Source organism: Nocardia pseudobrasiliensis NBRC 108224, assembly GCF_001613105.1.
Lineage (GTDB): Bacteria > Actinomycetota > Actinomycetes > Mycobacteriales > Mycobacteriaceae > Nocardia > Nocardia pseudobrasiliensis.
The window spans coordinates 1-56,849 of sequence record NZ_BDBS01000065.1 but is presented as its reverse complement, the minus strand read 5'-3'; the positions used below and the strand labels follow the sequence as shown (position 1 = coordinate 56,849).

General features: G+C 67.1%; 55 protein-coding genes, 1 tRNA gene and 2 pseudogenes (1 of these 58 running past the window's edge). 43 read left to right on the top strand and 15 right to left on the bottom strand.

The window, feature by feature from the left end; genetic code table 11:
- On the bottom strand, positions 1-90 hold the beginning of the coding sequence (locus NP4_RS36540; RefSeq protein ID WP_147288130.1) for a YdcF family protein. It extends 576 nt beyond the left edge of the window; 90 of the gene's 666 nt are visible here — the first part of the coding sequence; the start codon lies at positions 88-90; the stop codon falls past the left edge of the window.
- 83 nt (positions 91-173) lie between these two features.
- Here NP4_RS36540 and NP4_RS36535 point away from each other — a divergent pair, with 83 nt between their 5' ends.
- Genes NP4_RS36535 through recN form a run of 4 tightly spaced genes read left to right on the top strand, consistent with a single transcriptional unit; the run spans position 174 to position 4,019 of the window.
- Complete coding sequence (locus NP4_RS36535; RefSeq protein WP_068008072.1) at positions 174-443, top strand: hypothetical protein; 270 nt, start codon at positions 174-176, stop codon at positions 441-443.
- Position 444: 1 nt separating this feature from the next.
- Positions 445-1,257, top strand: a complete 813-nt coding sequence (locus tag NP4_RS36530; RefSeq protein WP_068008069.1) for a TlyA family RNA methyltransferase — start codon at positions 445-447, stop codon at positions 1,255-1,257.
- A 52-nt stretch (positions 1,258-1,309) separates the two neighbouring features.
- Positions 1,310-2,260, top strand: coding sequence for an NAD kinase (locus NP4_RS36525; RefSeq protein ID WP_373863894.1), 951 nt, complete (start codon positions 1,310-1,312; stop codon positions 2,258-2,260).
- Entirely contained in the window at positions 2,238-4,019 is a 1,782-nt protein-coding gene (gene recN / locus NP4_RS36520) for a DNA repair protein RecN (protein ID WP_068008066.1), read from the top strand. Before NP4_RS36525 ends, recN begins: the two co-directional genes overlap by 23 nt.
- 3 nt (positions 4,020-4,022) lie before the next feature.
- Here the strand turns inward: recN and NP4_RS36515 are convergent, their stop codons facing one another.
- Complete coding sequence (locus tag NP4_RS36515; RefSeq protein WP_068008110.1) at positions 4,023-4,445, bottom strand: SRPBCC family protein; 423 nt, start codon at positions 4,443-4,445, stop codon at positions 4,023-4,025.
- Between the two features lie 148 nt (positions 4,446-4,593).
- Here NP4_RS36515 and steA point away from each other — a divergent pair, with 148 nt between their 5' ends.
- The 5 genes from steA (at position 4,594) to NP4_RS36490 (ending at position 9,922) form a co-directional block, all read left to right on the top strand.
- Positions 4,594-5,817, top strand: coding sequence for a putative cytokinetic ring protein SteA (gene steA / locus NP4_RS36510; protein WP_068008064.1), 1,224 nt, complete (start codon positions 4,594-4,596; stop codon positions 5,815-5,817).
- On the top strand, positions 5,814-6,749 hold the full coding sequence (locus tag NP4_RS36505) for a copper transporter (RefSeq protein ID WP_068008061.1): 936 nt from the start codon (positions 5,814-5,816) through the stop codon (positions 6,747-6,749). Before steA ends, NP4_RS36505 begins: the two co-directional genes overlap by 4 nt.
- Before the next feature lie 41 nt (positions 6,750-6,790).
- The gene (locus NP4_RS36500; protein WP_068008057.1) at positions 6,791-7,429 is read left to right on the top strand and encodes a CatB-related O-acetyltransferase; all 639 of its coding nucleotides are present in this window, start codon (positions 6,791-6,793) and stop codon (positions 7,427-7,429) included.
- Between the two features lie 124 nt (positions 7,430-7,553).
- On the top strand, positions 7,554-9,281 hold the full coding sequence (gene pyrG / locus NP4_RS36495) for a CTP synthase (protein WP_068008054.1): 1,728 nt from the start codon (positions 7,554-7,556) through the stop codon (positions 9,279-9,281).
- Positions 9,278-9,922, top strand: coding sequence for an NUDIX domain-containing protein (locus tag NP4_RS36490; protein ID WP_068008051.1), 645 nt, complete (start codon positions 9,278-9,280; stop codon positions 9,920-9,922). Before pyrG ends, NP4_RS36490 begins: the two co-directional genes overlap by 4 nt.
- 59 nt (positions 9,923-9,981) lie before the next feature.
- Here the strand turns inward: NP4_RS36490 and NP4_RS36485 are convergent, their stop codons facing one another.
- Together NP4_RS36485 and NP4_RS36480 are read right to left on the bottom strand one after the other, a co-directional pair.
- Positions 9,982-10,293 carry a hypothetical protein gene (locus tag NP4_RS36485; protein ID WP_068008047.1) on the bottom strand — a complete coding sequence of 104 codons (312 nt, stop codon included), beginning with the start codon at positions 10,291-10,293 and terminating at the stop codon, positions 9,982-9,984.
- 55 nt (positions 10,294-10,348) lie between these two features.
- On the bottom strand, positions 10,349-11,233 hold the full coding sequence (locus NP4_RS36480; protein WP_068008044.1) for a sigma-70 family RNA polymerase sigma factor: 885 nt from the start codon (positions 11,231-11,233) through the stop codon (positions 10,349-10,351).
- Between the two features lie 132 nt (positions 11,234-11,365).
- On the opposite strand from NP4_RS36480, the gene NP4_RS36475 reads away from it, so the two are divergent.
- The 15 genes and pseudogenes from NP4_RS36475 to NP4_RS36405 form a co-directional block, all read left to right on the top strand.
- The gene (locus NP4_RS36475; protein WP_068008039.1) at positions 11,366-12,538 is read left to right on the top strand and encodes a serine hydrolase domain-containing protein; all 1,173 of its coding nucleotides are present in this window, start codon (positions 11,366-11,368) and stop codon (positions 12,536-12,538) included.
- On the top strand, positions 12,535-12,924 hold the full coding sequence (locus NP4_RS36470; protein WP_068008035.1) for a DoxX family protein: 390 nt from the start codon (positions 12,535-12,537) through the stop codon (positions 12,922-12,924). Before NP4_RS36475 ends, NP4_RS36470 begins: the two co-directional genes overlap by 4 nt.
- A gap of 11 nt (positions 12,925-12,935) precedes the next feature.
- Positions 12,936-13,412, top strand: a complete 477-nt coding sequence (locus NP4_RS36465) for a carboxymuconolactone decarboxylase family protein (protein WP_211336002.1) — start codon at positions 12,936-12,938, stop codon at positions 13,410-13,412.
- The gene (locus NP4_RS36460) at positions 13,409-14,179 is read left to right on the top strand and encodes a nucleotidyltransferase domain-containing protein (protein ID WP_068008107.1); all 771 of its coding nucleotides are present in this window, start codon (positions 13,409-13,411) and stop codon (positions 14,177-14,179) included. Before NP4_RS36465 ends, NP4_RS36460 begins: the two co-directional genes overlap by 4 nt.
- Positions 14,180-14,203: 24 nt before the next feature.
- Positions 14,204-15,070 carry a sigma-70 family RNA polymerase sigma factor gene (locus NP4_RS36455; RefSeq protein WP_068008028.1) on the top strand — a complete coding sequence of 289 codons (867 nt, stop codon included), beginning with the start codon at positions 14,204-14,206 and terminating at the stop codon, positions 15,068-15,070.
- A 23-nt stretch (positions 15,071-15,093) separates the two neighbouring features.
- On the top strand, positions 15,094-16,038 hold the full coding sequence (gene xerD / locus NP4_RS36450; RefSeq protein ID WP_114755946.1) for a site-specific tyrosine recombinase XerD: 945 nt from the start codon (positions 15,094-15,096) through the stop codon (positions 16,036-16,038).
- A gap of 257 nt (positions 16,039-16,295) precedes the next feature.
- A complete protein-coding gene (locus NP4_RS36445; protein ID WP_082876538.1) occupies positions 16,296-17,264 on the top strand; it encodes a ParA family protein in 969 nt (322 codons plus the stop codon).
- Entirely contained in the window at positions 17,261-18,130 is an 870-nt protein-coding gene (locus NP4_RS36440) for a segregation and condensation protein A (RefSeq protein ID WP_068008019.1), read from the top strand. The genes NP4_RS36445 and NP4_RS36440 overlap by 4 nt, the downstream gene beginning before the upstream one ends.
- 416 nt (positions 18,131-18,546) lie before the next feature.
- A complete protein-coding gene (scpB, locus tag NP4_RS36435) occupies positions 18,547-19,245 on the top strand; it encodes an SMC-Scp complex subunit ScpB (protein WP_068008104.1) in 699 nt (232 codons plus the stop codon).
- Positions 19,246-19,357: 112 nt separating this feature from the next.
- Positions 19,358-19,933 (top strand): hypothetical protein, encoded by a 576-nt coding sequence (locus tag NP4_RS42995; RefSeq protein ID WP_068008016.1) that lies wholly within the window; start codon positions 19,358-19,360, stop codon positions 19,931-19,933.
- Positions 19,891-20,841, top strand: a complete 951-nt coding sequence (locus NP4_RS42990; RefSeq protein ID WP_245998763.1) for a pseudouridine synthase — start codon at positions 19,891-19,893, stop codon at positions 20,839-20,841. The genes NP4_RS42995 and NP4_RS42990 overlap by 43 nt, the downstream gene beginning before the upstream one ends.
- A gap of 136 nt (positions 20,842-20,977) precedes the next feature.
- A complete protein-coding gene (gene cmk, locus NP4_RS36420; protein ID WP_373863895.1) occupies positions 20,978-21,646 on the top strand; it encodes a (d)CMP kinase in 669 nt (222 codons plus the stop codon).
- Positions 21,643-23,064, top strand: coding sequence for a ribosome biogenesis GTPase Der (gene der, locus NP4_RS36415; RefSeq protein WP_068008012.1), 1,422 nt, complete (start codon positions 21,643-21,645; stop codon positions 23,062-23,064). Before cmk ends, der begins: the two co-directional genes overlap by 4 nt.
- A gap of 275 nt (positions 23,065-23,339) precedes the next feature.
- A complete protein-coding gene (locus tag NP4_RS36410; RefSeq protein ID WP_068008008.1) occupies positions 23,340-23,909 on the top strand; it encodes a hemerythrin domain-containing protein in 570 nt (189 codons plus the stop codon).
- A gap of 103 nt (positions 23,910-24,012) precedes the next feature.
- Positions 24,013-24,270: pseudogene (locus NP4_RS36405) on the top strand (NADP-dependent oxidoreductase); the annotation flags it as partial.
- A gap of 44 nt (positions 24,271-24,314) precedes the next feature.
- Here the strand turns inward: NP4_RS36405 and NP4_RS36400 are convergent.
- Positions 24,315-25,220 (bottom strand): LysR family transcriptional regulator, encoded by a 906-nt coding sequence (locus NP4_RS36400; protein WP_068008004.1) that lies wholly within the window; start codon positions 25,218-25,220, stop codon positions 24,315-24,317.
- A gap of 116 nt (positions 25,221-25,336) precedes the next feature.
- Between NP4_RS36400 and NP4_RS36395 the strand changes: the two genes are divergently transcribed.
- The 3 genes from NP4_RS36395 to NP4_RS36385 are packed head-to-tail and all read left to right on the top strand — an operon-like array spanning position 25,337 to position 28,377.
- Positions 25,337-26,389, top strand: a complete 1,053-nt coding sequence (locus NP4_RS36395) for an AMP-binding protein (RefSeq protein WP_068008000.1) — start codon at positions 25,337-25,339, stop codon at positions 26,387-26,389.
- Positions 26,389-27,750, top strand: a complete 1,362-nt coding sequence (locus NP4_RS36390) for an aldehyde dehydrogenase family protein (protein WP_068007996.1) — start codon at positions 26,389-26,391, stop codon at positions 27,748-27,750. Before NP4_RS36395 ends, NP4_RS36390 begins: the two co-directional genes overlap by 1 nt.
- 51 nt (positions 27,751-27,801) lie before the next feature.
- Complete coding sequence (locus NP4_RS36385; RefSeq protein ID WP_068007993.1) at positions 27,802-28,377, top strand: hypothetical protein; 576 nt, start codon at positions 27,802-27,804, stop codon at positions 28,375-28,377.
- 123 nt (positions 28,378-28,500) lie between these two features.
- Here NP4_RS36385 and NP4_RS36380 read toward each other — a convergent pair whose 3' ends face one another.
- Positions 28,501-29,361: an alpha/beta hydrolase gene (locus NP4_RS36380; RefSeq protein ID WP_211336001.1), complete on the bottom strand. Its 861-nt coding sequence runs from the start codon at positions 29,359-29,361 to the stop codon at positions 28,501-28,503.
- 431 nt (positions 29,362-29,792) lie between these two features.
- Between NP4_RS36380 and NP4_RS36375 the strand changes: the two genes are divergently transcribed.
- Entirely contained in the window at positions 29,793-30,848 is a 1,056-nt protein-coding gene (locus tag NP4_RS36375; RefSeq protein WP_068007989.1) for an alpha/beta hydrolase, read from the top strand.
- 101 nt (positions 30,849-30,949) lie between these two features.
- Here the strand turns inward: NP4_RS36375 and NP4_RS36370 are convergent, their stop codons facing one another.
- Positions 30,950-33,052, bottom strand: coding sequence for a putative bifunctional diguanylate cyclase/phosphodiesterase (locus NP4_RS36370; RefSeq protein ID WP_082876542.1), 2,103 nt, complete (start codon positions 33,050-33,052; stop codon positions 30,950-30,952).
- A 116-nt stretch (positions 33,053-33,168) separates the two neighbouring features.
- Between NP4_RS36370 and NP4_RS36365 the strand changes: the two genes are divergently transcribed.
- The 5 genes from NP4_RS36365 (at position 33,169) to NP4_RS36345 (ending at position 39,221) form a co-directional block, all read left to right on the top strand.
- Positions 33,169-33,975: an SAM-dependent methyltransferase gene (locus tag NP4_RS36365; RefSeq protein ID WP_068007986.1), complete on the top strand. Its 807-nt coding sequence runs from the start codon at positions 33,169-33,171 to the stop codon at positions 33,973-33,975.
- A 104-nt stretch (positions 33,976-34,079) separates the two neighbouring features.
- Positions 34,080-34,520, top strand: a complete 441-nt coding sequence (locus NP4_RS36360) for a protease inhibitor I42 family protein (RefSeq protein WP_147288129.1) — start codon at positions 34,080-34,082, stop codon at positions 34,518-34,520.
- A 350-nt stretch (positions 34,521-34,870) separates the two neighbouring features.
- Positions 34,871-36,214: a cytochrome P450 gene (locus NP4_RS36355; protein ID WP_169813854.1), complete on the top strand. Its 1,344-nt coding sequence runs from the start codon at positions 34,871-34,873 to the stop codon at positions 36,212-36,214.
- 130 nt (positions 36,215-36,344) lie between these two features.
- A complete protein-coding gene (locus NP4_RS36350) occupies positions 36,345-38,420 on the top strand; it encodes a phosphocholine-specific phospholipase C (protein WP_068007974.1) in 2,076 nt (691 codons plus the stop codon).
- 15 nt (positions 38,421-38,435) lie between these two features.
- Positions 38,436-39,221 (top strand): DUF72 domain-containing protein, encoded by a 786-nt coding sequence (locus NP4_RS36345; RefSeq protein ID WP_068007970.1) that lies wholly within the window; start codon positions 38,436-38,438, stop codon positions 39,219-39,221.
- Here the strand turns inward: NP4_RS36345 and NP4_RS36340 are convergent, their stop codons facing one another.
- The 6 genes from NP4_RS36340 to NP4_RS36315 form a co-directional block, all read right to left on the bottom strand.
- Entirely contained in the window at positions 39,222-40,442 is a 1,221-nt protein-coding gene (locus tag NP4_RS36340; RefSeq protein ID WP_147288128.1) for a hypothetical protein, read from the bottom strand. It abuts the gene before it with no gap.
- 246 nt (positions 40,443-40,688) lie between these two features.
- On the bottom strand, positions 40,689-41,873 hold the full coding sequence (locus tag NP4_RS36335; RefSeq protein ID WP_068007962.1) for an FAD-dependent oxidoreductase: 1,185 nt from the start codon (positions 41,871-41,873) through the stop codon (positions 40,689-40,691).
- Positions 41,870-42,520 carry a TetR/AcrR family transcriptional regulator gene (locus NP4_RS36330; RefSeq protein WP_068007958.1) on the bottom strand — a complete coding sequence of 217 codons (651 nt, stop codon included), beginning with the start codon at positions 42,518-42,520 and terminating at the stop codon, positions 41,870-41,872. The genes NP4_RS36335 and NP4_RS36330 overlap by 4 nt, the downstream gene beginning before the upstream one ends.
- Positions 42,521-42,630: 110 nt before the next feature.
- Entirely contained in the window at positions 42,631-44,313 is a 1,683-nt protein-coding gene (glpD, locus tag NP4_RS36325) for a glycerol-3-phosphate dehydrogenase (protein WP_068007954.1), read from the bottom strand.
- Between the two features lie 93 nt (positions 44,314-44,406).
- Complete coding sequence (gene glpK, locus NP4_RS36320) at positions 44,407-45,951, bottom strand: glycerol kinase GlpK (protein WP_255285627.1); 1,545 nt, start codon at positions 45,949-45,951, stop codon at positions 44,407-44,409.
- Positions 45,952-45,991: 40 nt separating this feature from the next.
- Positions 45,992-46,825, bottom strand: a complete 834-nt coding sequence (locus NP4_RS36315) for an MIP/aquaporin family protein (protein WP_068007951.1) — start codon at positions 46,823-46,825, stop codon at positions 45,992-45,994.
- A gap of 252 nt (positions 46,826-47,077) precedes the next feature.
- On the opposite strand from NP4_RS36315, the gene NP4_RS36310 reads away from it, so the two are divergent.
- The 8 genes from NP4_RS36310 to NP4_RS36275 all read left to right on the top strand — a co-directional run bounded on the left by NP4_RS36310 (position 47,078) and on the right by NP4_RS36275 (position 53,608).
- The gene (locus NP4_RS36310) at positions 47,078-47,872 is read left to right on the top strand and encodes an IclR family transcriptional regulator (RefSeq protein ID WP_068007947.1); all 795 of its coding nucleotides are present in this window, start codon (positions 47,078-47,080) and stop codon (positions 47,870-47,872) included.
- Positions 47,869-49,395: a glycerol kinase GlpK gene (gene glpK / locus NP4_RS36305; protein WP_068007943.1), complete on the top strand. Its 1,527-nt coding sequence runs from the start codon at positions 47,869-47,871 to the stop codon at positions 49,393-49,395. Before NP4_RS36310 ends, glpK (NP4_RS36305) begins: the two co-directional genes overlap by 4 nt.
- Before the next feature lie 118 nt (positions 49,396-49,513).
- Complete coding sequence (locus NP4_RS36300; protein ID WP_062511518.1) at positions 49,514-50,008, top strand: L,D-transpeptidase; 495 nt, start codon at positions 49,514-49,516, stop codon at positions 50,006-50,008.
- A 247-nt stretch (positions 50,009-50,255) separates the two neighbouring features.
- Positions 50,256-50,999, top strand: coding sequence for an acyl-[acyl-carrier-protein] thioesterase (locus NP4_RS36295; protein WP_068008085.1), 744 nt, complete (start codon positions 50,256-50,258; stop codon positions 50,997-50,999).
- 90 nt (positions 51,000-51,089) lie between these two features.
- Positions 51,090-51,166: transfer RNA gene (locus NP4_RS36290), tRNA-Pro, on the top strand.
- A gap of 450 nt (positions 51,167-51,616) precedes the next feature.
- Positions 51,617-51,799, top strand: coding sequence for a helix-turn-helix domain-containing protein (locus tag NP4_RS36285; RefSeq protein ID WP_068007939.1), 183 nt, complete (start codon positions 51,617-51,619; stop codon positions 51,797-51,799).
- Between the two features lie 43 nt (positions 51,800-51,842).
- On the top strand, positions 51,843-53,159 hold the full coding sequence (locus NP4_RS36280) for a tyrosine-type recombinase/integrase (protein ID WP_068007936.1): 1,317 nt from the start codon (positions 51,843-51,845) through the stop codon (positions 53,157-53,159).
- A gap of 113 nt (positions 53,160-53,272) precedes the next feature.
- The gene (locus NP4_RS36275) at positions 53,273-53,608 is read left to right on the top strand and encodes a histone-like nucleoid-structuring protein Lsr2 (RefSeq protein ID WP_068007933.1); all 336 of its coding nucleotides are present in this window, start codon (positions 53,273-53,275) and stop codon (positions 53,606-53,608) included.
- Position 53,609: 1 nt separating this feature from the next.
- Here the strand turns inward: NP4_RS36275 and NP4_RS36270 are convergent, their stop codons facing one another.
- On the bottom strand, positions 53,610-54,686 hold the full coding sequence (locus NP4_RS36270; protein ID WP_147288126.1) for a GAF domain-containing protein: 1,077 nt from the start codon (positions 54,684-54,686) through the stop codon (positions 53,610-53,612).
- Between the two features lie 228 nt (positions 54,687-54,914).
- Complete coding sequence (locus NP4_RS36265; protein ID WP_068007923.1) at positions 54,915-55,631, bottom strand: hypothetical protein; 717 nt, start codon at positions 55,629-55,631, stop codon at positions 54,915-54,917.
- Positions 55,632-56,373: 742 nt separating this feature from the next.
- Between NP4_RS36265 and NP4_RS43490 the strand changes: the two are divergent.
- Both NP4_RS43490 and NP4_RS42985 read left to right on the top strand, forming a co-directional pair.
- Positions 56,374-56,550: pseudogene (locus NP4_RS43490) on the top strand (helix-turn-helix domain-containing protein); the annotation flags it as partial.
- Positions 56,551-56,631: 81 nt separating this feature from the next.
- Positions 56,632-56,849 (top strand): hypothetical protein (locus tag NP4_RS42985; protein WP_255285626.1); only part of this gene is annotated, 218 nt, incomplete at its 3' end.

The following is a 56,849-nucleotide window of genomic DNA, read 5'->3' as shown; positions in this document are numbered from 1 at the left end:
CCATTCGGCCATCGTCACCACCGCGACCGCCGCCGCCGCCAACCGCATCAGTCCGGCTCGCCGCCCGGCCCGCACCCGATCACCTCGCACCCGCCATATTCTGCAGCCTCCTATCTCACACTTGTAGTCGGTACGTGTGTTCGAATGCCATCTCCGGTAGCGTTGTCGACACCATGACTACGCCGTTTCCTCGTCCGCACGCGCCCGGGCCGAACCTGGCAGCGCCGCTACCCGGTCAGCATCTGCCCGGGGCCAATCCGGTGGAGTTCGCCGATCCGGCGAAGGTGCGCGGCGAGGTCGACGCGCTGCTGTCGGAATTGACTGCGGGAGCTCGTAATTCGGATCCGGAGCAGGCCGGCGTGGATATCACCCGCCGCGCCCGCATCCTGGAACAGGCACACGAGGTGCTGGTCCAGGCCCTGGCGACGGTGGACAAGATCTGAGGTGGCCAGGCGGGCTCGAGTGGACGCCGAACTGGTTCGCCGCGGATTGGCGCGATCGCGAGAACACGCGGTCGAGCTGATCGGCGCGGGCCGCGTCCTGATCAACGGTACGGTCGCCTCGAAACCGGCGACCGCGGTGGAGGCGGGCACCCCGCTGCTGGTGCGGGAGGAACCCGACGAGGTGCAGTGGGCCTCGCGCGGCGCGCACAAACTGCTCGGCGCGCTCGAGGCGTTCGAACCGCAGGGGTTGCGCATCGCGGACAAGCGCTGCCTCGACGCGGGAGCCTCGACCGGTGGTTTCACCGATGTGTTGCTGGCGCGCGGCGCCCGCGAGGTGGTCGCTGTCGATGTCGGCTACGGCCAGCTGGTGTGGCGGTTGCAGAACGACGAGCGCGTGCGGGTCGTCGATCGCACCAATGTGCGCACCTTGACCCCGGAACAGACCGCGGGGCCGGTCGAGGTCGTCGTGGCCGATTTGTCGTTCATATCCCTGGGTTTGGTGCTTCCGGCGCTGGCACGATGCTGCGGGCCCGCAGCGGATCTGCTGCCGATGGTGAAACCGCAATTCGAGGTCGGTAAGGAACGAGTAGGCTCCGGCGGTGTGGTGCGGGATCCGGCTCTGCGCGCCGAGGCCGTACGCGAGGTCGCGGCCGCGGCGGCCGAACTCGGTCTGCACACCCACGGCGTGGTGGCCAGTCCGCTGCCCGGGCCCTCGGGCAATGTCGAATACTTTCTGTGGTTGCGCACCGGCGACGCGCCCGAGGTGGATGTCGCGGAGCTGGTGCGGCGTGCGGTTGAGGAGGGGCCTCAGTGAGGGAGCTTGCGACCGAACCATCGAATACAGCGCCTCGGCGAACGGCGAAGCCGTGAGACGGGAGATTCTGCTCGTCGCTCATCCCGGCCGTCCGGAGCTGACCGAGACGGCTCAGCGCGTGGCGAAGATCTTCGCCGACGCCGGAATCGGTTTGCGGCTGCTCGAGGACGAGGCCTACAGCACCAAACTCGACTGTGAGGAATCCAGCGAGCCCGACGGTTATCCGGTGCAGGTGGTCGAGCACGGGCCCGATGCCGCGGTCGGCTGCGAGATGGTGCTGGCCCTCGGCGGCGACGGCACCTTCCTGCGGGCGGCCGAGATGGCGCGGCCCGCCCGGGTGCCGGTGCTGGGAATCAATCTGGGCCGCATCGGATTTCTCACCGAGGCCGAGGCCGAACATCTCGACGACGCGCTCGCCCAGGTGGTGCGCGGCGATTACCGCCTCGAGCAGCGGATGACGATAGATGTCAGTATCCGGGTCGATGATGTGGTCGTGGAGCGCGGATGGGCCCTCAACGAGGCCAGTATCGAAAACGCCGCCCGGATGGGCGTATTGGAGGTGGTCATGGAGGTCGACGGCCGCCCGGTGTCGCAATTCGGTTGTGACGGGGTGCTGGTCGCGACTCCGACCGGTTCCACCGCCTATGCGTTCTCGGCGGGTGGTCCGGTGGTGTGGCCCGAACTCGAGGCGCTGCTGGTGATTCCGAGCAATGCCCACGCGTTGTTCGCGCGGCCACTGGTGACCAGCCCCGATTCGCTGATCGCGGTGGAAACCGTTGCCATAGGCCACGATGCGATAGTTTTCCTGGACGGTCGCCGAACCCTCGCCCTGCCCAAGGGCGCGCGGTTCGAGGCGGTCCGGGGGTCGGAACCGGTGCGGTGGGTGCGGTTGGATTCCGCGCCGTTCGCCGACCGGATGGTGCGCAAGTTCCAGTTGCCCGTGACAGGCTGGCGGGGCCGCCGTCGAACGGAGAGCACGAGTGCTGACAGAGATCAGGATTGATGGGCTGGGCGTTATTTCCACCGCCACAGCGCAATTCCACGAGGGGCTGACGTGTCTGACCGGTGAGACCGGGGCCGGTAAGACCATGGTGGTGACGAGCCTGCATCTGCTCGGCGGCGCCCGGGCCGATGCGGGCCGGGTGCGGCGCGGGGCGGCGCGCGCGGTGGTCGAGGGCCGCTTCACCCTCGACGAGGTGCATGACAATGCCCGCGACGAGGTCGAGAAGGTGTTGGAATCCTCGGGCGCGCAACGCGATGACGACGGCAGCGTGATCGCCGTGCGCACCGTGTCCAGCGACGGCCGTTCGCGGGCGCATCTGGGCGGGCGCAGCGTGCCCGCGGCCGTGCTCGGTGATTTCACCGCGCCGCTGCTGACCGTGCACGGCCAGAACGATCAGCTGCGGCTGCAACGGCCCGACCAGCAGCTGCGGGCGTTGGATCAGTTCGCGGGCGATGCCATCGCCGGACTGCTGCGCAAATATCAACTGGCCCGGCGCACCTGGCTGCAGGCCCGCAACGAACTGCTCGAACGCACCGCGCGCAGCCGGGAATTGGCGCTCGAGGCCGATCGGCTCAAGCATTCGCTGACCGAGATCGACGCCATCACACCGCAACCCGGTGAGGACGATCGCATCGTCGCCGAGGTGCGCCGACTGTCGGATCTGGATTCGCTGCGCGAGGCCGCGACCGCGGCGCACGACGCCCTGGCCGGTCCGGCCGACGCGCCCGGGGAGGGTTCGGGAGCACTGGATCTGCTCGGTACCGCGCGCGCCCGGCTGGATGCGGCCGACGACGCGGCATTGCGTGAGTTGGCGCCGCGGCTGGGCGATGCCATTTCGGTGGTCGTGGATCTGACGACCGAACTGAGCGGCTACCTGTCGGATCTGCCGTCGGATCCGAGCGCGTTGGATTCGCTGCTGAACCGTCAGGCCGAGTTGAAGACGCTGACGCGGAAGTACGCCCCCGATATCGACGGTGTGCTGGCCTGGGCCGAGGACGCGCGCAGTCGGCTCGATTCGCTCGATGTCTCCGAGGAGGCGCTGGCCGCGCTTGCCAAGGAGGTCGAGGCCACCGCCGAGCAGGTGCGTGAGACCGCCAAGAAGCTGACCGCCGCGCGCACCAAGGCCGCCAAGAAGTTGGCCGCCGCGGTCAGCACCGAACTCGGCGGATTGGCCATGGGCCGCGCCAAACTCGAGGTTGATGTGCGCCCGGTGCCCGCGAGCGCCCAGGACTCGGCGCCGATCACCATGGGCGGCAAGGAATTACACGCGGGCTCGGCCGGGGTCGACGAGGTGGAGTTCCGGCTGGCGGCCCATTCCGGCGCGCAGTCGCTGCCGCTGAGCAAGAGCGCCTCCGGCGGTGAGCTCTCGCGGGTGATGTTGGCGCTCGAGGTCGTGCTGTCCAGTTCCGAACACGGTACGACCATGGTCTTCGACGAGGTCGACGCCGGTGTGGGCGGTCGCGCCGCGGTGGAGATCGGTCGTCGTCTGGCTCGTTTGGCTCGCACCCATCAGGTCATCGTGGTGACCCACCTGCCGCAGGTCGCGGCCTTCGCCGATACCCATCTGGTGGTCGACAAGGTGGATGACGGCAAGGGTGTCAACAGCGGCGTGCACGCCCTGTCCAATGACGAACGAGTCAAGGAATTGGCCCGCATGCTGGCCGGCCTCGACGATACCGAGACCGGCCGCGCCCATGCGGAGGAGCTGCTCGAAACCGCTCGTTCCGAAAAGGATGCCGCGACACCCGCGGCATCCTGAGCGCTACTGCTGGGTGGCCTTGCGGGCCGCGCTGAGGAACGGGCTGATCAGACCCTTGAGGATCAATTCGGTCGCGCGGGCGGGAATCGGGATCTTCGGGTAGGACTCCATCGTGTAGGAGACCAGCGTGCCGCCGGGCGCGTCGGCGAAGGTGACGGTGCCGATATGGCTTTTCACCGGGACGCCCTTGACGATCTTGTACTGGAAGCGCTCATTGGGCTCGAGCAGGATGGTTTCCTCGGTGACGCCGACACCCCCGAGGCCGACCACGTACTGGGCGCCGAGGCCGCTGGGCTCGCCGGCGCCGGGCTTCTTCAACGTGATGTTGAGCGGCAGGTAGGCATTGAGGCCGTCCCGCTCGGTAAACAGCTTGTACACCAGCTCACGGGGTGCGGGGATGACGGCGTCGACGGTCGTGCGGGCCATACGAATCTCCTTCGGATCTGTGAGCTGGAGCATAGCGGTTGGGTCTCACAGCCGTTACCGCGAGTCACTGGCATCACAGTGACGAATGTGCTGACCGGGCGGCGCGCCTCCACCACAGGTTGAGGGTTGCGGATCATTATCTGACCTCATGAAGGTGCTGGCGCTGTTGTCGAGGAATACCGAGACGCTGCCCGGTCTGGCGGGGATGGCCCGGGCGGACCGCAACACGCGTCGTCTGCTCCAGCGGGTGGGACCGGGGGATATCGTCGTGCTCGACGAGATGGACCTGGATCGGCTCACCGCTGATCGGCTCGTCGAGGCGGGTGTGGCGGCGGTGCTCAACGCCTCGCCGTCGATGTCGGGCCGCTATCCGAATCTGGGTCCGGAGGTGCTGGTCGCCAATGGCATTCTGCTGTTCGACGCTGCCGCGGACGTTTTCGGCCGGATCAAGGACGGCAGCAAGGTGCGCATCGATGGCGGTGTGGTCTATGCCGACCGGCTCACCAAAAAGGAGCCCGAGGCGCTGGTCTCGGAGCTGACCGAGCTGACCGAGCCGATCATCGCCGAGCGGATGATCGAGGCCCGCACGGGACTCGCCGATCATCTGGAGGCGTTCGCGGGCAATACGATCGAATTCTTCCGCACCGAAAGTGCGCTGCTCATCGACGGTTTGGGCGTGCCGGAGCTGGATCTGTCCATGCGTAACCGGCATGTGGTCGTGGTGGCCGACGGGCCCGATCACGACACCGATCTCAAGGCGCTCAAACCCTTCGTCAAGGAGTACGCGCCGATTCTGATCGGGGTGGGCCGCGGCGCGGATACCCTGCGGCGCAGCGGATATCGGCCCGATCTGATCGTCGGGGATCCCGAGGAGATCACCGCCTCGACCCTCAAATGCGGCGCCGAGGTGATCCTGCCCGCCGATACCGACGGCCATGCCAAGGGCCTCGAGCGCATCCAGGATCTCGGCATCGGCGCGACCACCTTCCCGTCCTCGGGCTCGGCGGCGGATCTGGCGCTGCTGCTGGCCGATCATCACGGCGCGTCACTGATCGTGACCTGCGGCGCGGCCGCGTCCCTGGACGACTTCTTCGATCGCGGCCGGCGCGAGTCCACGCCCGCCACCTTCCTGACCAGACTCAAGACCGGGGCCAAGCTCATGGACGCCAAAGCCGTTGCGACGCTGTATCAGCACCGCACCTCCGGCTGGGCGGCCGCGCTGATCGTGCTCGCCGCGCTGGTCGCGTTGATCGTGGCGGTGATGGCCTCGCATATGGGCAGCGAGGTGCTCGACTGGGCCGTGTCCAGCTGGCATCACGCGCGGGGGACCGTGCACGACCTATTACACGGTGCGCGCGAGGGGGTTCGGTGATCTGGTTACGACGACGCGCGGTTCCGATCGCGTCGGTGATTCTCGCACTGTCGTGCGGACTGCTGCTCGGCTCGCACGTACTGGACCGCGACGCGCATGCCATGCCCTGGTCCAAGGGCGGGGATCGGCAGCGCGCCGAGACGCTGAGCCATCAGAACGGCCGTCTCGCAGACGAATTGAATGCCGCCAACGGCTTCATCGCCCGCTCCGCGGGCAAAATTCTCACCGGCGCCCTCAACGGCCGCAGCGTTCTGATCTTCACCACCCCCGACGCCGACAGCGGTGATGTCGACGCGGTCGGCAAGGCGCTGACGACCGCCGGTGCGGCGGTGACCGGAAAGATCGCGCTCACCGACGCTTTCATCGATTCCGGTCAGGGCGATCGGCTGCGGACCGTGGCCGCCAATATGATTCCCGCCGGGGCGCAGCTGCAGACCGGCGCGGTCGATCAGGGCAGTCTGGTGGGCGATCTGCTGGGGTTGGCGTTTCTGGTCGACCCGGGCAACGGTCAGCAGCGCGCGACACCGCAGGAGCGCACGCTGATCCTGGATACGCTGCGCGGCGGGGGATTCGTGAATTGCGGCGAGGTGCAGCCCGCGCAGCTGGCGGTCGTGGTGACCGGCAGCGGCGCGAAGGCGGATCTGAACAATCGCGGGTCGATCATCGGCCGCTTCGCGGGCGGTCTGCGCGGGCGCGGCGCGGGTGTGGTGCTGGCTGGGCGGGCGGGGGCGGCCGACGGCGCGGGGCCGATCGCGGTGGTGCGCGCGGACAGCCGCCTGGCCGATACGGTCACCACCGTCGACAATATCGATCGCGAAATCGGCCGCATCACAACGGCGCTCGGGCTGAGCGAACAGCTGGGCGGCGGCGCGGGCCGCTACGGCACCGGGCCCAAGGCGAATTCGCTCACCGTGGTCGCGCTGCCGCGGTAATTGGTTTGGCGAGTTCGCACGCGTGCTGACAGCATGATCGAATGCCCGTACTTCCCGATCCGACGACCCTGCATCCGATGGCCGGTCAGCCGCGCGTGGTGTTGCTCAAACCGCTGATCACCTCGCCGCTGATCGAGGTCGGGGAGTTCAGCTACTACGACGATCCCCACGATCCGACCGCGTTCCAGACCGCCAATGTGCTCTATCACTACGGGCCGGAGAAGCTGGTCATCGGTAGGTTCTGCGCGCTGGCCGAGGGCGTGCGGTTCATCATGAACGGCGCCAACCATCGCATGGACGGGCCGTCGACCTATCCGTTCCCGATCATGGGCGGTGCGTGGTCGGAGCATGTCGACCTGGTCAGTGAATTGCCCAATTCGGGCGATACGGTCCTCGGCAACGATGTGTGGCTGGGCAACGGGGTCACGGTGATGCCGGGGGTGCGCATCGGCCACGGCGCGATCGTGGCGACCGGATCGGTCGTGGTCGGCGATGTGCCCGATTACGCCATCGTGGGCGGTAATCCGGCTCGGGTCATCCGCCTTCGCTTCGAACCGGAGCAGATCGCGCGGTTGCTCGAGATCGCGTGGTGGGATTGGCCGATCGAGCGCGTCACCGCGCATATACGCACGATCATGGCCGGGACGGTCGAGGAACTCGCGGCGGCTGCTGCGGAGTAACCAGCGACGGATGGTGCGCCGGACACCGAATGGGACTGATGTGACGAAACCGTTCCCGGCCAGCGCGCGGCCACGCCGCGCGGCATTCGTTCCGCAACCGTTTTCCGTGTTACTGTGAAGTCCCGTGGGTCAATCACGGATTCCGGCGCGCTCGGCCACCAAGCACATCTTCGTCTCCGGCGGTGTCGCCTCCTCATTGGGTAAGGGTCTTACCGCCTCCAGCCTCGGCCAATTGCTGACCGCGCGCGGTTTGCGCGTGACGATGCAGAAGCTCGATCCGTATCTGAACGTAGATCCCGGCACCATGAACCCCTTCCAGCACGGAGAGGTGTTCGTGACCGAGGACGGCGCCGAGACCGATCTCGACGTCGGCCACTACGAGCGGTTCCTGGATCGGGAGCTGACGCGGGACGCGAATGTGACCACCGGACAGGTCTATTCGACCGTGATCGCCAAGGAGCGGCGCGGCGAATATCTCGGTGACACGGTGCAGGTCATCCCGCACATCACCGACGAGATCAAGAACCGCGTCCTGGCGATGCAGGGGCCCGACGCCTACGGGCACGCCCCCGATGTGGTGATCACCGAAATCGGCGGCACCGTCGGCGATATCGAGTCCCAGCCGTTCCTGGAGGCGGCGCGGCAGATTCGCCACGAGGTGGGCCGGGAGAACGTGTTCTTCCTGCATGTCACCCTCGTGCCGTATCTGGCGCCCTCCGGCGAGCTCAAGACCAAGCCCACCCAGCACTCGGTCGCCGCGCTGCGCAATATCGGCATCCAGCCCGACGCGCTGATCCTGCGCTGCGACCGCGAGGTGCCGCAGCCGCTGAAGAACAAGATCGCGCTCATGTGCGACGTCGACGTCGACGCCTGCATCTCGACCCCCGACGCACCCTCGATCTACGACATCCCGCGTGTGCTGCATCGCGAGGGCCTGGACGCCTATGTGGTGCGCAAGCTGGGCCTGCCGTTCCGCGACGTGGATTGGACGGTGTGGGGTGACCTGCTCGATCGGGTGCACAACCCGCGCGAGGAGGTCACCGTCGCACTGGTCGGCAAGTACGTCGATCTGCCCGATGCCTATCTGTCGGTCACCGAGGCGCTGCGCGCGGGCGGATTCGCCGCGCGGGCCAAGGTGAACATCCGCTGGGTGCAGTCGGACGAATGTGAGACTCCCGCGGGCGCGCAGCGGCATCTGCACGATGTGGACGCGGTGCTGATTCCGGGTGGTTTCGGGATTCGCGGTATCGAGGGCAAGGTCGGCGCGATCCGCTACGCGCGCACCCGCGGCATTCCGCTGCTGGGGCTGTGCCTGGGTCTGCAGTGCGTGGTGATCGAGGCGGCCCGCTCGGTCGGCCTCGACGATGCCAACTCCGCCGAATTCGAGCCCGACACCAAACATCCGGTGATCTCCACGATGGCCGATCAGCAGCAGGTGGTGGCCGGTGAGGCCGATTTAGGTGGCACCATGCGACTGGGCGCGTATCCGGCCGTGCTGACCAAGGGTTCGGTCGTCGCGCAGACCTATGGCGTCACCGAGGTTTCCGAGCGGCACCGCCATCGCTACGAGGTCAACAATGCCTACCGCGACCGGATCGCCAAGAGCGGCCTGAAGTTCAGCGGCACCTCGCCCGACGGGCATCTGGTCGAATTCGTCGAGCTGCCCGCCGACAAGCATCCGTATTTCGTTGCCACTCAAGCGCATCCGGAGCTGAAGAGTCGTCCGACCCGCCCGCATCCGCTGTTCGCCGGACTGGTCTCCGCAGCGCTGAAGTACAAGGCGGCCGAGCGGCTCCCGGTCGAGATTCCCGGTGAGGTCGAGGTCGCCGAGGGGGAGCGGGTCCCGCAGTGAGCTCCGAGAACGGCCCCGGCACACACGATTTCGAGACGGTGTCCAGCCGCACGGTGTATTCCGGCGCGATCCTCGCGCTGCGGCTGGACCAGGTCCGGATGCCCGGTGGCAAAGTCGCCGAGCGTGAGGTGATCGAGCATCACGGCGCGGTGGCCGTGGCCGCGGTCGACGAGGACGGGCAACTGGTCCTGATCAACCAGTATCGCCACCCCATCGGCCGCCGCCTGCTCGAACTGCCCGCGGGCCTGCTCGACAAACAGGGCGAGGACCCGCTCACCGCCGCGAAGCGGGAACTGGCCGAGGAGACCGGCCTGGCCGCCCGCGAATGGTCGGTCCTGGTCGACGTCGCCCTGTCCCCCGGTTTCACCGACGAGGCCCTCCGCATCTACTTCGCCACCGACCTCTACGAAACCGACCGCCCCACCCCCGAATTGGAAGAGGCCGACCTCTCGATAATCCGCATGCCGGTCGACAAGGCCGTTCGCGCGGCACTGGCGGGGGAGATCGTCAACGCCACGGCAGTCGCGGGAGTCCTGGCCCTGTCCACGGCCCGCGGCAACGGCATAGCCCTACGTCCGGCGGACGCGCCGTGGCCGGGGATGCCTACGGCGTTCTTGGATCGCAAGGCGGCGCAGCAGTAGGCGAGTCCCTGTCTTCCGGCCCTGGGGGCGGAAGACAGGGGAATGGGGACACTGGGTAGTCAGTGGTCGTCGTCCGCGGGTGGTCCTAGTTCCGCGTCCAGGCGTGCGGGCCAGTCCTCGCTGGCGAGGTCGGCGTCGACCAGCACGTCGCGCCAGTCGCGCTTGGCGAGGTTCACCGCCCGGCGGAATTCGGTCGCGCTGCCGTTCGCGAGCAGGACGATGGCGGCCTTGACCCGCTCCGATTCGAAATAATCCCTGCTGTGGGTCGTCTCCGCGGCCATGCGATCCAGTGCGGCGAGGATTTCCGCGGCCGAGCCGGGCTGGGGAAAGTCTCGCAGAATTCGCCGTTGCAGGCGCGCGGTGTGTGGCATGAGTCGCTCCGAGGGATCGAAATCGTTTCTGCACTATAGGGTTTCCGACCGGTGGTCAGCCGAGGATCGCCGATAGGTCCAGGTGGGACAGGCGGTCTTGGCCGGAGAGGATTTCGATGGCCGTGATGTGACTGCCCGTGATGGTGAAGCTCATGATGGAGAACGGGTCGCCGTTGACCGTATTGACCAGTCCCGCTTGCCCGTTGACGACGGCGGGGTGGGTGGTGCAGAGGGTGGCCATGCGGTGGAAGGTTTCGGCTTGGGCGGCTACGGCGGGCGCGCCGCGTAGGACCTGGAGGCCGGTGGGGGTGGCGTCCACGCGCAGGACGACGTCGGGGTCGAGTAGACGTAGGAGGTCTTCGAAGTTGCCGTTGCGCGCCGCGGCCAGGAAGGCGTCGACCATGCGGCGGCGATGGGACAGGCTGACGGTGGGGTCGGGTGGCGCGCCCTGGACTCGGCGGCGGGCCTGGCTGGCCAATTTCTTGGCGGTCTGCGGGGTGCGGTCCACGATGGGCGCGATCTGCTCGTAGGGCAGGGCGAACATGTCGTGCAGTACGAAGGCGATCCGCTCGGCGGGGCGGAGCGATTCGAGCACCACCAGCAGCGCCAAGCCGACCGAATCCGCCAGTAGCGCTTCCTGTTCCGGATCGGGAGCGGTTTCGCTGGTGACGATCGGATCGGGCAGGCGATCGATCTCGAGCGGCTCCTCGGGACGACTCTTGCGCGCCCGCAACATATCCAGGCACACCCGCCCGACAACCGTGGTCAACCAGCCGCCGAGATTACCGATCTCGGAGGCGTCGGCGCGCGCGAGACGCAGCCACGCGTCCTGTACCGCGTCATCGGCGTCGGCCACCGAACCGAGCATCCGATAGGCGACCGACCGCAGATGCGCGCGGTGCTCCTCGAATCTATCGGCCAGGAACTTCTCGTCGTGCACGAATCCTCCTCGATCACTGTCTCTCAGTGATGACGATCCCGCCGCCGCGAATGTGACCTCCCCACCCGCGGTCACGTTTGCGCTCCGCCGTACGTCAGTGCACCGAAGACGATTTACGAAAGGAGCCGAACGTTGAGCGATATCGAAGTACACGGAACGGTCGCGGCCGGATTCGAGGGGGTGCGAGCCGAATTCGCGGCGGTCGTGGCCGAGGAGGACGGTGAATCCGGCGCTCAGTTGGCGGCCTATGTGCGCGGTCGGCAGGTCGTCGATCTGTGGTCCGGCGCGCAGGTCACCGCCACGACGCTGACCGGCCTGCACTCCTCCGGCAAGGGCGCGGCCGGTTTGGTGATCGCATTGCTCATCCAGGACGGCGTCCTCGACGTCGACCTGCCGGTGGCCCACTACTGGCCCGAGTTCGCCGCGGCGGGCAAGGATCGAATCACCGTGCGCGACGTCTTGGTGCACCGATCGGGCGTCATCGGCGCGGACGGCGGATTCACCGTCGCCGAGCTGGCCGATGAACAGCTCGTCGCCGAACGGCTGGTGGAGCAGCGCCCCTTCTTCGCACCGCGCAGCGCGCACGGTTACTGCGCGTTCGTGATGTACGCGATTCTCGGCCGGGTGGTGCGCGCGATCACCGGCAGTACCGTGCAACAGTTGTTCGAGCAGCGCATCCGAGCCCCGTACGAGCTGGACGTGTACCTGGGTCTGCCGGAGGAGCTCGAGGACCGCTTTCTGCCGATCCTGCCGTGGCGTGCGACACCGGAGGTCGCGGCCGCCTTCGCCGCCAATTCGCCCAATCCCTATGGCATTGCGGGCATCTCCTACAACCTCAACGCCCAGGGTTTCACCCCGGCGGATGCGATGGCACTGCCCAACGACGCGCGTCTGCGCCGCCTCGGACAGGCCTCGGCCGGCGCCGTCGGCAATGCGCGCGGGCTGGCGGCGATGTACGCGGCGGCGACCGGCGGTCTCGGCGGGCGACCACCGCTGCTGTCGCTGGACACCATCGCGATCATCTCCGAAATCCATTCCGGCGGTACGGATCTGGTGCGTGGCGAACGGGCCCCGTATGCGCTCGGATTCGAGGCCAAGGGCCTGATCCATCCATTCCTCGGCGTGCACGCCTTCGGCCACACCGGCTCCGCGGGCTCCGACGGATTCGCCGATCCGCACAGCGGTCTGAGTTACGGCTACACCCGTCGCCGCGCCGCGTTCGCATTCAACGCCCCGGAGAACGCGCGGCTCGCCGCGGCCCTGCACCGCGCCGCCGCCACGGCGGGATTCGAGCGTGCGGCATGAGGGGCAAACACCTGATCGGACTCGCCCGGTGGGTGCCGGTGACCGCGCTGCTGGCGGAAACCGCGGTCGGCTCCTACTGGGATCTAGCCCGAATCTCCTATGTGCGCAAGGTATTCGACCACCTCGGATATCCGATGTACTTCGCGACGATCCTGGGCGCCGCCAAGGCCGCCGCACTGGCCGCGATTCTCACCCCGGGCCACCCCCGCACGAAGGAATGGGCCTACGCCGGACTGTTCTTCATCTACGGCGGCGCGGCGGCATCGCATATCGCGGCCGGTGACGGTCCCGACAAATGGGCCACGCCGACCGTGTTCGCCGCCTGCACCTTCGCCGTTCGCTCCTGGCTGCCGCAGAACGCGGCCGCCCTCGCATCCCACAAATGAAAGGCACTCCCATGCGCTCTCGTCTGCAAGATCCCGGCCAGCTGGTCCCCGAACTCGCCGCGGTCGGCCCGGCGCTGTTCCAGGTCACCGGTAACGGTTCGGTGCCCAGATCCACGATCAGCCTCATCCAGCTGCGCGCGGGCCAGATCGTCGGCAGCACCTACCTCACCGCCCTGCACGCCGGAAATCTGCGCAAGGCAGGCGAATCCGAGGACCGGATCAACGCGGTGGCGACCTGGCAGGACGCGCCGAACTTCTCCGACGCCGAACGCGCCGCCCTTGCCCTGGTCGACGCGGTCCTGCGGCCCGCCGCACACGGCGAGCGAGTGCCCGACGACCTCTATGCCCGGGTGGCCGAACACTACAGTGAAACCGCCATCGCCACCCTCGCGATGGCGATCGGCCAGGTGAACTTCTTCGTCCCCCTGGCCCTGATCGGCAAACCGATTCCGGGTATGCCGCCGCAGCAACAATGGAGCAGCCGATGACCGACGAATTCGCCGACCGGGTAGCCGAGCGCTTGGCGACGCTGCCCGGTGTGCGCGCTGTCGCCCTCGGCGGCTCGCGCGCCACCGGCGCTCACTCCCCGGACAGCGATTGGGATTTCGCGCTCTACTATCGCGGCGAATTCGATCCCGCCGATCTGCGCGCGCTCGGTTGGCCCGGCGAGGTCGGCGAGATCGGTGGCTGGGGTGGCGGCGTATTCAACGGCGGCGCGTGGCTCGAGATCGATGGTCGCCCGGTCGACGTGCACTACCGCGATCTCGAGGTCGTCGAATACGAGACGGCCGAGGCCGAACAGGGCCGATTCCGGTGGGAGCCGTTGCTGTTCCATCTCGCGGGCATACCGAGCTATCTGCTGGTCGCCGAGCTGGCACTCGCACGGACCCTGTTCGGCGACCTGCCTCGCCCGGCGTATCCGCAGGCTCTCCGCATCGCCGCGCCGAGGTTCTGGCGCGACCGCGCGAATCTGACCCTGCGTTACGCGCGGAACGCCTATCCCGCACGGGGCGCGGTCACCGAGCTCGCCGGTGCGCTGGCGACAGCGGCGACGCAGACGGCCCATGCGGTGCTGGCCGCGCGCGGCGAGTGGGTCACCAATGAGAAGCGCCTGCTCGAACGGGCCGAGCTGCGGGGCGTCGACGCGATCATCACCGGGCTGAGACCCGACCCGGCCGCGTTGACCGCCGCGCTCGATCGGGCGACGGAATTGTTCGACGACCCTGTCACATTCGAGTCGCCGCACCGGTCGTGACAGACGAGGGCAGAGGAGATCGCGATGAGCGACGGCGGGCACGACCTCGATCTGGTGGCACGGCAATTCGAGCGACAGCGTGCCCGCCTGCAGGTCCTGGCCCAGCGCATCCTGGGTTCGCGCGCCGAGGCCGAGGACGCGGTTCAGGAGGCGTGGCTGCGGCTGAGCCGCTCCGAGACCGAGGAGATCGATAATCTCGCCGGTTGGCTGACCACGGTCGTCTCGCGGGTCTGCCTGACCATGTTGCACTCGCGCGCCCAGCGGGGTGAGGACGGTCTCGGCGAATTCGACGCTCCCGAGGCCGGTCTCGATCCCGAACAGCAGGTCGTGCTGGATGATTCGATCGGCGCGGCGCTGGTGGTGGTGCTCGATACGCTGGCGCCCTCCGAACGTCTGGCGTTCGTCCTGCACGATCTGTTCGCGGTGCCCTTCGACGAGATCGCCACCGTGCTGGGCAAAACCCCGGCCGCCGCCCGTCAACTCGCCAGCCGCGCCCGCCGCCGGATGCGCACGGTCGGTGAGGTGCGCGCCGATCGGGATCGGCAGCGGGTGGTGGTCGAGGCGTTCCTGTCCGCGTCCCGCGGTGGGGATTTCGCGGCCCTGCTGCGACTGCTCGATCCCGAGGTGGTGTTGCGCGCCGACGCGGTGGCCGTGGCCAGCGGCGCGGTCTCGGGGGCGCGCGGGGCGCGGGCGGTCGCGGAAGTCTTTGCCGGACGGGCGAAGCGGGCGCTGCCGGCGTTGATCGACGGCCTGGCCGGTGCGATCTGGGCGGTGGACGAGGTTCCGCGCGTGGTTTTCGAATTCACCGTGCGCGACGAGCGCATCATCGGAATCGAGTTGCTCGCCGATCCCGATGTGCTCGGTGAGCTTCGACTCGAACTCATTGCGTAGCCGCGGCGCGTGGGGCTGCCATGATGAATGCCGTGGATGCCCAAGTACCGCGTCAGATCGCGGCCTATCTCGACCATTTGACGGTCGAGCGGGGTGTCGCGCGAAATACGTCGAGCGCGTATCGCCGCGATCTCGGGCGGTATCAGGAGTTTCTGGCGCAGCGGGGGATCGCGGGGCTGGACGCGGTGCGCGAAAGCGATATCGCCGATTTCGTGGTGGCGCTGCGGACCGGGGGCGGTGGATATCCGGCGCTGGCGGCCAGTTCGGCGGCGCGGGCGCTGGTCGCGGTGCGGGGGCTGCATCGGTTCGCGACGACCGAGGGCATTACCGCGGGTGATGTCGCGCATCCGGTGAAACCGCCCACTCCGGCCAGGCGGCTGCCGAAAGCCCTTCCATATGAACAGATTTCGAAGCTGCTCGAGGCCGCCGGCGGTACCGGGGAAGCCGACGGCGGTCCGCGCGGGCTGCGCGATCGCGCGCTGCTGGAACTGCTGTATTCCACGGGCGCGCGGATATCCGAAGTCGTCGGACTCGATATCGACGATATCGATACCGGCGAACGCGCGGTCGTCCTGCACGGCAAGGGTGGTAAACAACGGATGGTCCCGATCGGCCGCCCCGCGCTGGCGGCCGTCGAGGGCTATCTGGTCCGCGGTCGGCCCGCGCTGGCGCTGCACGGCAAGGGAAATGCGGCGCTGTTTCTCAATCATCGCGGCGGTCGGCTCTCGCGTCAGAGCGCGTGGCAGGTCCTGCAGGACGCCGCCGAGCGCGCGGGAATCGGTGCGGCCGTATCCCCGCACACTTTGCGCCATTCCTTCGCCACCCATTTGCTCGCCGGTGGCGCCGATGTCCGAGTCGTTCAGGAATTGCTCGGACACGCCTCGGTCACCACGACGCAGATCTACACTCTCGTCACCATCACTACCCTGCACGAGGTCTGGGCCACGGCCCATCCCCGGGCGCGGTAGGCCACGACGCGCCGGAGACGTTGTCCTTCCCTCTGTTTCGATACTCCGCCGGTATGCTGGCCCACGTTTTGCGCACAGATCGGTGCCACGGCGCACTGATGCCATGCTCACAAAGCGTGTCCGAGCGTAGGTCTTGCGCTCCGAAGCGGTAGCGTCTATGGGGGTCCTGATGTCACCGTTACGGGGACGTCGGGTGGGAGCTGCCTCGCTGCGCTCGGCGGGGCAATTGGGCGCAGAACACTGAAGGAGCAGCGGATATGACGACAGCCGGTGCGGCCGAGCCGCCGAGGAGTGCTGCGGCAGAACCGCTTTCGGGAAGGTCGGCCCCCCGCATCGAGCAGGCGGCCCAGACACTGTGGGAGGCGAAGGACATCGTGGCGGACGGCGCGGAAATCGGACCGACCGGTCGCCCGTTGCGTGATATTCCCGAACCGCCTCCGGTGTCGCATCAGGACGAAGCCCTGATCATCGCCATGTGTAATCAGAAGGGGGGCGTCGGAAAGACCACCTCCACCATCAATCTCGGCGCGGCGCTGGCCGAATACGGCCGCCGCGTCCTGCTGGTCGATCTCGATCCGCAGGGCGCGCTGTCGGCGGGCCTCGGTGTCGCCCATCACGATCTCGATCTGACCGTGCACAATCTGCTCGTCGGCGGCAAGGCCGCGGCCAAGGATGTGCTCATGCGCACCAAGGTCGACGGCATGGATCTATTGCCCAGCAATATCGACCTATCCGCGGCCGAGATCCAGCTGGTCAACGAGGTAGGGCGCGAGCAGACGCTCGGACGCGCGCTGGCCTCGCTGCGCGATCAGTACGACTACATCCTCATCGACTGCCAGCCGTCGCTGGGTCTGCTCACCGTCAACGCGCTGGCCTGCGCCGACGGTGTCGTCATTCCGATGGAATGCGAATACTTCTCGCTGCGCGGACTGGCCCTGCTCACCGATACCGTGGAGAAGGTGCGGGACCGGTTGAATCAGCGGTTGAGCCTGTACGGCATCGTGGTCACCATGTTCGATGCGCGGTTACTGCATTCGCGGCAGGTGATGGCCCGGGTCGTGGAGGTCTTCGGCGATCTGGTCTACGACACGGTGATCGCCCGCACGGTTCGCTTCCCCGACGCGAGCGTGGCCGGTGAGCCCATCACCACCTGGGCGCCCAAATCCGGTGGCGCCGAGGCGTATCGCGCGATGGCACGGGAAGTCATCCACCGGTCGGGCCGGTGAACGACGCGACAACCACCGCCGCGCCGGACAATTCGGACAGAACGAACAAGTTTCATCTGCGGCTGGCCAATTTCGAGGGCCCGTTCGATCTGCTCCTGCAGCTGATCAGCCAGCGTCGGCTCGATGTGACCGAGGTGGCGTTGCACCAGGTCACCGACGAGTTCATCGCCTATGTCAAGGTGTTGACGGCGAGCCTGGACGAGGACAAGACGCTGCGCGCGGACAAGATTCTCGATCAGACCACCGAATTCCTCGTGATCGCGGCGACTTTGCTGGATTTGAAGGCCGCGCGGTTGCTGCCGTCGGGTGAGGTAGCCGACGAGGAGGATCTGGCGCTGCTGGAGGCGCGCGATCTGTTGTTCGCGCGGCTGCTGCAGTATCGGGCGTTCAAGCAGGTGGCCGAATTGCTCGGCGAACTCGAACAGGCGGCGCTGCGGCGCTATCCGCGTGCGGTGTCGCTGGAGGACCGGTTTCTCGACCTGCTGCCGGAGGTTACGCTGGGAGTTGACGCCGTCGGCTTCTCCGAGATCGCCGCGGCGGCGTTCCGACCGCGTCCGACGCCGAAGGTGGGACTGGATCATCTGCACAACCACGCCATCTCGGTGGCCGAACAGGCCGCGTTCGTTTTGGAGATGCTGAAAAGTCGCGGAGCCGGTGGCTGGACCACCTTCCGGGAGATATGCGCCGATTGCGAGACGCCGGTCCAGATCGTCGCCCGCTTCCTGGCGCTGCTGGAACTGTATCGAGGCAAGACGATCGAGTTCGACCAACCCGATCCGCTGGGCCCATTGGCGGTCAGCTGGATCGGCGAGGCCGATGGTGAAAAGCCGACGGAGACAGTGACTATCGAAGAGGACTACGGGTGATGACGGCAGCGGACACCGATCTGGACGAGGCTGTGGCAGCGGAGCCGGAGCGGGCGGACGAGGCCGAACTCGCCGATGAGACGAGCCTGGCCGAGGAGACGGGGCCGGGCGAGGAGCCGGACCGCGCGGCGTCCGAGGCTGATGTCGCTGTCGGGCAGGCTGATATCGCTGAGGGCCAGGCCGATCTTGCTGAGAGCCAGGTCGATATTGCTGAGAGCCAGGCCGGTATTGCTGTGGGGCAGGCCGGTATTGCTGTGGGGCAGACCGGTATCGCTGAGGAGCAGGTCGCTGTCGCTGGTGGGCAGGCCGATATCGCTGGGGAGCAGACCAGTATTGCTGGCGAGCAGGCCGATGCTGCTGGCAACGAGGCCAATACCGTTGGCGAGCAGACCGTGATCGCTGGGGAGCGGGCCGACATTGCCGACGCAGAGGGCGACCTTGCCGACAACGAAGGTGAGCTTGCCGAGGGCGAGGAGGCCGAGGTTTCGGAGCGGCTCGACGAGCCGGAGTTCCGTGCGGCCCTCGAGGCGATGCTCTTGATCGTCGACGCGCCCGCGACGGTCGAGCAGTTGGCGACGGCCCTCGACGACACCGAGCCACGGGTGGAACAGGCGCTGCGGGAGATGTCGGCGGAGCTGTCGGCGCGGGGGAGTGGCATAGATCTCAGATACGTCGGTGACGGGTGGCGTTTCTACACTCGGACCGAGTACGCGCCCTATGTCGAGCGCATGCTGCTGGACGGTTCGCGGTCGAAATTGACCCGGGCCGCTTTGGAAACTTTGGCGGTCATCGCCTATCGTCAACCGGTTACGCGAGCACGGGTGAGCGCCGTGCGCGGGGTGAACGTCGACGGCGTCATCCGCACCCTGGTGGCACGCGGCCTGATCGCCGAGTCCGGGACAGATCCCGAGACCAACGGCACGCAGTACGTCACCACCGAACTGTTCCTGGAACGGATCGGGCTCGCGTCACTGGCGGATCTGCCGCCGCTGGCGCCCTTGCTTCCGGGCGTCGACCTGATCGATGAGATCAACGAGAGCCTGGATACCGATCCCCGGTACACCAGGCTGAAGAAACCCGCCGAGTCGGAGATCGATCTCGGTACCGAGGATTGACAGGATCACGTGAATACACCCGCTCGCCGAGATGGCACACCGGATCGTAGGAAACGTAAGGGCGAACCGCCTACCGGCGGATCGGCCCGAGGCCGCGGCAACGACCGCGGCCGTGGGGGATATCGGAGCGACCGCGATGAGCGCGGCGCTTCCGCAGGACGCGGGGGGTTCGACCGCGACAGCCGCGGTGGTTCGCGCGGATCAGATCGTGACGCCCGCGGGGGACGCGGGTCCGATCGTGATGCGCGTGGTTTCGACCGTGGTGGACGCGATGGATTCGACCGCGGTCGCGGTGGATCCGACCGTGGGAGCCGTGCTGGTTCCGGTCGCGAGGAGCGCGGTGGTTACGACCGCCGCGATCGCGGCGGTTTCGATCGGGACGCCCGTGGTGGTTCGGATCGTGGGCCGCGTGGTTTCGAGCGTGGTGGTTCGGATCGTGGGCCGCGTGGTTTCGAGCGTGGTGGTTCGGATCGTGGGCCGCGTGGTTTCGAGCGCGGTGGTTCCGAGCGTGGCGGGCGCGGGTTCGAGCGCGACGATCGCCGGGGCGGTTTCGATCGGTCGGCGGATCGGTCGGGGCAGGATCGGCGGGGCGCGGCCTCCGGTGGATTCGGTTCGGGGCGTGGCGGTTCCATGGCGGGACGTTCGATGCCCGAACGTCTGGCCGGGCGCGGTGACAGCCGTTCGCTGACCGGCAGCAGCGCCGCCGGACGCATCGGCGGCGGCCGCCCGCTGACCCCCAAGCCAGCGCCCAGCCGCAAACCGCAGAAGCAGCGTCGCGAGCAGACCGTGCTCAGCTTCGCCAAACCCGCCCGCAATCAGCACGTCGAGGCCGCGGAGACCGGCCCGAAGAAGCTCCCCTGGGGCGAGGGCGAACGTTTGCAGAAGGTGCTGGCCAAGGCGGGTGTGGCCTCGCGCCGCGCCGCCGAGGAACTCATCGAGAAGGGCCGCGTCGAGGTCGACGGCGCGATCGTGCGCGAACAGGGCCTGCGCATCGACCCCAACACCGCGGTCGTGCGGGTCGACGGCGTGCGCGTCGTGGTCCGCGACGAACAGGTCTACCTGGCGCTGAACAAGCCCAAGGGTTTCCAGTCGACCATGTCCGACGAGATGGGCCGCCCGTGTGTCGGCGATATCGTCGCCGAGCGAGTCATGGCCGGGCAGCGGCTGTTCCACGTCGGCCGCCTCGACGCCGATACCGAGGGTCTGCTGCTGCTCACCAATGACGGCGATCTGGCCCACCGGCTCATGCACCCCTCCTTCGAGGTCTCCAAGACCTACCTCGCGACCGTCAACGGTGAGGTCAAGCGCGAGACCGGCAAGCGGCTGCACAGCGGCGTCGAACTCGACGACGGCCCGGCCAAGGTCGACCGGTTCCAGGTGCTCGAGATCGGCGAGGGCCGCTCGCTGGTGAAGGTCGTGCTGCACGAGGGCCGCAAGCACATCGTGCGCCGCCTGCTGGCGGCGGTCGGCCATCCGGTCATCGGTCTGGTGCGTACGCATATCGGCCCGATCGCGCTGGGTGATCAGCGGCCCGGCAGCATGCGTGTACTCGGTCGTGACGAAATCGGGAAGCTTTACGAGGCGGTGTCGTTGTGACAGTGCGACGTTGCTGGGCGATCAAGGACTTGAACGGAGTGTCGTGGTGAACGGTGTGCAGATGCTGGGCCGGAACGTTCGAGGAGGCGGCGTGGACGACGCGGATATTTCCGGTTCGACACCGCTGGTCGTCGCTATGGACGGCCCGTCGGGCACCGGCAAATCCAGCGTGTCGCGCCGGTTGGCGGACCGCCTCGGCGCCCGCTACCTCGACACCGGCGCCATGTACCGGGTCGCGACGCTGCGCGTGCTGCGCGGCGGAGTGGATCTGAACGATCCGGCCGCCATCGCGGTCACCGTCAAGGATCTGCCGCTGACCATCGGCACCGACCCGAGCCGCGAACTGATCGAGCTCGACGGTGTGGATGTCTCCGCGGAGATCCGTGGCAATGCCGTGACCAAGGCCGTCTCGGCGGTCTCGGCCGTGCCCGAGGTGCGTGATCAGCTCGTCGCATTGCAGCGCGAGATCGCCGCGAGCGCGGGCCGAATCGTGGTGGAGGGCCGCGATATCGGCACGGTCGTGCTGACCGACGCCGACGCCAAGATCTATCTGACCGCCTCGGCCGAGGCGCGCGCCGACCGGCGCAATCAGCAGAACATCGCCGAGGGCCGCGGCGACGACTACGAGGCCGTGCTGGCCGATGTCCAGCGCCGCGACAATCTCGACTCGACGCGCGCGGTGTCGCCGCTGCGCCCGGCCGAGGACGCCGTGCTGGTCGACACCAGCGACCTGTCCATGGATCAGGTTATCGACGAGCTGTATCGAGTTGTGGCCCAGCAGATTTCGATGGGAGGTGGAAGATGACGCAGGAAACCTTTGCCGCCGACGGCATTTGGAGCGACGAAACCGATTGGGAGGTCGTCGATCTCGCGGGTGACCCGGAGGCCGACGAGCAGGTCGCGATGCCGACCCTGGCGGTCGTCGGCCGCCCGAATGTCGGCAAATCGACTCTGGTGAACCGGATCCTGGGCCGCCGCGAGGCCGTGGTGGAGGACGTCCCGGGCGTGACCCGTGACCGCGTCTCCTACGAGGCCAGCTGGGCCGGACGGCGTTTCCTGGTGCAGGACACCGGCGGTTGGGAGCCCGACGCCAAGGGGCTGCAGCAGGCGGTGGCGCGTCAGGCCGAGCTGGCCATGCGGACCGCGGACGCGATTCTGCTGGTTGTGGATGCCACCGTGGGCGCGACCTCGACCGATGAGGCCGCCGTGAAGGTGTTGCGGCGCTCCAAGACTCCGGTCATCCTCGTGGCCAACAAGGTCGACGGCGAGAAGCTCGAGGCCGAGGCGGCGTCGCTGTGGTCGCTGGGTCTGGGGGAGCCGCGGATGGTCAGCGCCACGCACGGGCGCGGGACGGGCGATCTGCTCGACGATGTGCTCGCGGTGCTGCCCGAAACTCCGCGCGAGGGTAGCGGTGTCGGCGGCGGTCCGCGGCGCGTCGCGCTGGTCGGTAAGCCGAATGTCGGCAAATCCAGTCTGCTGAACAAACTTTCGGGTGACGAGCGCTCGGTCGTACACGATGTGGCGGGAACGACGGTCGACCCGGTCGATTCGCTGGTCGAATTGGACGGTAAGCCTTGGCGTTTCGTCGATACCGCGGGTCTGCGGCGCAAGGTCGCCAATGCCAGCGGCACCGAGTTCTACGCCTCGCTGCGCACCAAATCGGCCATCGAGGCCGCCGAGGTCGCGGTCATGCTCATCGACGCCTCCCAGCCGATCACCGAACAGGATCTGCGGGTGATCAGCATGGTCGCCGACACCGGCCGCGCGCTGGTGCTGGCGTACAACAAGTGGGATCTGGTCGACGAGGACCGTCGCGAACAGCTCGAGCGTGAGATCGACCGCGAATTGGTCCAGGTGCGCTGGGCGCAGCGGGTCAACATCTCCGCCCACACCGGCCGCGCCGTCCAAAAGCTGGTTCCCGCAATGGAAACCGCGCTGGAGTCCTGGGACCGGCGCATTCCGACGGGCCGCCTGAACACCTGGCTCAAAGAGGTCATCGCGGCCACCCCACCGCCCATGCGCGGCGGCCGCCTGCCCCGAGTCCTGTTCGCCACCCAGGCCACCACCCGACCGCCGACCTTCGTCCTGTTCACCACGGGCTTCCTGGAGGCGGGCTACCGCCGCTTCCTGGAACGCAAGTTGCGTGAGGAATTCGGGTTCGAGGGTTCGCCGGTGCGGATCTCGGTGCGTGTCCGCGAGAAGCGGGACCGCGCCAAACGCTGAGTTCGAGTCGGATCCCGGCATCCTGTGCGTCGTCGCAGGGTGCTGGGATCCGCTCCCATGTTCATTCAGGTCGATACGTATATATGCGCATCCGAACATGTGACCCTCTCGTATCCCAGATGGCGATGAAAGAAGCCGAGAGCGGGTCCGGTTTGCCTGTCGAGTGCGGCGCGGGGTGTGGCAGGCCATGGGGTGGCTCGGCGGTGCGTTATCGTCGGGTTCGGGACGTGCCGGCGCCCGGAGCCGACCATGGAGTGCGGTGTCAGGGAGGAATTGTGGACATTACCCAGCTGATCCTCGACGACCATCACGAGCAGCGTCGGCTGTTCGCGATCCTGGAGCAGATCGATCGCTCCGATACCGGTGTGCTGTCGGCCATCTGGGACAGGCTGGCGGCGTTTCTCGAGCTGCACGCACAGGCGGAGGAGGAGATCTTCTACCCCGCGCTGCTGCAGGTGGGCATCGCGGCTCGGCGTAAGGCGGGGGTGGAGGACGAGACGCTCGACGCCATCGATGACCACAATCAGATCAGGGATGCCATCGCCGAGGTGGGGCGCCATCGCGTCGGTACCGACGAGTGGTACGCAGCCGTCGCGGCGGCCAACGAGGCCAACAGCGACCATATGGCCGAGGAGGAACGCGAGGGCCTCACCGACTTCCGGCGTCTGGCGGGGCTGTCGCGACGCCATCAGCTGGCCGTCGACTTCGCTGCCTACGAGGCGCGCAATTACGCGGGTGTACAGCCTGTCGACAAGGACCCGGCCGGCTATGTTCGTGCGGCCGAGGAGAGCCTGCGGGTCACCGGGGGCGGATCGCTGAGTGTCGGCAGCCTGAAACGGCCCTGATCCGGCCACTCTCGGAATGCGCTGTGCCGCAGTCGATTCGCCATCGCGTCGACATACGGCTCGGATTTCACGTTGGCTCCACGGACACGAGGAGACGGTACGGATGCGGCGGCATGATGGTGACCTGCGAGCGAACACGAATAGGGCGGTTCGGCTCGAGTCCTTCGGCGGCCCTGAGGTATTGACCGTCCAGAACGTCCCCGAACCCCGAGCGGGCGAGGGGCAGATCCGCGTCCGAGTGGGTGCGGCGGGCTTGAATCCGATGGACTGGTTCATGACCGCGGATGCCGAGACCGCGGCGAGGTTCGGCCTGAGCCTGCCCACCGAGTTCGGCACCGATTACGCGGGAGTCGTCGATCGGCCCGCCATGTCCAGGGCAAGGTGGTGATCGACCTCTGATCGATATCAGTCGTCGCCGCGGCTGTTTCGGTTCGTACCTGGTGTGAGGCTCTCGATCAGCATGTCGCGGAAACGTTGGGCGGCATGGGAAAGATAGGTGTCCTCGCGCCAGGCTATGCGGAGGGTGCGGTGGCTGTCGGGGGTGTCGAGGCGGACCCAGGCTACGGCTGTTTGGGCGCGGGAGCGTAGGGACATTTCGGGGATGAGGCCGATGCCCAGACCTACGGTGACGAGATATTGGACGGCGGCCAGTTCGTCGCCCTCGACCGTGATGTTCGGGGTGAGGCCCGCGGTGGCGAAGAGGTGGTCGGTGAGGGTGCGCTGCCAGTAGCCGACTCGGGTGGTGATTATCGGTTCGCCCGCCAGGGATTCGATGGGGACGCTGTCGTGGGCGGCCAGGGGGTGGGTGAGGGGGACGGCGAGCAGGACCGGTTCGCGGAACAACTCGACGGTGCGGATGGCGGGGCCGGTGATTTCCTGGGAGGCCAGGCACAGGTCGATTTCGTGGGCGGCGAGTTGGCGGGCCATGCGGGCGGCCGTGGATTGGTAGAGCTGCAGTTCGACGTCCGGGTAGCGGGCGCGGAAGGCGGGCAGGAATTCGGTGAGGGAGAGCAGCGTCTCCGAAGCGACGGCGACGGTGCCGTGTTCCAGGCCCGCGGCGTCGGCCAATTCCGTTCGCGCATCGTCGAGTTCGGTCAGGGCGCGGTCGACCCGGCGCAGGAATGCCGCGCCGAACCGATTGAGCCGGACGGTGCGGCCCCTCCGGTCGAACAGGGGGACCCCGAGATCGGATTCGAGGCGGGCGATGGTGCGGCTGAGCGAGGGCTGGGCGACGCGCAGTTCCGCGGCGGCGCGGCTGATGTGTTCGTGGCGGGCCACCACCCGGAAGTAGCGCAGCGACAGCAGGTCCATGATCGTGATCCTCTCATAACACTAGAGGCATCAATTTATGTGGAATTCGGTCTTGGACGTTATGACTCGCCGCGGCCTACGGTTGGGTCGAAAGCCGTTCGGAGAGAAGGAATTGCATGCAAGATCACGATGAATTCGTTCGAGAGATGATGCGCTGGCACTTCGACGAGCGGACCGGATCGCCGTTCTGGTTGGCGCGCGCGAAGACGCTGGATTTCGATCCGCTGACCGATGTCCGCGGTTTCGACGATCTGGCCCTGTTTCCCAATGTCGTGGACGAGTTGCGCGATATCGGTGTCCGGGACCTGATTCCGCGCGGATTCGGCGTCGCCCGCGCGGTGGCGGTGTACGAAAGCGGCGGCACCACAGGGCAACCCAAGCGGGTGGTGTTCACCGACGAGTGGGAGCGCGACGGCGTCGACTGGCTCGGCGCGCGGCTCGACGAGCACGATGTTCCGCGAGACGTCGACTGGCTCGGCGCGATGCCCAGCGGTCCGCACGGTGTCGGCGCGTCGATCGCGGGGTTGTGCCGGGTGCGCGAAAGTCTGAATTTGACCATCGATCTGGATCCGCGCTGGGTGAAGCGACTGATCGCCGAGGGTCGCGGCACGGAGGCCGATGCCTACACCGAACATCTGATCGATCAGATGGAGCTCGTCCTGCGTACCCAGGACATCGGTGTCCTCGTGGCCACTCCGCCGCTGCTGGAGCGGATGGCCCGGCGTGCCGAGCTCGTGGAGGTGGTCAATCGCAAGGTGCGCGCGATCGTGTGGGGTGGTGCGCACCTGGACGCCGATACCCGGGACCTGTTACGGCGCGAGGTCTTTCCGGGGATTCGCCTGATCGGCATGTACGGCAGCACCATGATTCTGGGCGCGGCCATCGAGCGCGCGGGTCTGGACGAGGACGAACCGTGTGTATTCGATCCGTTCGCTCCCCACACCACCTTCCGGATCGTCGATCCGGACACCGGCGAGGTCGTACCCTACGGCGAGCGCGGTCGGGTGGTGATGAACCATCTGAGCCGCACGGCCTTGCTGGTCAACAATATCGAGCGCGATATGGGCACACGGATGCCGCCGCCGCCCGGCGGATTCGGCGATTCGGTCGCCGATGTCACCCCGGTGGCCACATTCGGCGGCGCGACGGTGATCGAGGGGGTGTACTGATGCTGCGCCTGGACGCCCTCGGACCCACCGGCCCGTATCGCTCCCGCAACCAGGAGACGATCGGGGACCGCACCGGAAACCCGGTCGCCACACTGAGTTTGGCGCCCCGACTGTATGTCACCCGAGCCATGCAGGCCATGCACCGCTCGGCCGCACTGCCGGTCGACGGGCGGATCGCGGCCATCGCCCGCGCGGGCCGCGCCTTCGCCACCGAACGCGTGGCCGGACAGAGCGTCGAGGATTATCAACGCACCGTGAGCGCGGTCGCGGGAATGCCGATCACCGTGGTGCGCAACGCGACCGCCGATATCGCGCTCGCGGCCGCGCAGGTCTACCGCACCGTGCGGAACGCGCGTCCCGCCGATGCGGTCGGTGACTGGCGGGACCCGTCCACGCACGCGGGGCGGGCGGTGTGGAGCCGCCGCGGTGAGGTCTTCGCCGTCCACGCCGCGGGTAATCATCCCGCGGTACATCTGGCGTGGCTGGAACCGCTGGCCCTGGGCTACCGCGTCGCGGTCCGTCCCTCGCGACGCGAGCCGTTCACCCCGCATCGACTGATCACCGCATTGCGCGAAGCCGGATTCGGTGAGGATCGAATCGTATTGCTGCCCACCGATCACGACGCGGCGGGGGAGATCCTTCGCGGTGCGGATCTGGGCATGGTCTACGGCGGTGACGAGGTGGTCCGGAAGTATGCCGGTGATCCCGGCGTGCTGCCGCAGGGTCCGGGCCGGTCCAAGGTGTTGCTGACCGCGGGCGCTGATTGGGAGTCGGCGCTGGACACCATGGTCGAATCCGTCAGCGGCGGTGGCGGTGTCGGCTGCGTGAATGCCACGGCAGTACTCGTGGAGGGCGATCCCGCGCCGGTCGCCGAGGCCCTCGCCGCGCGGCTGGCCGAATTGCCCAGTCTGCCCGCGCTGGACGAGCGTGCTGTACTGCCCGTGCACACGGTCGAGACCGCGCGCGCCTTGGCGAAGCATCTGCGCGAGCGCGCGGCGGGAACGCGAGTGTGGCTGGGCGGGAACGGCATTGTCGACGAACTCGGCGACGGCAGCGCGGTTTTGCGTCCGGCGGTGCATCAGGTGGACGATCCGTTCGCCGAGCAGATCGGCGCGGAACTGCCCTTCCCGTGCGTGTGGGTGGCGCCGTGGGATCGCGACGCGGGTATCGCCGCCTTGCGAAATACGTTGGTGCTCACGGCATTCACCGGCGACGAGCGATTGATCGATCAGCTGGTGGACGAGCCGACCATCGCCAATGTGCACCTCGGCGACCATCCGACCACCTGGATGCGGGCCGGGTTGCCGCATGACGGATATCTGCCCGAATTTCTCATGCGCAGCAAGACTGTCCGGCGCTGAACCAGGGTTTTCCCGGAGGTTCATATACGCCGCCCCTGCCAGGATCGGCGTATGAGATATTTCGGCGCGCTGTTGATCTGCGCACCCCTGTGCCTGTTCGGCTACGGGGTGATCCGGCTGATCGGTTTGGCGCGTGGCGATTACGGTCCGGGAGCGGTCTGGCAACTCGCCCACGTCGTCGCGTTGATCGGGCTGATGTTGTTCGTGGCGGTGGTGATCGGTTTGGGCCGTCTGCTTCCCGCTGGTATCGGGCGGACCGCGACGGTGGCGCTGACCCTGATCGGGTTGGCGGCGGGGATCGTGCAGTTCGGGGCGGATATCATCATCGCGGCTCAGGCCAGCGATCATGCCGAGATGGCACGGCTGAGCCGGGAGTTCTCCGCGATCGCGGGTGTGCGGGCGGTGGTCTATACCGTGGTGCCGCAGTTGTTCTTCCTCGGGCTGGTGGTGTTGGCCGCGCTGCTGGCCCGGCGGGGACGATTGCCGTGGTGGAGCCCGGCTCTGTTGCTGGTGAGTGTGGTGTTGCCGGCGGTGGCGTTGGATCTATTGCCCGTCGCCGCCGTCGGCGTTCTGGTCGCGTTGAGAAAGATCAACCATTCCGGTGCGTCCCCTGTGGCGTCACTGTAGGGTGAATCCGCTTGTCGCGCAGAGGGAATGAGAGGTTCGGCATGTGGAGTATGGTCGCCATCTCGGTGGTCGGGTCCGTGATCATCGCGCTGGGTTTCGTGATCGGATTCCCCAAGCGCTAGGTCATTCGAAGAATTCGGCGAGTGCGGTCGCGAGCGCTGTCGGAGCCTCCTCGGCCATGTGATGGCCGGAGTCGATGCCGAAACCGGTGACGTCGACGGCCCAGTCCCGCCAGATTCGCAGCGGATCACCGTAGAGTTGTTCCAGATCGTCGCGTAGTGACCAGAGAATCAATGTCGGACAACGCAATCGAATACCTGCCGCGCGGTCTGCGCGTTCGTGTTCGGCGTCGATGGTCAGCCCGGCGCGGTAGTCCTCGAGCATGGCCCGCACTACGGTCGGATTTCTGGTCGCCATTCGCCATTCGTCGTAGTTTCGGGCGCCCATCGTCTCCGGATCGCCCCGGTACCATCGGTCCGGATCGGCGGTGATGACGCGTTCGGGAATCTCGGGCTGGGCGAAGAAGAACCAGTGCCACCAACGGGTGGCGAATTCGGCGGTCACGCGCGCGAGATGTTCGCTGATCGGCAGACAGTCCAATAATGCGACGCGCGAGACGATATCGGGGTGGTCGAGTGTCAGTCGCAAGGCGACATAGCTTCCGCGATCGTGGCCTGCGAGTGCGAAATTCGAATACCCCAACCGGCGCATCACGGCGACCATGTCGGCGGCCATGGCTCGCTTGGCGTATCCGGCGTGATCCGGTGTCGGTTCGGGTCCGCGGGAGCGGCCGTAGCCGCGCAGGTCCGGGCAGACCACGGTGAACCCGCGTGCCACCAGGCGGGGAGCGACCCGATGCCAGGTCGCCGAGGTGCGTGGATGGCCGTGCAGCAGCAGGATCGGCGGACCTTCGCCGCCGCGCCGGAGGAAGATCTGCGAGTCGTCGAGTCGCATGGTCTCGCTGGTGAATTCGTCGAACACCATCGGGATGTACCCGGGTTCACCGCGGTATCACGGGCGACCTTCCGATGGATTCGAAGGGTCAGCGGTGGCGGATGCGTGGGATGCGGATTGCGGAGCCGGCCGGGTGACAACCGAGTCTTTTCGGTGGTCGTGGCCGTTGTGCGACATGATCGAATTCGGGCGGATCGGTACCATGGGACGTTCATGATCGAATGGATAGCGGACCGTGGGTTATTCGGAAACTCCATGATCGAATACCGCTGATTACGAGTTATTTGTCCGTTATTCCTGTCGTGGTGTCCGAGGGGAACACATCACATTCCGGTAACACGGACCGACCGGTTGGCCGACATCACGCGCGACACGCGCAACACGTGGGATCCCCGGTCGGGTCGGGGGACCGTGGGTCTCCGCCGTTGCCGAACGCAGTTCGACGAAAGGTGTTCCCCTCCATGCGTTTGTTGCGCCCCCGGCGGGTTCGTGATCGCTTCCGGCCGAAACTGCTCGCGCTGGTCCTGTCCGTCATGCTGCCGCTGGGTGCGGCGGTGGTGGGCGGGGCGGGTCCGGCCGCGGCCGCCTTCGATCCCAGCGGCTTCGATTTCTGGGTCGACTCGCCGGTGATGGGCCCGATCAAATCGCGCATCTTCCGCGCGGCCGACGGCAACACCTCCCGGGTGGTGTACGCGCTCGACGGTATGCGCGCCCGCGAGGATCTCAACGGCTGGGAGATCGAGACCGCGGTCGCGCGCCAGATGGCCGACGCGAATATCAATGTGGTCATGCCCGTCGGTGGTCAGTCCAGCTTCTATCTGGACTGGAACTCGCCGTCGAGTTTCTTCGGCATTCCGCCGATCAGCGGATCGTCCTCGGGTTCGGCGTCGGGTTCGGGCGCGACGATGATCCTGGCCGCCGGTCCGGGTAAGAGCTACCGCTACGACTGGGAATCGTTTCTGACCCGCGATCTGCGCGGCGCGCTGCGGGACCGCTTGGGCTTCAACCCCACTCGCAACGGCGTGTTCGGACTGTCGATGGGCGGCAGCGCGGCGCTGACGCTGGCCGCCTACCACCCCGATCAGTTCAGCTTCGCCGGATCCTTCTCCGGCTACCTCAACATCTCCGCCCCCGGTATGCGCGAGGCGATCCGGACGGCGATGATCGACGCGGGCGGCTACAACGTCGACTCGATGGCCCCGCCGTGGGATCCCAAGTGGCTGCGGATGGATCCGTTCGTCTTCGCGCCCAGGCTCATCCAGCAGAATCAGCGGTTGTGGATCGCCGCGGGCACCGGTCGACCGACCGCGACCGACGGTCCGAATTTCAACACCCTCAACGGCATCGCGCTCGAGGCGCTGGCGCAGATCAACACGCGCGCGTTCCAGGTGCGGATGATGTCGCTGGGCGCGCAGAACGTGATCTACGACTTCCCGGCGTTCGGTATCCACGCCTGGAACAACTGGGCCGACGAGGCGTTTCGGATGATTCCGGATCTGTCGGCCAATATCGGCTGAGCCGCCGGGTCACTGGCCGAGGAACCGCTCGAACAGGCGCTCGGCCTCGTACAGCAGTAGGAACAGGTCGTAGTACACGGTGAGCATAGTGATCAAGTGTCCTACGACCCGAGCAATTCGGTAAGTCGATCCGCGCGCATGGGGTGGTGGAAGTACCAGCCCTGCGCGGTATCGCAGCCGAGTCCGAGCAGGCGGTCGGCCTGGTGATGGGTTTCGACGCATTCGGCGGTGACGGTCAGCCCGAGGGCGTGACTGAGATCGACGATCGTCTCCAACACCAGTAGATCGCCGCGGTCGGAGGCGGTGGCGGTGCGGATGCGATGGATGAACTGGCCCGCCAGTTTCACCACGTGCAACGGCAATTGGCCCAGATAGGCCAGATTCGAGTAGCCGGTGCCGAAATCGTCGATGGCGATGCGCACCCCGGCGTCGACCAGGGTGTGCAGGGCCTGCAGGGGACGGCCGGTGGCGTGCATGAACGCGCGTTCGGTCAGTTCCAATTGCAGTCGCTGCGGGGCGATGCCGGTGTCGGCGATGATCGTCTGCACCCGGTTCAGCCAGGCGGGATCGGCGACCTCGGCCGAGGAGACGTTCACGCTCACCACCGGGCTGCGCTCGCCGAAGCGGTCGTGCCAGGCGCGGCCGTCGCGGCAGGCCTGTTCGAGCACCATCGTGCCCAGGGCGGCGATATGTCCGGCGTCCTCGGCCAGATCGATGAACCGGGTCGGGGTGATGACGCCGAGCTCCGGATGTTGCCAGCGCACAAGGGCTTCCACCGCGACCGGGCGTTGATCGGCGAGGGCGACGATGGGTTGATAGTCGAGGAAGAATTCGCCGCGGTTGACCGCGGCGGGCAGGGCGGCGGTCAGTTCGGCGCGGGTGTGCTCGCGGCGGCGGCGATCGGGATCGAAGACCGCGTAGCGGCTGCGGCCGCCGGTCTTGGCCCAGTACATGGTGGTGTCGGCGGCCTGCAGCAGCGCGTCGGTGGAGGTGAGTCCGGCCTGTTCGATCATGACACCGACGCTGACGGTGACGGTCAGGCGGTGGCCCTGCAGTTCGAACGGTCGCGCGAAGGCCGCCAGCACGGTGCGCGCCAGCGCGGCCAGTTCGCCGGTGCCGTCGGCGCGCGGCACCAGGATCACGAATTCGTCGCCGCCCATGCGGGCCACGAGGTGATCGGGATGTTCGACGCAGCCCTGTAATCGGGCCGCGGCCTGGAACAGCAGTTCGTCGCCGAGGGAGTGGCCGAAGGTGTCGTTGACGGATTTGAAGTGGTCCAGATCCACGTAGCACAGCCCGACCCGGGCCGCGGGATCGGCGAAGGCGGTGGTCAGGGCGTCGAAGAAGCGGGAGCGGTTGGCCAGTCCGGTGAGCGGATCGTGGTGGGCGCGGTAGTTCAGTCGTTCGCGCAGGGCGCGCTGTTCGGAGATGTCCTCGACCAGGACCAGGGTGTACTGCGGGTCGCCGTGTTCGTCGCGGATGAGTGAGACATTGAGATTGGTCCACACGGTGTGGCCGTCGCGGTGGCGATAGGCCTTCTCCAGTTGCACATTGTCGTGTTCACCGCGCAGCACGCCGCCGTAGAGCTCCCACATGCCGGGCGCGTCGTCGGGGTGGGTGAGGTCGGTGACGTCGAGGGCGCACATCTCCTCGGGGCGGTAGCCGAGCATCCGGGCGAACGCCGAATTCACCTCCACGATGCGCCCGGTCATATCCGACAGGCCGGTGCCGATTCCGGCCTGGGAGAACACCGCTCGCAGTCGGGCCTCGCTGGTGCGCAACTGCTGTTCGGCCGCGCGGCGCGCGGCGATGTCGGCGGTGCGCACACTTTCCTGTTCGGCGAGCAGCCACGAGCGGAACGCGCGCACATAGCCCGTGGCGAACGCGCCCAGCAGCTCCGCCGAACGGGCCGGGGCCACAGCGGTTTCGGCGAAGAAGGCGCTCAATACGGCGACGCTGCGGCCGAGTACGTCGTCGCCGACGAAATGCGCCGCGGCCAGGGTCGCACCGGCCCCGGTGACCCGGGCGCGGTCGCCGGTGGCCACCGCGTCGAGTACGTCGGCGGCCAGCGCGGCCAGCAGTTGTCGCACCTCGGCCGCGCTCAAGGGCACGACGTGATCACGCGCGCCGCCGCCGAGCGCGGCTGCCCACCGCCCGGCCAGTTCGGCGTGCGGGCCGTCGAGATCGGACCCATCCCACGCCACGAAGATCGATCGTAGCCGGGTGGTCACGGATGTGTGAACTACAGCTATTTCGAAAGGCGCTCGAATACGATTGCGATGCTTCGCCTTCCGGCGGGCGGGTTCGCAGAGAGGTTCCGATGACCAGACCGAGTTGGGCGCCCGAAGGTATCGACCTGGATCGGCCCAGTGCCTCCCGGGTCTACGACTATTTCGTCGGCGGTATGCACAATTTCGAGATCGATCGCACGCTGGCTCGCCAGATCGAGGCGTTCACCCCGAATGTCGCCGAAACCATGCGCGCCAATCGCGATCTGCTACGTCGGTGCGTGCGGTTTCTCGTCGATGCGGGCATCGATCAGTTCCTGGACCTGGGCTCCGGCATTCCGACCGTCGGCAATGTGCACGAGGTGGCCCAGGCTCGCAATCCCCAGGCGCGGGTGATCTACGCCGATATCGATCCGGTGGCGGTCGCGCACAGTCGCGCCATTCTCGACGGCAATCCGAATGCGATGGTCGTACAGGCCGATGTCGCTGCGCCGGAAGCGATTCTGAGTGATCCGCAGGTGCGTGAGCTCCTCGATTTCGAGCGTCCGATCGCGGTGCTGTTGCTCGGGGTGCTGCATTTCGTGCCGGAGGCGGCCGATCCGGGCAAGTGTGTGGCGCGGCTGCAGGAGGCGGTGGCGCCGGGTAGTTATCTGGCGATCACCCATGCCACCGCCGATGGTCAGCCCGCCGAGGTGCTCGAGGCGCAGAAGCTGTCGGGTCGGACGTCCACCGAGATCGTGCTGCGCGGTCGCGACGAGATCGCCGCCTACTTCCACGACTGGGCGCTGGTGGAACCGGGTCTGGTGCATCTGCCGCTGTGGCGGCCGGAGAATCCGGGCGATGTGGGCGAGCATCCCGAGTCCTCCGGGGCCTACGGTGGGCTGGCGCGCAAGGGCTGATTCGGCGGAACGCGCTGGCGGGGAATGGTTTTCGCGGTTGCCGGGATGCGAACGGCGAAAACGCCGGTAAGGTGTGGGCGCCCCTAACTCATGAAAGGACTGTGGTGCGTACACCTCTACTGATGATCGCCTTCGGTGCTGCCCTGGCCGCCGGTGCGACGACTGCCGCCGCGACCGGCCCCGTGCCGACCCTCGCGGCGCCGATCGCCGATCCGGTTGTCGTCGTCGGCGTCGACGGGAACGGCCAGGCCCAGGCGTTGACCGTCGGGCAGGAGCTCGCGGTCGCGCTGCCGGAGTCCCCGTCCACCGGATACGCCTGGCAGCTGCGCGAGGCCGATCAGAACGTGCTGCGTCAGGAGGGCGAGCCGCAGTTCAAGCCGGACGCCGCCTTCACCCCCGGCGGCCCCGGCACCACCGTCTGGACCTTCACCGCCGCGACCGCGGGCACCACCAAGCTGACCCTGGCCACGGCCCCCACCCAGCCCTGGGCCCAGGCCACCCCGCAACCGCCGCAACAGTTCACGCTGACGGTGACTGTGCGCTGACGCCTTCCCGTTGCCCCGGCGAAAAGCGTGCCGGGGCAACGGCAACACGGGGAGCGGGGCCGCGGGACAGAGGGGAGGACTGCGGAACCCCGGGGGCAAGGCGGCAGGAGCCCTGGGGGCGGGACAGCGGAACCCCGGGGTCCGGACAGCGGAACCGAGGGGACAAGGCGGCCGGAATCCAGGGGGCCGGACAGCGGGAGCCCACGGGGTAGGACTGCGGAACCCCAGGGGCACGACTGCGGAACCCACGGGCGGGGCGGAAGGGTGACGGGGTCGGGGTCAAATGGCTGCGGGGGTCGTTGGGGGCGGCGGAGAATTGGGGGATGTCCGCTTCGGCAAGTGTTTCTTCGATGGCGCCGGGGGCGATCCCGGTGTTGGGGCATGCGTTGAAGTTGCGGGATGATCCGATCGGGTGGTTTCAATCGCTGCGCGAGCGCGGGGATGTGGTGCGGATCAGGATCGGGTGGCAGCAGGCCTATGTGGTCACCTCCACCGCGGTGAGTCACGAGTTGTTCGTGACCAAGTATCGGTCCTTCGACAAAGGCGTTGCGGTGGAGCATTTCCGCGACGTGTTCGGGCAGGGGTTGCTCAGCTCCGACGGGGAGACCCATCGGATGCATCGGTTGCTGTTGCAGCCGGCGTTTCATCGGGAGCGGCTCGCGGAATATCTGGTGGGCATGCGTGAGCAGATCACCGAGCAGGCCGATTCCTGGCATGCGGGGCAGGCGCTCGATGCCCGTATCGCGATGACCGCGATCACCCTCGGGGTGGTGGCGCGCGCGATCACCTCCGCGCGGGTGGCCGACGAGCTGACCGCCGAGGTGCAGCAGCGGCTGCCGCGGATTCTGGAACTATCGTATCGGCGGGCGATGTCGCCGCTGCCGATGCTCAATCGTCTTCCGCTGCCGCGCAATCGGGAATGGACCGAGTTGGTGGCGCGATTGCATCCGCTGGTGGATCAGGTGATCGCGGATTATCGGCGCACCGACACCCGCAGGTCGGATCTGCTGAGCATGATGCTCGATGCCCGCGCGTCGGACGGCTCCGCGGGCTCGCAGGGCTCGATGACGCTGTCCGACAGCGTCATTCACGATCAGATCGTCACGATCCTGCTGGCCGGGACCGAGACCACCGCGACCGCCCTGTCGTGGACCTTCGTGCTGCTGAGCGGACATCCGGCGGTGGAACAGCGGGTGGTGGCCGAACTGGCGGATGTGCTGGGCGACAAGCCGATCGAGCACGCCGACCTGGCACGGTTGCCCTACACCACGCGGGTCATCGAGGAATCGCTGCGCCACAGTCCGCCGATCTGGTTGATCACCCGCCGCGCGGTGGAAGACGTGGAACTGGGCGGACATCACATTCCCCGGGGCGCCTCGGTCCTGCTCAGCCCGTATCTGACCGGACACGATCCGGCTCTGATCCCCGATCCCGAGGTCTTCGATCCGGATCGGTGGGCGAGCGAGCCGATGACCAATGCGCTGCGCCGGGCGGCATTGCCGTTCGGCGCGGGCCCGCGAAAATGTATCGGAGATTCTTTCGCGGTCACCGAGATCGCCGTAGCATTGGCGACAATTCTGCGCAAGTGGCGCCTGCGCGTAAATCCTGGTACCCCTATTACTGCGGAGGCGGGCCTGACCTATTACCCGCGGGATCTGTGGTTGATCGTCACCCCGCGCATGACGGAAATATGACCAGCGCGTGAATTTCCGATGGCGACATCGCGCGATGCTCGTCTCCAAATTGCCGATAATCCGGCCATTTTCGTATCTTTCGAATGGAACGACGCTCGATGTGGTGGCTGGATGATCGGAGTGCTCGACGATGGATCGCAGTTTCGGCACGGCAAACCGGCGGACGGTACTGGGCGGGCTGTTGGCCGCCGGACTGGTGGGGGCGGCGGGTATACCGGAGGATATGGCCACGGCACTGGCCGAGCCCCGGCGGCGCGGCACCCTCGACGAGGTCGAGCACGTCGTCATCCTGATGCAGGAGAACCGCTCGTTCGATCATTACTACGGCTCGATGGCGGGGGTGCGCGGATTCGGTGACGCGGCCGCGCTGCGGCTGCCCGGCGGGACCGATCCGGTCTACCGTCAGCCCGACAGGGCCAGCAGCACAGGCTATCTGCTGCCGTTCCACGTCGACACCACCAAGGTTGACGGCCAGGATATGGGCGATCTGGCACACGACTGGCTTACCACCCACTCGGCCTGGGCCGGCGGCGCGTACAACGCCTGGATCCCCGCGAAATCCCAGATGACGATGGGATATTTCACCGACGCCGATATTCCGTTCCATCGCGCGCTGGCGGGCGCCTTCACGCTGTGCGATCACTATTTCTGTTCGCTGCAGGGACCGACCACGCCGAATCGTTTGTACCACTGGACCGGAACGATCGACCCCGGCGGCGCGGCGGGCGGACCGGCGACCGGAAATCCCGCCGACTACAAACCGGTGTATCGCTGGACGACCTATCCGGAGCGTTTACAACAGGCCGGAATCAGCTGGCAGGTCTTCGCCGACGACCGGGTCGGCGACGATACCTCGGGCGCACCGTTTCTCGGCGACTACGGCGATAATCCGCTGTGGCTGTTCCAGCAGTATCACGACGCGCTGGACTCCGACGATCCGGCGGTGCGCCAGCTGGCCGAGCGCGCCAATGTCACCCGCGACTGGAAACCCGCCGACGGAGACGACGGCAAGAACGTCGACAGCGTCCTCGACCGGTTTGTCGCCGCGTGCAAGACCAACACCCTGCCGCAGGTGTCGTGGATCGTGGCGCCCTACGGGTACTGCGAACATCCCGCGGCCCGCCCGGTCGACGGCGCGGCCTACACCCAGCGCGTGCTGAAAGCGCTGTGGGACAACCCGAAACTGTGGGAATCCACGGTCGTGCTGATCAACTACGACGAGAACGACGGCTTCTTCGACCACCTCGTCCCGCCGACCGCGCCGCCCGACGCCGCCGACGAATGGCTGCCGCTGGGACAGCTGACGGTGGCGTCCGGTTCGGCGCAGGGACTGGGGCCGACGGTCCCGATCGGGCTCGGGCCGCGGGTGCCGCTGACGGTGATCTCACCGTGGAGCCGGGGTGGCTGGGTCAATTCCCAAGTGTTCGACCACACTTCGGTGCTGCGCTTCCTCGAGACCTGGACCGGGGTGGCCGAGCCGAATATCTCGCCGTGGCGGCGCGCGGTGTGCGGCGATCTCACCAGCTGCTTCGATTTCACCAAGCGCGACACCAGCATTCCGACCCTGCCGGATGCCGACGAGCTGCGTCGCCAGGCCGATCAGACTCAGACCAAACTGCCCAAACCCGCGCCACCGAACTCCTCGGCGCAGACCCCGCCGTTCCAGGATCCCGGGCGCGCCAAGGCGCGGCCGCTGCCGTATCAGCCGGTGGCGTGGGTGGAGGTCGGGGCCAAGGCGGTCACCGTGCACTACGGCAATCACGGCAGCGCGGCGGTGCCGTTCCAGACCTACCCGTACCACCTGGCGGGCGTCCCGATCCGTCAGACCGTGGCCGCGCCGAATGCCCAGGCGCAGGAGAAGTTCGACGGCGGTGGCTACGACCTGGCCGTGCACGCGCCCAACGGTTTTCTCGTCGAGGCCGCGGGCGCGCCCGATACCGCCGCGCTCGCGGTATCGGCGACGCTGACGGGTTCGGCCGACAAACCGGCGCTGACGGTCAAGATCCACAATGCGGGCCCGGTCCCGGCCGCGCTCGAGATCAAGGGCGGCTCCAAGCTCACCGTCGCCCCGGGCGCGTCCAAGGATCTGCCGATCCCGACCGCCGAGGGCTGGTACGACGTGACCCTGACCCTCGACGGCAACAAGACCTGGCGTCGCCGCTTCGCGGGTCATCTGGAGAACGGAAAACCCAGCCGCACCGGTTAGTGGTTCCATGGAGGTATGACCCTGATCATCGGTACCTCCGGCTGGCAGTACCGGGATTGGCGGGAGGTGCTCTATCCCGCCGGTCTGCCGCAGCGGCTGTGGCTCGAGCAGTACGCGGCGGCGTTTTCGACCGTGGAGAGCAACAACGCCTTCTACCGGCTGCCGAGTCGGGAGGTGTTCGCGACCTGGCGGGCGCGCACACCCGGCGATTTCGTGGTCGCGGTGAAGGCCAGTCGCTTCCTCACCCACATCAAACGCCTGCGCGAACCGCAGGAACCGGTGCGGCGGCTGCTGGAACACGCTGCGGGACTGGGGGATCGCCTCGGCCCGGTGCTGTTGCAACTGCCGCCGACGCTGCGGGCCGACGCGGGACTGCTGGATGAATGTCTGGGATGTTTCCCGCGGTCGGTGCGGGTCGCGGTCGAACCGCGGCACGAATCGTGGTGGACCCCGCAGATCCGCGCGGTCCTCGAGGCGCATCGGGCCGCGCTGTGCTGGGCCGATGTGCGCGGCGAGGCGGTGACGCCGCTGTGGCGAACCACCGAATGGGGTTATCTGCGACTGCATTCCGGCCGCGAGCGCCCTCCGCCGCGCTATCGCCGTGAGGTCCTCGCGCGGTGGCTGGCGCGGCTCACCGAGACCTGGGATGGCGAGCGGGAGGTGTTCGTCTATTTCAACAACGATCCGGGTGGGGCCGCGGTCCACGACGCGGTGGTGTTGGCGCGGCTCGCCCGGGATGCGGGTGTGACAGTCACCCGCACGCCGGAGCTGCCCGCACGATCGCTTGTCGAAAAAGCTTGACTACCAGACGAATTCGGGTGTGACGCCCCACTGTTGGAGTTCATCGATGACCAGCGGGGTCAGGGGAGTGGTCGCGGGCAGCGGCGGTTGGAAGGTGAGGTAGGTGGTATCGGGGGTGGTCTGGACGAAGACCCGGACGCCGCGGTTGTAGGGCTTGTCGAGCAGCGAGGTTTTCGGGATCCAGGCGCGTGCGGCGACGGCGCGTGCGGGGCCGACCGCCTCGATGATGGCCTGCGGCACGGGGCCGGTATTGGAGACCACCGCATCCGCGCCCACCACGAACACATTCGGCGTGGCCGCGGCGGCGTAGGCGGCCTTGCTGCGGCGGCGGACCTCGGCGAGATCGGTGTAGCGCTCGTCGTCGCGCAGCGTGAGCGCGAACTCCGCCAGCTTCACTTTGTTGCCGATGCCGATATCGCCGTCCTCTCGATTGCTCACCCAGGACCCGACCCGCAGATCCCCGGCCGGACGACCGCGCAGCGCATGCGCGACGTTGGTGGCGACCGTAGAGATCAATCCGGTCACGGTACCGCCGCGTTGCTCGGCCGACGCGCGCAATGCCGCGCTGTCGATGGCCACGATCGCGGGCAGCCGGCCCTCGAGCGGACCGGCTTCGCCTTTGCGGGCCGCGCGTCGAGTCATCAGCCGCAGCAGTGCCGCGCCGGGGACCAGCACGGCACCGTATTTCGCGGACTCCAGCACGTCGGCGCTCAGGCTCGGCGACGGGAGATCGGGGACGGCGTGTGAGACATCCGCGCGTGCCGCGAGATCGATGGCCGCGAACATGCCTTGCCCGTCGGTGATGGCGTGCGAAACCACCAGCGACACCACCGATTCCCCGTTGTCGAGATCGGTGGCCGACAACACCCAGCCGCGTCCCGCGTGCAGGTCCAGTTCGGTGGCCGCCTGCCGCTCCACCCACCGCACCGCCTGCGCGGCCGGGATCGTGCCGTCCTCGACGACCACGGGATAGTCGTGCGCGCTGCGGGACCAATACGGCCGAGCGCCCGGCACCCGCGCCGCCACCAGCCGCCGAGACAGCGGTCCCTCGATCAATCCCCGCCGCAACGTTTCGAGCCGCGACACCTCCACCGGATGCCGCAACCACAACGCCACCTGCATCTGCGCCGACGTCATGAACGGCATCGCGAACGCCTCCTCCACGGCTAGTCGCGCTGCCGCCACACCCGTGTCCCGAGCCTGCGAGATGGTCGTCGTCATCGAACCGTTCACCCTCCACGTTCACACCGCGCGGTCTCTTTCGGTCGCGCCCACGACAGTCTGACACGACCCGTCCGTCACCGCCCACTGTGCGCGACGCGCTCTGCGATCACCGCCAACCGATGCTCGTCCGCGCTGTTTCCGGCCGCGGGTCCGCCGTGACGAACCGTCGACGAGGTCCAGAGGCGACTGCGCCCGCGCCGGATGGGCGTGGGCGCAGTCGTCCGAGGCGAAGCCCCGTGCGGATCACCCCGGCCCGCCCCCTTCGCGGGCCGAGGAGACTGTGGACAGCGCGGCGGTCGCGGCCTCGGCCGCCCGCAGGGCGCTGTTGATGGAAATCTCGCCGCGCATCCCTGGCGCGGCCACCATGTCGCCGATCAGATACACATCGTCGCCGCGTTCGATCGCGGGTCGGTCGCGCCAGGTCTGGCCGGGCAGATCCAGTGCGCCGGTGCGGCCCTTGGCGACGGCGGTGCGGTGGAAGGTGGTGCGGCCGTGGCGACCCGGCAGCACCGCGTTGGCGAAATTCGCCAGCCGCGCCTGGGCGTCGGCGGCGGATTCGCCTGCGCGCACGGGCATTTGGAGCTGATACAGCGATTCGCCGCGCGGTGCGACGGTGTCGTCCTGCATGCTGTAGCTCTCGTGGAATCCGCCCTCGTCGAAGTCGAACACCAGGGTGTGGTCGCGGCGTGAGCGGCTCACGGCGATATCGAGCAGCGCGGCGTGGCCCGAGGTCCAGGTGAGCGAATCGTCGCCGAGCAGCGTTCGGGCGGCGTTGAGATCGGTGGCCACGATCACCGGGCCGCCGGTCGGCAACTGTTCGACCCGCGCCCCGGTTTCGACGGCGACCCCCAGTTCCGTTGCCCGCGTAGCCATTCGGTCGATGACGCGCTGCCAACCGCCGCGTACCCAGCGCACGCCGGGAAGATGTGGACCGAAGACGCGCTGGAACAGCTCCCAGACGAATGCCGCGGATAAGCTTCCGGTATCGGCGTGATAGGTGACCACACCGATTCCGTTGGCCATCCATTCGGCCGTGCGCTCACCCCACCGCGCGGCGGCCCAGCTGCGAAAGTCGGTGTCCACCGGTGCGGTGAGTCCGACACGGGCCTGGGCGCGCAGCACCGAAACCGGTGGCAGCCGGCGCATCCGACCGTCCGCCCGATACCGCAGCCCTGCCCAGCCGCCCGGTGACGGCCAGCCCAGATCGGCCACGAAACCGCGCTTTTTCAGCCAGGTGTAGTGCGGACCGTCGGCGTAGAACACGTGCGCGCCCTCGTGCACGATATAGGGCGGAGCCGTGGCGCGGGCGCGGCCGCCGAGACCGCGGTGCGCCTCGTAAAGCCTTACCGGCGCGCCGGTTTCGGCCGCGGCGATCGCCGCCGTCAGCCCGGCCAGGCCGCCGCCGATCACGGTGATGTGGGCGTTCATGGCTGTTCCCCTCCCGGTGAATCCGTCGACTCCAGCAGTGCGACGACCATTTCGGCGACGGCGTGCAGATAACGCTGCGGTTCGACGCCCGTCGGATGAGTTCCACCGAAGGTGTCGCTGATCAGCCAGTAGTGCGCCACCGAACCGACCAGTACCGCGGCGACCGCCTCCCAGTCCTGTTCTTGCCCTTGCGGTCCCGCGAATTCCTGTAATGCGCGCAGCGCGACGGAGACGAACACCATGTACTCCTCGCGCCGGAAGACTTCGAGCACCTCGGGGCCGATGGAGTTGTCGCGCACCAGGATCCGGTTGATATCGCGGTCGTGGTCCATACGCGTGAGCGCGAAGCTCAGCAGCGCGGTCACCTTGTCGGCCAGCGTGCCCTGCGGTGCGAACGCGTTGAGCCCCTCGACGATCGAGAACTCCGGGGTCAGCAGCGCCGACCACACTCCGCGATCGACCAGCCGGGAGCGCACCGCCTCCATCAGCAGCTCGTCCTTGGATTGGAAATGGCGATACATCGCCCCCGACCCGCCCGACAGCCCGGCCTCGCGCTCGATCTGCGAGACCGTCGAGCGGGCGAAGCCCTGCTCGCCGAACAGTCGCAGTGCCGCGGCGATGAGCCGGTCACGGGTCGATTCCGTCATACCCTCTCCCTGTAAGTAATTACTTACTTACGCACCGAGGGTAGAGCAAAACAGCGCCACCCGCATCCCCGGGAGGCGGATGCGGGTGGCGCTGGGTGTCGAGCGTCGGGTCAGGCGACCGCGACCAGGCGCGCGGCGTTGGCGGCCTCGTCGGTGACCGCCTTGTTGGCGGCCAGCTCGGCCCGCACCCGCTCGCGGTAGCGGGTGATCTCGCGTTCGGTGGTCTGCTCGTCCCAGCCCAGCGGGCCCGCGATCAGTTTCGCGATATGCGCCGCGGCCTCGAGGCCGCGATCGCGGAACTCGATGGAGATGCGGGTGCGACGGGTCAGCACATCGTCCAGATGCAGCGCGCCCTCGTGGGTGGCCGCGTAGACGGCCTCGGCTGCGATGTACACATCCGCGCCCGGAATCGGCTGGGCCAGTTCCGGATCCGCCTCGATCAGGGTGAGTATGTCCTCGATGCCCGAACCGTAGCGGCCGAGCAGATGCTCCACCGTCGCCGTGGGCAGACCCGTGCGCCGGGCCAGACCGGGCGCGCTGGCGGCCAGCTCGCGGTAACCGACCGCGCCGACGAGCGGCAGATGTTCGGTCACCGAAGGCGCTACCGCCGTACCGAATTCGCGCACCGCGGCATCGACCACATCCGCGGCCATCACGCGGTAGGTGGTGTATTTGCCGCCAGCGATCACGAACAGACCCGGCACCGGTTCGGCCACCGCGTGCTCACGCGAGAGCTTGGTGGTGTCGCTGTCCTTCGCGCCTGCCAGCAGTGGGCGCAGACCCGCGTAGGTGCCGACGATATCGTCCTCGGTGAGTGGTTCGCGCAGAATCGAATTCACGTGATCGAGGATGTAACGGATATCGGTGTGGCTGGCCGAGGGATGGTCCTTGTCCAGCTCCCAGTCGGTGTCGGTGGTGCCGATGATCCAGTGCTGATGCCACGGAATGACGAACAGGATGCTCTTTTCCGTGCGCATGGCCAGACCGGTGTCCAGATCCAGGCGCTCGCGCGGGACCATGATGTGCACGCCCTTGGACATGCGCACGTGGAACGGGAAGTCCACGCCGGTCATGCGATTCATCTCATCGGTCCACACGCCGGTCGCGCTGATCACGCTGCGGGCGCGCACGGCATATTCGCGGCCGGTCTCGAGATCGGTGACCTGTGCGCCGATCACACGCTCACCGTCGCGCAGCAGACCGGTCACCTTGGTGCGGGTCAGCACCGTGGCGCCGTGGCGGGCGGCGGTGCGGGCGATGGTCATGGTGTGGCGCGCGTCGTCGACCTGGGCGTCGAAGTAGCGAATCGCGCCGATCATCGCGTCTTCCCGCAGCGCCGGACCCAATTCCAATGCGCCCGTACGCGTTACGTGCCGATGCATGGGCAGCGCGCGGGCCCCGCCCATGGTGTCGTACAGCGCCACGCCCGCGCCGATGTAGGCACGTTCCCACACCCTGTGCTGCAACGGCAGCAGGAACGACACCGGGCGCACCAGATGCGGGGCCAGCTTGTGCAGCAACAGCTTGCGCTCCTTGAGCGCCTCGCGCACCAGCCAGAAGTCCAGCTGCTCGAGGTAGCGCAGGCCGCCGTGGATGAGCTTGCTGGACCGGCTCGAGGTGCCCGCCGCGAAATCGCGGGCCTCCACCAGGGTGACCGACAGCCCGCGCGCCGCCGCGTCGAGCGCCGCACCCGCGCCCACCACGCCGCCGCCGATGACCAGGACGTCGATCTCGTTCTCGCCCAGCGATTCCAGGGCTTGGGCCCGATAAGCCGAATCCAAACGTGCGTTCACCGCAATACTCCTAACCAGTACAGGTCCCGGCCGCCGAGCCCTTGTGAGCCCGGCCACCGAGTCCATTTGTTCCCGGCATGGTTTTCGCCGGGGCTATTCGTCTTCGTCATCGATCCAGTCGAGGGTGCGCGCGACAGCCTTCTTCCAGCGGCGGTAGCCGCGTTCGCGCTGTTCCTCGGCCAGGGTCGGATGCCAGCGCTTGTCCTCGCGCCAGTTCTCTTCCAGCTCATCGGTATTCGCCCAGAATCCGACGGCAAGGCCCGCGGCGTAGGCGGCGCCGAGGGCGGTGGTTTCGGCGACCACCGGGCGCGAGACCGGCACGCCCAGGAAGTCCGCCTGCAACTGCATGCACAGCTCGTTGGCGGTCACACCGCCGTCGACGCGCAGCACATCCAGCGTCACACCGGAATCGGCCTGCATCGCCTCCACGACATCGCGGGTTTGATAGCAGATCGACTCGAGGGTCGCGCGCGCCAGATGGGCGTTGGTACTGTAGCGCGACAGGCCCACGATGACCCCGCGCGCGTCCGAGCGCCAATACGGTGCGAACAGGCCGGAGAAGGCGGGCACGAAGTACACCCCGCCGCTGTTGTCGACCTGGCGCGCCAGCGATTCGCTCTGCGACGCACCGGAAATGATGCCCAGCTGATCGCGCAGCCACTGCACCGCCGACCCGGTCACCGCGATCGAACCCTCGAGCGCGTACACCGGCTTGTCCTCACCGAACTGGTAGGCGACAGTGGTCAGCAGGCCGTGCTGCGAGCGTACGATCTCCTCACCGGTGTTGAGCAGCAGGAAGTTTCCGGTGCCGTAGGTGTTCTTGGCCTCGCCGGGGCGGAAGCACACCTGGCCGACGGTGGCGGCCTGCTGATCGCCGAGCACACCGGCCAGCGCCACCTCGCCGCCGAACGGGCCGTCGGCGCGGGTCTTACCGAACAGCTCCGGATTCGACGAGGGCGCGATGCGCGGCAGCATGGCGCGCGGAATTCCGAACAGGCCCAACAGCTCGTCGTCCCAATCGCAGGTCTCGAGATCCATGAGCATGGTGCGGCTGGCGTTGGTGGGGTCGGTGACGTGCACGCCGCCGTTGGTCCCGCCGGTGAGATTCCACAGCAGCCAGCTGTCGGTGGTGCCGAAGATCGCGTCGCCGCGCTCGGCGTCGGCGGCCACCCCGGGCACATTGTCGAGGATCCAGCGCAGTTTGCCGCCGGAGAAGTAGGTCGCGGGCGGCAAACCGGCCTTGCGGCGGATGGTTTCGCCGTGACCGGCGCGTTCGAGCTCGGCGGCGATGCGGTCGGTGCGGGTGTCCTGCCAGACGATCGCGTTGCAGTAGGGCCGCCCGGTGCGGCGGTTCCACACCACGGTGGTCTCGCGCTGGTTGGTGACACCGACCGCGGCCAGGTCCTCGGCGCTCAGATTCGCGTTCGTGAGGGTGGTCTGGATGACCGCGCGGGTGCGCTCCCAGATCTCGGTGGGATTGTGCTCGACCCAGCCCGCGCGCGGCAGGATCTGTTCGTGTTCGAGCTGGTGCCGGGCGATTTCGTTACCGCCGTGGTCGAACACCATGAAGCGGGTGGAGGTGGTGCCCTGGTCGATCGCTCCGACGTAGCGCGGACCGGTGGTGCTTCGGTCGCTCACCTGCGTTCCTTTCGGTAAAACATTTGGCAGAAAAGAGATTTCAGAACAGGATCTGGGCGACCAGACCGGCCAGCAGACCGCCGACGAGGGGGCCGACAACCGGCACCCAGGCGTAGGACCAGTCGGAATTCTTGTGCGCCGGGTAATCCGCGCGCGGTGCGCCGGGACCGGTTGCGGTATCGGGTAATTCGGAGTTCGTGCCCGCGCTCACCTTGACCCGCTCGGCGGGTGTGGGAACCTTGCTGCCCATCGGCAACACCGCGTGCGCGATGCGCGGGGCCAGGTCGCGGGCGGGGTTGATGGCGTAGCCGGTCGGTCCGCCCAGCGAGGCGCCGATGCCGACGACCAGCAGGCCCGCGGCGAGCGGTCCCAGGCCCGTGGGGGTGTGGCCGAAGCCGAGGATCACCAGCACCAGGGCAAAGGTCGCGATCACTTCGGTGACGAAATTCCATCCGTAGGAACGGATCTCGGGGCCGGTGGAGAAGACGGCCAGCTTCTTGGCCGGATCCGGTTCGGCCTCGAAGTGCCGCCGGTAGGCGAGATAGGCGACCGTCGCGCCGAGGAATCCGCCGACCATCTGGCCCGCGACATAGGCGACGGCGTTGGTGAGGGTGATATCGATGCCGGGGGCGAATTCGTGGGCCCCGCTGGCCCAGATGCCGAGGGTGACCGCGGGGTTGAGATGGCCGCCGGTCTTGTAGGCGACGTAGACGCCCGCCATGACGCCCAGACCCCAACCCATATTGATGAGCAGCCAGCCGCCATCGAAGCCCTTGGACTTCGCCAGCAACACATTCGCGACCACGCCGACACCGAGTAGCACCAGCATTCCCGTACCGAAGGCCTCGCTCACGAAGATCGAGCCGAAGTTCACCGTTGAACCTCCATTTACCGTGCCGGCCGCCGGTGCGGCCGCATCTACCGTGACGTTACGAGCCGGGGACCAAACCGGACACAGGACGCGTTCGACATTGTCGAACACGGGACATGGCCCGGTCGGGCGCGGTGCCAGTACTGTCGTCGGATGAATTATGGAGTGATGTAGGTCACAATGCCACGCGGGAAATGTTGCCAGGTGATGACTGGCTGTTCGACATTGTCGAATCGGCGAAGGTAGGTTGCTCGCATGCCCGGCCCGATCCAATCCATCGAACGCGCGGCGGCCGTGCTGCGGCTGCTGGCGCGAGGCTCCGGCCCGCTGGGCGTCGGTGATATTGCCGCCGCCCTCGGGCTGGCCAAGCCCACCGCCCACGGCATTCTGCGCACCCTGACCGGGGTCGGCTTCGTCGAACAGGATCCCTCCTCGGGTAGGTACCGCCTCGGCGCGGCGGTGCTGCACCTGGGTTCGGGTCATCTGGATGCCAACGAATTGCGCTCGCGCGCGATCAACTGGGCCGACGCCCTGGCCGCGCGGACGGGGGAGGCGGTGCGCATCGCCGCTCGGGTCGAGGATCGAATCGTGGTGATACATCACGTATTTCGCCCCGACAACAGTCTGCAGGCCCTCGAGCTGGGGGAGCTGCTGCCTCCGCACGCCACCGCGCTGGGCAAGGTGCTGCTGGCCTTCGACGCCGATCTGGCGACCGTGGTGCGCACCCGGGAGCTGCCCGCGCTGACCCGGCGCACGATCGTCGACCGCATCGCGCTGGGCCGCGAACTCGCCGGCGTGCGTAGCGCCGGATTCGCCAGGGACGCGGGCGAATTCAAACCGAACGCGGCGGGCATCGCCGCGCCCATCCGCTCGCGCGGCGGACTGGTCGTCGGCGCCATCGGCATCACCGGGGCGCTCGACGCGCTCTGCGACACCCAGCTGCGCCCCCGGCCTACCCTGGTCGAACACGTCCGCGACGCGGCGGCGGCCGTGTCCCGCGATCTGGGTGCCGCGCAACGCCTTTCATTCACAGAAAGCGACCAGGAATGACGCAACGCTACGTGCTGGCCATCGATCAGGGCACCACCTCCACTCGGTGCATCCTGTTCGATCAGCGCGCCCGGCTGGTCGGGGTCACCCAGCGCGAGCACCATCAGCACTATCCGCGCCCGGGCTGGGTCGAACAGGACGCCGCCGAGATCTGGCGCAACCTCGAACGCATTCTGCCGCGCGTGCTGCGCGAGGCCGGGGTGAGCGCGGAACAGATTGCGGCCGTGGGCATCGCGAATCAGCGCGAGACCACCGTGGTGTGGGACCGCCACACCGGCGTGCCGATCCGCCGGGCGGTGGTGTGGCAGGATGTGCGCACCGAGGAGCTGGTGCGTGACCTCGAACGCCGCCCCGGCGCCGAGCGCATCCGCCAGCTGTGCGGGTTGCCGCTGGCCACCTATTTCGCCGCGCCGCGGCTGCGCTGGCTGCTGGACACCACCCCCGGCCTGCGCGAGCGCGCCGAACGCGGGGACGTGCTGTTCGGCACCATGGAGACCTGGCTGATCTGGAATCTCACCGGCGGCGTCGACGGCGGCCTGCACGTCACCGACGTCACCAATGCCAGCCGCACCCTGCTGATGAATCTGTCCACCCTGTCCTGGGACGCCGAACTGCTAGAATTCTTCGGCATTCCCGCGGCGGTGCTGCCGCGCATCCAGCCCTCCACCGCCTCCTACGGCACCACCCGCCGCGTCGTACCGGGCCTGCGCATCGCGGCCGCGCTCGGCGATCAGCACGCGGCGCTGTTCGGCCAAACCTGTTTCGCCCGTGGGGAAACCAAATGCACCTACGGCACCGGCGGATTCCTGATGATGAACACCGGACGCGAACTGGTGCAGTCCGAGCGCGGGCTGCTGACCACCATCGGATATCAGATCGATCGCGATCCGGTGTACGCGCTCGAAGGCCCGATCGCGGTGACCGGCTCACTGGTGCAATGGATTCGCGACAACATCGGTCTGGTGGCCAGCGCGCCGGAGATCGAAACCCTCGCGCGCACAGTCGAAGACAATGGCGGCTGCTATATCGTCCCGGCGTTCTCGGGGCTGTACGCCCCGCACTGGCGCGGTGACGCGCGCGGACTGATCATCGGGCTCACCTCCTACATCACCCGCGGGCATCTGGCGCGGGCGGTCCTCGAGGCCACGGCCTGGCAGACCCGCGAGGTGGTCGACGCGATGAACGCCGATTCCGGGCTGCAGGCGCGTTCGCTGCGCGTGGACGGCGGGATGACCTCGAACAATCTGCTGATGCAGATCGTCTCCGATGTGCTCGACGTGCCCGTGGTGCGCCCCTTCGTGGCCGAAACGGTGTCGCTGGGCGCGGCCTATGCCGCGGGCCTGTCGGTCGGGTACTGGCCCGATCTCGAGGGGCTGCGGCGCAATTGGCGCGTCGCCGCGCAGTGGACCCCGCGCATGGACGCCGACCTGCGCGAGGACGAGTACGACAACTGGAAACGCGCGGTCGAGCTGACTTTCGGGTGGTTGCGCGCGGACCGCAAGCGCCGCGCCGCCGCCCGCTGAACAGCGGACGAAAGCGAAATCCCGGTGGCGGGGGCGATCTCGGGCCACAATGATCACGATTCACCTCCAGCTTGTTTTCGAGCTCGTGCCGAAGAAGACGGGATAGAGAGGTTCTCCCATGAGCAAGATGCGTTTCCTCGGGCACGCGGTGCTCGGCGGTGTCGCCGCGGTGGCGGTGGCCGCGCCCGCGCAGGCCGAACCACTGTGGCCCGGCGGCCCCGATCTCCCCGGCGTTGCGTCGCTGGTCGAACCCGCCCCCATCAAAGCGCCCTGTAACTCCGCCGAGACGCGCGCCTGCCTACAGCTGTCCACCAATGAGGGCTGGCTGATGGACCACGGCCGCGTTGTCTACGGCCCCACGCCGATCTCCCACGGCCGCCCCGGGTACGAGACGCCGCCGGGGGTGTTCCGCGCGGCGTTCAAGAAGGAGTACCACTGGAGCACTATGCACAATGCCGAGATGCGGTGGGCGATCTTCTTCAACGGCGATATCGCCACCCATATCGGACCGGTCGACGAGCAGTCCCACGGCTGCATCCGGATGGTCCCCGAGGGCGCCAAGGCGTTCTACGACTACATCAATCCGGGTGATCAGTTCGAGGTCGTGCGCTGACACCGTAAGACATCCGGTTCCGGGCGCCCGTGGTGCGAATGCGCACCACGGGCGCCGTCATATGTAGGTCCGCCTTCACACCGGCCCGGGCTCGCACTGAAAACGATGGCAAACTGCACTAGTCTCGGCTTCGATCACGCTTCTGTTCGACGCACCGCCGCTCGATGCAGGTTCCCCGGATTCCATATCTCTGGAGGTCGTGCCGATGTCGCAGCTCGTGAGCCCCCCGCGCCCCGTTCTGAACCCGATGACCGAGCCCCTGGCGCCGGTGCCCGAATCCGGGCACATCTTCGATATCCAGCGCCGGTTGGGCACCGCGGACATGGATGAACACCAGTACCTGCGCATCGACGGCATCGCCCGCCACCTGCAGGAGGCCGGGGTCGACCATCTCGTGCACACCGACGCCATGGACACCCACCCGCACTGGATCGTGCGCCGCACGGTGATCGATGTGATTCGGCCCGTGGAATGGCCCGCCCAACTGCGGGTGCGCCGCTGGTGCTCGGGCCTGTCCTCGCGCTGGGTCGCCATGCGGGTGCGCATCGACTCCTCCAGCGGCGGCCTGATCGAAACCGAGGGCTTCTGGATCCACATGAACAAGGAGGCGATGAGCCCCTCGCGCATGTCCGACTCCTTCTTCGACCTCATGGCCACCACCGCCCTGGACCAGCGCCTGCGCTGGAAACAATGGCTCACCACCCCCCTCCCGCCGGTCCCCGGCATCCCATTCCCGTTGCGCCGCACCGACATCGACCACTTCGAACACGTCACCAACACCGCCTACTGGCACGCGGTCCACGAATACGCTTCCCCCACAACCCACCTCACCCAATCCCCCCACCGCTACATCCTGGAATACAACAAACCCATCCACTTCGGCGACCGAGTCCACCTCCACCCCGTCCACGCCCCCGACTCCCTGACCCTCTACTTCACGGTAGAAAACGACATCCGAGCCGTAGCCCACCTGACCCCCCTCCCCGCCTGACCCAACACAAAACCCCGTTTCTCCTGCCGATTTGGTCGTGACCGGGGTGCGTGGGGTAATCTCTTCGAGCACCCGCGAGAGCGGATGCGGCGGGCTGTGGCGCAGCTTGGTAGCGCACTTGACTGGGGGTCAAGGGGTCGCAGGTTCGAATCCTGTCAGCCCGACCAGGTCAGAGGGGGTTTCACCCCCTTCCTGGTCCCGTTCTGTGGACCAAATGTGGACCACGGGCGAAAGCCCGGGCGTGTCGGGTCCTACGAGTGTTGTGGAGCACGCCGGGCATCGCGTTCTTTCTCCTCATCGCGTATCGCGCGTACTGATGCCCGCACGGGGACCTCGTCGAGGCCAGGGGGACGTGCCGGGCGGTTGCGGGCACGCCGGGAGCGCGGTTACGGTGGGGGAGCGCCCGGTCTGTCGGGCATTCCCGGTAACCGCGACGGCGGAGCCGGACGACGCCGCAGTCGGCGAACACCAACCAAGTTCAGCCGCAGCGGATTCCGCACACACCCACTTCTACTCACGGGCTGGATCATCTCGGTTGCGTCGGTGCGGTGGGTGCTCGGGACCGGAGATCCGTCGTGTCACAACCCCAAAGCAGTTCCCAATTACTCGATCAACGCATGTACACCACCGGCGAGGTCGCGAAAATCCTCGGCGTCAACCCCTCGACGCTGCGCCGATGGCGGCGAGCCGACCCGGTCCAAGGGCCGGGCTTCATTCGCCTGTCCGACCGTGTCGCGCTGTATCCGCACAGCGACCTCGAAGCGTTCCTGCACACGCGCCATGTCGTCCCCGAGCCCTGAACGTCATCCCGATGCCGATGCTCCCGATGGTCCGGGAGGCACGATGACCACGGCACTCGATATCCCGGTCGGACTGAAGGTGACCTTCGACATCGAGGAACTCCCGCGAGGCCGATCCGGCAACCCCTTTCGGGCACGCGCCCGCTGGACCCACCCGCAGACCAAGAAGCGGGATTCAAAATCGGTCACCTTCGAGTCCCGCCCCCTGGCCGAGGACTGGATCGAGCGGATGAGCCGGTTGGCCGGTCGTGGCATTGATCCGCTGCGCGGCAATTTCACGCTCCTCGGCTATGCGGAATCCACTGCGCTGGATACGGAGAAGTCCACGCTCGAGCTCGCCCTGCGCGGGCTCGACGCGAAGACCCTGGATCCTTATCTGTCTGGTTGGCGCCGCCGGGTCGTGCCCACGTTGGGGCATCTGCCACTGGTGTCGATCACTTACGGGATGGTCGATCGGGCGATCGTGAAGTGGATCGAGGAGCAGGCCTGCAGCAAGTCGACGATCAAAAACACGATCGCCGTACTGGTCCGGGTCATGGAGCAGGCCAAACGCGACGGGTATCGGGACGACAATCCCGCGCGGGTGCGTGGCTGGCAGGAGCTCTACAAGCAGATCGAGGACGAGCTGAAAGACCCGCGAGCGCTGGCGATCCCGAACTGGGATGCTCTGGTGGAGTTGTGTGATGCGCTGGTGGAGGCATCGTTCGACCACTATCGGGTCTGGGGTGATGTGGTGATGTTCGCGGCCTGCACCGCGGCACGGATCGGGGAGGTATCGGGCTGCCGGCTCCGCGATATCGACACCGAGTCCTGGGTGTGGACGATCCGACGTCAGACCACGATGACCCGCGGTGGGCTCATCGACAAGGGAACCAAGGGAAACCGGGCTCGCAAGGTTCCGATCATCGAGGAGATCCGCCCGATGATCCTGGCCCGAATCGCGGCATGCCGCGGCAATCCCGATGCCCGCCTGTTCCTCGGCCGACGTGGCGGATGCATCGCGACCGCGAGCCTGCGCCGAGCAACCAACTGGGACAAGGTCGTCCACAACCTGGGCTACGACCACCTGGTACGGCACACGTTGCGCCACACCGGTTTGACCTGGTTCGCCGACGCCGGTGTACCGCTACACCGGCTGCAGAAGATCGCCGGGCACTCCGACCCGCGAGTGACCGAGTTGTATCTACGCGTAGATACGACCCAGCTCGAGAAGGACGCACAGCGAATCTCGAAGTACCTCAAGAAGTCCGCACCCCAGGACACGACCACAAGTGAAGACAAGTCGACCGGCGAGAACCAACTGTCCAAACCGATGTCGTCGCGTGTGCTGCTGACCTCGGCCGACGGATTGGGGTTCTGAGCGGCGGTGGTGTGTCGACGTTTCGGCGCCGACACACCACCACACATAGAGGTTGGGGGCGGGTTGCTGGTTATATTCATATCCTGTCTGTTGATCGATCAAGGGGAATTTCCATGGCACGCAAGGTTGTTGTCGAGCTCGTCGACGATTTCGATGGGACATCGACGGCAGTGGAGACGGTGTTGTTCGCGCTCGACGGCGTCGAATACGAGATCGACCTATCCACGCTGAATTCGGGCAAACTCCGCGAAACCCTCGAACAGTGGACCACCCACGCTCGGAAGGTCGGCCGCAATGCCCGGGCTACCAAGGCTCCGGCCCGGCCGACCACCAAATCCGAGAAGACCGCAGAAATCCGGGCCTGGGCTCGCAAGAACGGATTCACGGTCTCCACGCGTGGACGCATTCAAGCCGACGTGGTCGCGGCGTATGAGAAGGCCGTCGCCTAACTCATCGGATGCCGCGAGGCCGAGGCGCGAGATCGATCAGGGCTTGCGGTCGCTCGCCCCGGCAGATCAGCATCCACTGCGCGCGGACAGTAAGCCACGGTTCATCGTCCGACGCAGTCCGGAATAGATTGGTGATCCTCGAGGTTCCGGCCAGCAGGTGACGGCGAACCATAGCGATGTCCGCCTGGTCGTCTGGATGTATCCGGGGTGGTCTGTGCCGCTTCGCGGCGAGACGATATCTGGGGTCGACCCATTCGTGAATGAGTGAAGATTTCAGATCCATGATCCCGATCGCGTGCTCGGGTGCGAGGGGCAGTTGCCGAATCGCTGCGGATCTGAAATCGGGTGCAGCGGAAGAATCGTCGTCGCGCAGATCTGCGAGGAGGGCTCGCACCGTCGATCGGTCCGACGTGACCTTGGCGGCGATCTGCACACGCCAGCGGTCACCGTAGCGGGGTTGCGTTGTGGCCGTGCCGGTCCACCGATCGGCAGGGCTGTCGGGATCGAACAACGAGAGAAAGCCTTCCCGATCGCTCCAATGATCGAAACATGACATAAGCCTGGAAAGTGGTACAGGGCAGGAATTGTCGGCCGGTGAGAGTTCGAGCCGCCGGTTGAGCTCCGGAGTCAGGGTCGCGGTGCCAGCTCGACGGTCCCACTCGACAGCCGCGACCAGCGGTCGCTGCGGATTGTGCGTGCCTGGCGGCCCGACCCACAGGCCGACTCCGAAAACAGTGCCCGCGGGACCGAATACCGGTATCGCGCTGATCTTGAGCGTCGCTCCGGAAGGAAGTCCGACCTGTTCGGACTGTTCGCTCGCGGAAGATGCGCAGCGCTCGACGAGCGGACGAAGGCGTCGGGCGACCGCGGCGCTGGTGGCGACGGTGACACGGTTGAGGTTGGCGAAGTTGCGGCGATAGCTACCGTCGACGACCACGGCAGGATGCTCGGTGCCGCCAAGGGCCTCCACTATCACCCAGTGGTGGGATACGTGCCTGATCGGCGGCCGAGACTTGCTGCCGACGTGACGTGGCATCGAGCTCGGTGTCGGCAGCGGCGGTGTGGTCGGCACAGTCATAGCCGACCGCCTTGACATCTGGAGCCGAAGAACATTCCGAGCGTGGTGAATCGGGAGAAGACCGCGTGAGCCATCTCGCCTGGAAACGCTCGATCGAGCATTGCGGTCTGCTGTGTTGTCATGTACTCGATGTTCGTCAGCGGATGCCGCGATCTCCACCCCGGACGCTGTTGGAAAATCCGAAGGGAACAAATCCAACACCTCGACCGTGCGCCAGGGATCATCGCGCTAGCTGCGTCCTGAGGTGGCGCGGGGAGTTTCGCGCATGTGATCCCAGTTGTCGTCCGCGAAGACCTCGATGCTGAGGACGGAGTCGATGTGGATGCGGGTCATGACCGCGCCCGGGCCGCCGGACGGGCTGAGGACCTCCAGAAAGTTGTCCCGGATGTTGCATGTCATGCCGGGTCCGGCGGTGCGGATCTTGCCTCGATCGTCGCGGTACCGCACGGTGACCGCGCGCGCCGCCGTCCAGACGGCAACCAGGATCCCACGCGGAGTCTCGTGCCCATATCCGTAGTTATTGCGCCGAGCCGCGTGGAGATCGTGTCCCCCGTGGAAGCCCTTCCAGCCTCGGAGCATCTTGTGCCGGCGCGCGAACAGATCGCGGCGGATCTCCTCGGCTGTCGCCTGCTGCAGGTAATCGTCGTAGCTGAACTGGTACAAGGCTTCCGCGTGTCCAGATGCCCAGTCCTGGGCGTCGCGCTGGAGCCTGAAGTCCTGGGTGAACCGCTGTGCGTCGGTGTCGGTGTACCAGGCCCGCCAGTTGCCGCCACCGTTGTTCTTCACCTTGCGGCGGTCGTAGATTCCCCAGCTCGGTAGCAGTCGACCGAATCGGTCGTACCGGTCTTCGTCCGGGGGATAGCCGTACTTGCTCGGTATCCCATCCTCGCTGGGCGGGGCGACATCGGCTCCGGTGACCAGTGTCAGTGCGGGTCTGCTGTCCATTGGTTCGTTCATTCCGGTTCTCTCTTCGGGTTTCACGTGGCATCGCGAAGATCGGGCCGTAGGCTCGGCGGGATGTCGTGCACCGACCTCATCGGTAGGTGGACCGATCGCGGTGCGGGTCACCGTTCTTCGATAACGGGGTTGGTAGAGATCGAGGGATGGTTGCGTCCAAGGCTTGTCCGCAGTTCCGCTCTCATACGGTCAATACTCGACATCGAGGGCCACAATCTCTATCCGGATAGATGTTGGAAAGTTCGAAGGAAACAAATCCAACACCCAAACCGCCCAAATCGGGCAGGCACCCACACTGGCAGTGAGGCGGATTAGGAATCAAGTCTCTTTGGTTCCGTCGTATTCATGCAGATCAGAGCAGGTTTTTGGAGCTTGACCTGGTTCTTACTCCGGAGTCATCTTGCCAAGAACTTGCCAACGGACGGGAGAACCGCCGTTTTCGCTGTTCAGGGTAGCTTTTCGCGCCGAAAGCATCGCTGATTGGACATGTAGAACTCTGTTGCGCATCGGGCGGTTGCTCCTCGTAGCCGATCGGATTCCGTGCGGTGGCGGTCGCGTAAGCGGTGATCATCTATTCCATCGAACCTTGCGCAGTCCATGATCATTCGCGTCCGCTGCGGGGGCAGCCGGTTCGCGGCGTAGCGACGGAGAATCGCTTCTTCGGTCTTGCCGAATGGCATCCTGGCCAGTCATACTGAGGCATCAGTGATGCATCAGTAAGGAGATTGGGATGACTCCGAAGGTTGTCAGCGGCGGCCCGGAGTTCGGCAGCTCACTCCGCAGGCGGCGCGAGGCGCTGGGTTTGACCATCGAGGAAGCGGCACGAGCGGCCGGTGTCGGCAGTGAGACGTGGCGTCGTTACGAGGCGGGAAGTTCTGTGCGTCGGGACAAAGTGCGGGGAATCTGTGTGGCGTTGCGATGGGGGAGCTTGCCCGAGTCCAGTGAGTCGGCGGGTGATTCGGATGGGAGGTGGGAGGACTTCCCGAAGGTGAAGTTCGACGACTCGTATTCGGCATGGCTCGAGCGGGAGTTCGGTGAAAACTGTGCTCGTGCTTTCGCGTCGGGGTGCGATATCTTCCGGGACCAGTTGAGCGATGAGCTGTCCAGGTTGGGCAAGCAGCCTCGCGGTACACACTTGGGGGAACTCGATGTGAGCTGGCTCGAGGGATCGCTGCCTGCACAATGGCTTCCCCGTTACGACTACGA

What these genes read in the sequence shown, in the direction of transcription:
- NP4_RS36535 (WP_068008072.1), top strand. Translation starts at nt 174, where the DNA reads ATGACTACGCCGTTTCCTCGTCCGCACGCGCCCGGGCCGAACCTGGCA.
- NP4_RS36515 (WP_068008110.1), bottom strand. Translation starts at nt 4,445, where the DNA reads ATGGCCCGCACGACCGTCGACGCCGTCATCCCCGCACCCCGTGAGCTG.
- steA (WP_068008064.1), top strand. Translation starts at nt 4,594, where the DNA reads ATGAAGGTGCTGGCGCTGTTGTCGAGGAATACCGAGACGCTGCCCGGT.
- NP4_RS36500 (WP_068008057.1), top strand. Translation starts at nt 6,791, where the DNA reads ATGCCCGTACTTCCCGATCCGACGACCCTGCATCCGATGGCCGGTCAG.
- NP4_RS36485 (WP_068008047.1), bottom strand. Translation starts at nt 10,293, where the DNA reads ATGCCACACACCGCGCGCCTGCAACGGCGAATTCTGCGAGACTTTCCC.
- NP4_RS36470 (WP_068008035.1), top strand. Translation starts at nt 12,535, where the DNA reads ATGAGGGGCAAACACCTGATCGGACTCGCCCGGTGGGTGCCGGTGACC.
- NP4_RS36465 (WP_211336002.1), top strand. Translation starts at nt 12,936, where the DNA reads ATGCGCTCTCGTCTGCAAGATCCCGGCCAGCTGGTCCCCGAACTCGCC.
- NP4_RS36460 (WP_068008107.1), top strand. Translation starts at nt 13,409, where the DNA reads ATGACCGACGAATTCGCCGACCGGGTAGCCGAGCGCTTGGCGACGCTG.
- NP4_RS36455 (WP_068008028.1), top strand. Translation starts at nt 14,204, where the DNA reads ATGAGCGACGGCGGGCACGACCTCGATCTGGTGGCACGGCAATTCGAG.
- xerD (WP_114755946.1), top strand. Translation starts at nt 15,094, where the DNA reads ATGAATGCCGTGGATGCCCAAGTACCGCGTCAGATCGCGGCCTATCTC.
- NP4_RS36445 (WP_082876538.1), top strand. Translation starts at nt 16,296, where the DNA reads ATGACGACAGCCGGTGCGGCCGAGCCGCCGAGGAGTGCTGCGGCAGAA.
- NP4_RS42990 (WP_245998763.1), top strand. Translation starts at nt 19,891, where the DNA reads ATGCCCGAACGTCTGGCCGGGCGCGGTGACAGCCGTTCGCTGACCGGC.
- cmk (WP_373863895.1), top strand. Translation starts at nt 20,978, where the DNA reads ATGGACGGCCCGTCGGGCACCGGCAAATCCAGCGTGTCGCGCCGGTTG.
- der (WP_068008012.1), top strand. Translation starts at nt 21,643, where the DNA reads ATGACGCAGGAAACCTTTGCCGCCGACGGCATTTGGAGCGACGAAACC.
- NP4_RS36400 (WP_068008004.1), bottom strand. Translation starts at nt 25,220, where the DNA reads ATGGACCTGCTGTCGCTGCGCTACTTCCGGGTGGTGGCCCGCCACGAA.
- NP4_RS36395 (WP_068008000.1), top strand. Translation starts at nt 25,337, where the DNA reads ATGCAAGATCACGATGAATTCGTTCGAGAGATGATGCGCTGGCACTTC.
- NP4_RS36390 (WP_068007996.1), top strand. Translation starts at nt 26,389, where the DNA reads ATGCTGCGCCTGGACGCCCTCGGACCCACCGGCCCGTATCGCTCCCGC.
- NP4_RS36385 (WP_068007993.1), top strand. Translation starts at nt 27,802, where the DNA reads ATGAGATATTTCGGCGCGCTGTTGATCTGCGCACCCCTGTGCCTGTTC.
- NP4_RS36380 (WP_211336001.1), bottom strand. Translation starts at nt 29,361, where the DNA reads ATGGTGTTCGACGAATTCACCAGCGAGACCATGCGACTCGACGACTCG.
- NP4_RS36375 (WP_068007989.1), top strand. Translation starts at nt 29,793, where the DNA reads ATGCGTTTGTTGCGCCCCCGGCGGGTTCGTGATCGCTTCCGGCCGAAA.
- NP4_RS36365 (WP_068007986.1), top strand. Translation starts at nt 33,169, where the DNA reads ATGACCAGACCGAGTTGGGCGCCCGAAGGTATCGACCTGGATCGGCCC.
- NP4_RS36355 (WP_169813854.1), top strand. Translation starts at nt 34,871, where the DNA reads ATGGCGCCGGGGGCGATCCCGGTGTTGGGGCATGCGTTGAAGTTGCGG.
- NP4_RS36350 (WP_068007974.1), top strand. Translation starts at nt 36,345, where the DNA reads ATGGATCGCAGTTTCGGCACGGCAAACCGGCGGACGGTACTGGGCGGG.
- NP4_RS36345 (WP_068007970.1), top strand. Translation starts at nt 38,436, where the DNA reads ATGACCCTGATCATCGGTACCTCCGGCTGGCAGTACCGGGATTGGCGG.
- NP4_RS36340 (WP_147288128.1), bottom strand. Translation starts at nt 40,442, where the DNA reads ATGACGACGACCATCTCGCAGGCTCGGGACACGGGTGTGGCGGCAGCG.
- NP4_RS36335 (WP_068007962.1), bottom strand. Translation starts at nt 41,873, where the DNA reads ATGAACGCCCACATCACCGTGATCGGCGGCGGCCTGGCCGGGCTGACG.
- NP4_RS36330 (WP_068007958.1), bottom strand. Translation starts at nt 42,520, where the DNA reads ATGACGGAATCGACCCGTGACCGGCTCATCGCCGCGGCACTGCGACTG.
- NP4_RS36310 (WP_068007947.1), top strand. Translation starts at nt 47,078, where the DNA reads ATGCCCGGCCCGATCCAATCCATCGAACGCGCGGCGGCCGTGCTGCGG.
- glpK (WP_068007943.1), top strand. Translation starts at nt 47,869, where the DNA reads ATGACGCAACGCTACGTGCTGGCCATCGATCAGGGCACCACCTCCACT.
- NP4_RS36300 (WP_062511518.1), top strand. Translation starts at nt 49,514, where the DNA reads ATGAGCAAGATGCGTTTCCTCGGGCACGCGGTGCTCGGCGGTGTCGCC.
- NP4_RS36295 (WP_068008085.1), top strand. Translation starts at nt 50,256, where the DNA reads ATGACCGAGCCCCTGGCGCCGGTGCCCGAATCCGGGCACATCTTCGAT.
- NP4_RS36285 (WP_068007939.1), top strand. Translation starts at nt 51,617, where the DNA reads ATGTACACCACCGGCGAGGTCGCGAAAATCCTCGGCGTCAACCCCTCG.
- NP4_RS36280 (WP_068007936.1), top strand. Translation starts at nt 51,843, where the DNA reads ATGACCACGGCACTCGATATCCCGGTCGGACTGAAGGTGACCTTCGAC.
- NP4_RS36275 (WP_068007933.1), top strand. Translation starts at nt 53,273, where the DNA reads ATGGCACGCAAGGTTGTTGTCGAGCTCGTCGACGATTTCGATGGGACA.
- NP4_RS36270 (WP_147288126.1), bottom strand. Translation starts at nt 54,686, where the DNA reads ATGACTGTGCCGACCACACCGCCGCTGCCGACACCGAGCTCGATGCCA.
- NP4_RS36265 (WP_068007923.1), bottom strand. Translation starts at nt 55,631, where the DNA reads ATGGACAGCAGACCCGCACTGACACTGGTCACCGGAGCCGATGTCGCC.